Genomic DNA, 57,671 nt, shown 5'->3' with positions numbered 1-57,671 from the left:
TGCCGACCTCGATGCCGACCTCGTCCGCCTTGCGCAGCACCGCGGCGCTGCCCTCGCGCCACAGCGCCCGGCCCTCGTCGTCGGCGACCAGCACGATGTGGTGGGCGGCGTCCGCGACCGACACCAGACCCTCCCGCAGCACCGGCAGGACGTGCCGCAACGGGCTTGTGCCGCGCCGCCGTTCGACCTCCTCGCGGGAGAGGACCCCGGTCCGCAGATCGTGGTCCGGGTGCGTTCCACCGCGTATCGCGCGCTCCCAGGACGCCTCGATCACCGGGCGCGTGGCGGTGCGGGCGCGCTGTTGGGAGAGCATGGCGTGCCGGGCGTCGCTGAGCATCCGTGCCGTCCGCGCCGCGTCGACGGTGGTGCGCTGCGCCGGGCCGGCCGGCGGGTTCGCCATGGATCCTTCTCTCCGGTCCCGTATCGACTGTTGGTCTCATAGTGCCGCTCCCCGGTGACGGAGGGAGACAGTTCGGACACAGAAGCCGCCAAGTTGCAACCCTCTGCAACCCTGGTGAACGGCCTTACGGTGTCTGAAACTTGTCCCACGCTGCGAGGGTGGTGCCGTGTCGGCGCAGCACCACCCTCGCGTTGCGCCGGAGTTCAGAGCGCCGGGCGAGCCCGCTCCGCGATCGACGTCAGGTCCAGGCTCGGCGGCAGGGTGCCGAAGGCGGCGCCCCAGTCGCCGCCCAGCCGGGAGGCGCAGAACGCGTCGGCGACCGCCGGGGGCGCGTGCTGGACGAGCAGCGCGCCCTGGAGCACCAGCGCCATCCGTTCGGCCAGGCGCCGGGCGCGGCCCTCGATGCCCTCCAGGTCGGCGAATTCGGTGAGCAGGTTCTTCATGGCCCCGTCCAGCCGGTGATCGGCCCCGCGCACCCGGCCGACCTCGACCAGGAAGGCGTTCAGCGCCGCCGGTTCGCGCCGCAACGCCCGCAGCACGTCCAGGGCCTGGATGTTCCCGGCGCCCTCCCAGACCGAGTTGAGCGGTGACTCCCGCACCAGGCGCGGCAGTCCGGACTCCTCCACGTATCCGTTGCCGCCCAGGCACTCCGCCGCCTCGACCGTGACCGGCGTACAGCGCTTGGTCACCCAGTACTTCGCGGCCGGTACCGCGAGACGGAGGAACGCCAACTCCTGTTCCCCGCCGTCGTCGTAGGCCGCCGCGAGCCGCAGCGCCAGCGTGGTGGCCGCCTCCGACTCCAGGGCGAGATCGGCCAACACATTGCGCATCAAGGGCTTGTCGAAGAGCTTCCCGCCGAACGCCTCGCGGTGGGCGGCGTGATGGGCGGCCTGCGCGACGGCCTGCCGCATCAGACCGGCCGAGCCGAGCACACAGTCGAGCCGGGTCGCCGCGACCATCCCGATGATGGTGCGCACCCCGTCCCCCTCGTCCCCGACCCGACGCGCCCAGGTCCCGTCGAACTCGACCTCGGCGGAGGCGTTGGACCGGTTGCCCAGCTTGTCCTTGAGCCGCTGGAGGAGGAAAACGTTCCGGGTGCCGTCCGCCAGCACCCGCGGCACCAGGAAGCAGGTGAGTCCGCCCGGCGCCCGCGCCAGCACCAGGAAGCCGTCGGACATGGGCGCCGAGCAGAACCACTTGTGGCCGGTCAGCTCGTACGTCCCGTCCTCGGCGAGCGGGTGCGCGGCCGTCGTGTTCGCGCGGACGTCGCTGCCGCCCTGCTTCTCCGTCATGCCCATCCCGAAGACCGCGCCGGCCTTGAGGTGGGCGGGCCGCAGCTCACGGTCGTAGACCGTGGAGGCCAGCCGGGGCTCCCACTCGGCGGCCAGCGCGGGGTCGGCGCGCAGGGCGGGCACCGCCGCGTGAGTCATCGACAGGGGGCAGCAGTTTCCCGCCTCGACCTGGGTCCAGACCAGGAACCCGGCGGCCCGGCGCACATGCCCGGCCGGACGGTTCCAGGCCGAGGTCAGGCCCGCCCCCACGCCCTTGCCGAGCAGCCGGTGCCAGGCCGGATGGAACTCGACCTCGTCGATCCGCCGGCCGTAGCGGTCGTGGGTGCGCAGGCCCGGGGGGTTGTCGTTGGCCTGCGCACCCCACTCCTGTACCTGGGCCGAGCCGGCTGCCTGACCCAGGACGGAGAGTTCGCCCCGGACCTCGTCCAGCAGTCCGGGGGCCGTGTGCCGCTCGACCGCGGCCGTCAGGGCGCGGTCGGCGGCGAAGACGTCGTATCCGACCAGTGGGGGAGTCTGGTTCGTCACGGTGTGGGTGGTGCGTGCCATGGCTGGAACCTACCCGTGGGGACGGCGGTGGTCTGGATCTCCACCCTGACACAGCCGCCCCCGCGCACGTCAGGCCGAGCGGGACATGGCCGCCAGCATCTCGGGTTCGGGTGCCTCCTCCTCAAGCCAGCCGGTGCGGTAGACGGTGTCCAGATAGCGCTCGCCCAGGTCGGGGGCGATCGCCACCGCGGTCGTGCCGTGCCGGCCGTTGCGGGCGAGCCACTGTCCGGCCCCGTTGACGACCGTGCCGGTGGACCCGCCGAACAGGAAGCCCCGGGCGGCCAGCCGACGGCAGGTCTGCACGGTGTCCGGCTCCTCGACATGGACCACGTCGTCGATGTACGAGGTGTCGAGGAAGGCCGGCGGCACGCTGGTGCCGAGCCCCGGGATCATCCGGGGCCGTGCCTCCCCGCCGAAGGTCACCGAACCCGCGGCGTCCACCGCGACGATCCGCACCCGGCGCCGCCACTGCCAGAACCAGCGCGCGCAGCCCATCAGCGTCCCCGTGGTGCCCGCCCCCACGAACAGCACGTCGAGCTGCGGGAACCGGCGGGCGATGGCCGGTGCCGTGGTGCGGTAGTGCGCCCGCCAATTCCCCTGGTTGGTGTACTGGTTGAGCCACACATACCGCTCGTCGGAGGCGCACAGCGCCCGCACGTACGCGATCCTCGCGCCCAGGAACCCGCCGTGCACATCCGGCTGGTCGATGACGTGGACCCGGGTGCCGAGCGACTCCATCAGCTGCACGGTCGGCACGTTGCAGCGTCTGTCGGTGATGCACAGGAACCCGTAGCCGCGGCTCGCCGCGATCACGCTCAGCGCCACCCCCAGGTTGCCGGACGACGACTCGACCAGCACCGAGCCGGGTCGCAGGATGCCGGCCCGCTCGGCCGCGTTCACCATCTCGGTGGCGGCCTTCAGCTTGATCGAGCCGGCGAAGTTGAAGCCCTCGCACTTCAGATAGAGCGGCAGTTCCAGCGCGGCCCGCAGGTCGACGTAGAGGTCGTCCTCGTTGAACTCCGCGGGATCAGAAATGACAGACATGCTTTCCCCCCTCATGGTGCGCCACGATCGCCGTCAGCCGTACCGGCGCAGCTCGTGGAAGAACCCGTCGACGACGCGGAGTTCGCCCCGTCGAACCACTTCGTCATGGACGAACCTGCCGACCGCGAGGTCGAGCACCCCGAGACCGAAGGGCGAGAACACCACCGTCCGGTCGGCCGGGACACTCACCCGCCCGGTCAGTACGTCGTCCAGCGTGCCGTCGATGAACTCCCGCCCCCCGGTGGCCTGTTCGGCCAGATGCGGCGAGGTGTCGGCCTTCAGGCAGTGCTCGACGTCGTCCACGAAGTTGGCGGACGCGAGCAGGATCGCCGGGTCGAGATCCCGCAACGACACGTGCAGGACCAGCGGATGGTGGTCGAACCAGGCCGGATCGTGCACATGGGGCGTACCGGCGATCGTCGCGAAGACGATCAGGTCGCTGGCGCGGATCAGGCCTTCGGTCTTGTCGTACACGGTGACCCGCCCCGGCACCCCCGACCGCTCCAGATAGCCCCGGAACCCCTCCGCGCTGGCCGCGGACAGGTCGTACACGCCCGTCTCCTCGAACTCCCAGCCGGTGGCCCGGAGATGGGTGTGGATGTAGCGGGCGATCAGCCCCGTCCCCACGAACCCGACCCGCAGCGGACGCGTCCGGCCCTGGCTGAGCTTCTCGGCCGCCAGGGCCGCCGAACTCGCCGTACGGGTCGCGCTGATCACCGAACTCTCCAGGCAGGCGTACGGATAGCCGGTGTCGGGGTCGTTCAGGATCAGCACCGCCGAGGCCCTGGGCAGCCCCGACCCGGTGTTCCCCGGGAAACTGGAGATCCACTTCAGGCCGTCCACCCGCAGCGGCCCGCCCAGCGACGCGGGCAGCGCGATGATCCGGGACGAGGGGCGGTCCGGGAAGCGCAGGAAGTACGACGGCGGGTTCACCGACTCGCCCGCGCCGTGCAGCCGGTACACGGCCTCCACGAGGGCGCCGATCTCCGACTCCCTTCCGGTCAGGGCCTGTTGGACCTGTTCGCCGCTGATGACGGAGAACGAGGGCGTGTCGACGCTCATGCGACCTTCCCCTCGGTGGTCGGGGCGCAGTCGGTCAGCCGTACGGGATCGCCGAGCCCCGCGAGCACCTCGCGCGGTCCGTCGAAGGCCTCACGGCCGTGCGCGGTACGGATGTTGTCCACCAGCAGCAGATCCCCCGAGCGCCACGGCTCGCGCCTCACCTGCGCGTCGTACGCCTCGTTGATCGTCGCCACTACGTCGGCGCCGACCGGATCGCCGTTGCCGAAGCGGGTGTTGAAGGGCAGCGCGTCGGCGCCGTATTCGTCGATCAGGTACTCGCGCACTTCGGGCTCCATGGTCCACTCGTTCAGGAAGGCGATCTGGTTGAACCAGCAGCGCCGGCCGGTCACCGGGTGCCGGAGCACGGCGGCGCGGTGCTGCCGGGTGCGCAGCGAACCGTCGCGCTGCCAGGCGAACTTGATGCCCTGGGCCCGGCAGTAGCGTTCCACCACGGCACGGTCGTCGGTGCCGAAGACCTCGGCGACGGACGCCCCGATCTCCTCGTGGTACGTCCGGGTCAGCAGCCAGCCCTCCCGCTCGAACCGCTCCACCAGCGGCGCGGGCAGCGCCTGGAGCACCGCCTCGGCGTCGGCGACCGGTGTGGCCCCGCCCTCCGTCGGCGCGTCGAGGCAGGCGAAGAGCAGCAGCCCGGGGAACTCCAGGGCGTAGCTCAACTCGTGGTGCTGGCACATCGGTTGGTCGGTCGGCCACTTGGTGGCGGAGTACACGCCCTCCGCGTACGTACGCCGGGGCGCGAACGGCTCCCGGTCGGCCATCAGGGAGTCGGTGAGCCGCCGGAAGACGGTCTCGGCGCCGGCCGGGTCGGCGAGGCCGAGACCGCGGACCAGGACGCAGCCGTGCTCGGCGACGACGGCGCGCAGCGCGTCGCGGTGCCGGGCGGCCCAGCCGACCGGGTCCGCGCCGGCCTCGGCGTGCAGCAGCGGCGGACCGTCCGGGCTGAGGGTGACGGCGTGGAGAAGGGTCGCGGATGAGAGCGACATCTCGGTGTTCCTTTCGGTGGTGCTGTCGAGCGTTCGACCGGGGTGGGGCCGGTGTCAGGAGGAGACCGGCGGGTCCAGCAGTCCGGCCAGGTCCGCGAGGACCGGGTGACGGGTGACGTCCTTGAGGCTGATCGCCCGGTCGAGGGCGACCGCCAGCTTCACCGCGGCCAGCGAGGTGCCGCCGCGGTCGAAGAAGTGGTCCTGGCGGCCGATCCGGTCGGCCGGGATGCCCAGCACCACCGCCCAGGCCGCCGCCAGCCGGCGCTCGGCCGGCGTGTCGGGCCCGTCGCCGACCGCGTCCAGGTCGGCGGCGAGCGCGGTGAGTGTTCTGCGGTCGGTCTTGCCGTTGGCGGTCAGCGGCAGTGACGCCCGCCAGTGCACGACCGACGGCACCATGTACGCGGGCAGCGACTCGGCGAGCCGGGCCCGCACGGCGCGCGCCTGGACGGGCCGCGGGCCGGTGCAGAACGCCACCAACTGCGTCCCGCGGACGACGACCACCGCCCCGTCCCGGACCCCGTCGACCCGCAGCAGCGCGTTCTCGATCTCGCCGATCTCGATACGGAAGCCGCGGATCTTCACCTGGCTGTCCCGGCGCCCCAGGAACTCCAGCTTGCCGTCCGGCCGCCAGCGCCCGTGGTCGCCGCTGCGGTACAGCCGCTCACCGGGCCGGTACGGGTCCTCGGTGAACGCCGCCCTTGTCCGCTCCGGATCGTTGACGTACCCCCGGCCCACGCACACGCCGGAGAACACGATCTCGCCGGGCGCGCCCAGCGGCACCGGCACCAGGTCCTCGTCGACGACGTACACCCGCACATTGCCGACCGGCCGGCCGAGCGGGACGCGGGGCCCGTCCGGTGCCCGGTCCATGACCTCGTGGTTGGTGTCGTCCGAAGTCTCCGTCAGGCCATAGGCGTTGACGAGCCGCACCCCGGGCCGCGCCGCGAACCAGCGCTCCACGAGTTCCTTCTTCACGGCCTCCCCGGTGACGGACACACGGCGCAGGTCCGGGAGTTCACGCGGCTGTCGGTCCAACTCGGCGAGGACGGCTTCCAGATACGACGGCACGACCTGGAGCACATTGACGCCCCCGGTCTCGATCGTGTCCACGAACCGCGGCACGTCCAGGATCGCGTCCTGTTCCACCAGAAGTGTCCGCCCGCCCACCAGCGGTGCGCAGACCAACTGCCACAGGGAGATGTCGAAGCACTGCGGCGCGGTCTGCGCGACCACCTGCCCGGCCCCGATCCCCAGGTCGTCGAGCTTGGCGTACACGTGGTTGAGGAACCCGGCGTGCTCGCACATCGCGCCCTTGGGCTCGCCCGTGGAACCGGACGTGAAGTAGATGTAGGCGAGCTGACCGGGCTGGACCGCGATCCCGAGGTCGCCGTCCGAGTGGCCCTCGGCGTAGGCCTCGTCGACGTAGAGCGTGCGGTCGGACACCTCCAGCGCGCCGTCGCTGCCGCGCTCGGTCAGGACCACCTCGTACCCGGCGCGATCGAGCACTCGCGCGACCCGGTCGGCCGGGAAGTGCGGCTCGACGGGCAGATACACCCCGCCCGCCTTGAACACGGCGAGGACGGCGGCCATCCAGTCCAGGTTCCGCTCCAGCACCACGGCGACGACACCCTCGCGGGTCAGGCCGCGCGAGAGCAGGGCCCGACCGAGCTGGTTCGCCCGGGAGTTGAGTTCCCGGTAGGTCCACTGCCGGTCGCCCTGCACGGCGGCGACGGCGTCCGGGTGCGCCGACACCCGCTCCTCGAACAGCTCGTGCACCCGCCGGTCGGGCAGCTCGCGGTGCGGGCCGGCCAACTCCTCCAGCTGGAAGCGGAGTTCGGCCTCGGACAGCAGGCTCGTCCGCTCCGGCTCGCTGAGTGCGGCGATGTGGTAGCCGGCGACGCGGGCGGCGGCCTCGGCGTCCAGGACGTCGGTGCGGTACCGCAGCCGCAGGGCGTTGCCGGTGACGCTCACCCGCAACGCCGGGTCCTCCTCGGCGGGTTCGCCGAAGAGCGCGCCCAGCACCTTGGCGTGGGCGATCTTCAGTTCTGCGGGCTCGGCCGACAGCCCTTCGGGCAGGGACACCTCGTACTCCGCCACACCGGGCTCCGGAGCGAGCGTCCACCGCGGAATGATCTCCATCTTTCTCTTCCCCCCTGTTTCCCCTGTTTCCTTGCCCCTGCGGCCCGAGCCGTCAGGGAGCCATGTGCCGTCCGGCGCGCCGTGGCGCCACCGCCGGATTGCCGCCCCACCGCGACCGCGCCGGCATCTCCTCGCCCTTCATCAGGAAGGAGTCGGCGGCGAGTTGGGCCCCGTCGCCCATCGACACGCCGTAGTGGACGAGCGCCCCCACCCCGAGGGTGCAGCCCGCGCCGATGGTGATGTGTTCGGACTTGAAGGTGCCGTCCTCCTGCGAGTGGGACTGCACCTTGGTGTGCGCCGACAGCGTGCAGTCGTCGCCGATCGAGGTGAGGGTGCGCTCGGTGATGTAGGCGCCGTCGTCGAAGACCCGGCGGCCGATCCGCACGCCCAGCAGCCGCCAGATCAGGTTCTTGAACGGCGTGCCGTTGAACACCTGCATATAGGTGTCCGGCACCTTCCACAGCCGCTCGTGCCACCAGAAGTACGGGTCGTAGATCGAGCACAACTTGGGCTCCAGCGGCCGGAATCCGCCCACCAGGCGCTCCACCAGCACGTAGTACCCGGCGGTGAAGGAGAGCCCGAGCATCAGGGACGCGCCGATCACCAGTCCGCTGCCGATGCCCTCACCCCCGTACAGGTCGACGGCGGCGAAGCCGAGCACGGTGAGCACGAACCAGTGCAGCCAGCGCACGAACAGGAACAGGCCCATCGAGCACAGGTTGGATCGGTTCTTCGCGGCCAGCCGGCGCTTGAGCTCCTCGCCCTCGCGCAGATGGTCGAAGCGGCTGTCGCGTTCCACCGAGCGCGGGATCTCGAAGCAGGGCGAGCCCAGCAGGCCCACGCCCTCGCGGACCTCGCCGTCGATCGGCACCATCACCTTCGTGGCGAGCAGGCAGTTGTCGCCGGTGCGGCCGCCGGCGGGGTAGGCGATGTTGTTGCCGAGGAAGTTGCGCGGCCCGATGGTGGTGCGCGACAGGCGGAACGACGTACTGGAGAAGTCCGCGTTCACGATCGACAGACCGTCCGCGACCATCGTGCCCGTTCCCACCGTGGCCAGATACGGCGTCTCGTGCTGCACCTCGGTACCGAAGTTGGAGCCGGTCTGCTCCACCACGCCGAGGTCGTAGCCGATGGCCCGCAGATAGCCGGTGATGTACGAGCTGTCGCCGCACAGCCACTTGAAGAACTTGAGGTTGGTCGTCCGCGCGACCGCGCGCTGCACCGAGTAGTGGAAGCCGTACAGCGGATACACCTGGTCGGGGCGGATCAGCGGACGGAGCAGCCGGGGCAGCAGGGACACGGCGGCGAAGCCGAGGACGACGAACCCCACGAACGCCGTGAGCGACAGACCCAGCGCCTCGCCGTAGAACCGGGCCGAGTTGAGGTCCGTCCTGTCCGGGTCGAGCAGGTGGTCCAGGGCCGGTGCCACGGTCAGCAGCAGGTAGGTGCCGCCGAGCGCGAGCGGGACGTAGACCAGCAGCATCTGCAGGAGGGCGGCCAGGCCGTAGCCGAAGCGGCGGGGTGCGGAGCAGTCCGCCGCCGGGACGCGGACGTAGTCGACGTCCGTGGGCTGGGCCGGGGAGCCGTGCGCGCGCCCGCCCGCCGGGACGTGCGCGCCGTCGTACAGCGCGCTGGAGTGGCCGAGTTGGGCTCCGTCGCCCATGACCGTGCCGATGTCGAGGACGGTCTTCTCGCCGACGTACACCTCGCTGCCGAGCGTGACGCGGCCGGTGCGGATGCGGCCGGCGTGCGCCTGGTAGCAGAGGAAGAAGGAGTCCTTGCGAATGACCGTTCCGGCACCGATGGTCAGCAGGTCGGTGCAGACCGGCACGGAGTGCGACAGGATCGTGACGCCCTTGCCGATCCTGGCGCCGAGGGCGCGCAGGTAGAGGACGTACAGCGGGTTGCCGGTGAACAGGATCATCGGGTTGGCGTGCAGCAGCGCCTTGACCGTCCAGAACCGGACATAGGCCAGGCCCCAGACCGGGAACTCGGTCTCCTTCCAGCGGCCGACGAGTACCCACTTGGCCACCACGGGCACCGTGCACACACCGATGAACACCGCGCCGCCGAATATCGCGGAACGCAGATATACCTGAGCCACTCCGGAACCGTCGGAAATCCATTCGTAGCCGCGTCCGGTGGCCAGTCCGGCGAGCACGCAGTACAGCGCGAAAACGAGGAATTGAAGTGTCCCGCACAACAGATAGCGGGCCGTGCTGCCGGCCGGCGGCGCCTCCGCCTCGATCGGCACGGAAGGCTCGGGCGTTTCGGCGATCGCCGCCGCGAGACTACGGATCGTCGGATGGCCATAGACGTCCCGCATGGACACCGACGGGAGATCTTCGCGTTTCCTGACCCGGGCGCAGAAATGCGCCATCACCAGCGAGTTGGCGCCCAGGTCGTCGAAGAAGTGACTGTCGAGAGGTATGTCTTCCTTGCGTACGACACCGGCCAGGACCTCTGCGAGGACGGTCTCGGTGACGGTGCCGGGTTTTCCCACCACGTGGCTCCCTGGTGCTGATCGCTGTCTTTGAATTACCAAAGACGAATACAGCGGCACGCGAAACGGGTGGGGTAAATGGGAATGTCTGAGAGTGGAGTTCTGCATTGTGTACAGAAGTTGCCATATGGACGGGCCCCGGTCCTGGGCCCATTTCGATTCCCCCGAGTCGTGTGCGCTGACGTCGTCCCAACGCGCGCAACGAATGCAGTCCGGATTATTTCTGGACATTCTGGAACGGGTCAAGGTCGTTTTGGCCAATGGCGCTTTTTCGTCTTCGGCAGGTGAGGGGTTGGTCAATCAGGATTGACGGGCGAAGTCCTCACCGGCGCACTCTCCGAAACAACCATTAAAATCTCGAATGCCAATTCGAATTCCGGGGCGAACAGTTTCGGCCAGCGCGAGCATGACATGACGGTCCCGGGGGCGTCCTGCCTGGCCGGTGCCCCCGCGGGATGAGTGCATCCCCGCACGGCGGATACCTTTAGGGCGTGCAGTCAGCAAGTGAAACCCCCGAGCGGCCCTCCAGCCGGTTCCACCGGGCACGCGCCCTCTACCGGAACGTCTCCAAGCGCAGGACCGCCTGGCTGCTGGTCAAGGACACCGTCAACTCCTGCATGGAGTACCGCATCCTGGGCCTCGCGGCCGAGGCCGCGTTCTTCACGCTGCTGTCCGTGCCACCGCTCCTGCTGAGCCTGATCGGCCTGCTCGGCTACGTCGACAGCTGGACCGGCGCCGACAGCATCGCCGGCCTGGAGAACAACATCCTGGAGGCGTCCCGCACCGTCCTGTCCGACAAGGGCGTGCACGAGATCGCCCAGCCGATCCTGCACGACGTCATGAAGGGCGGCCGGCCCGACGTCATCTCCATCGGCTTCCTGTTCGCCCTGTGGTCGGGTTCCCGCGCGGTGAACGTCTTCATCGACACGATCACCGTCATGTACGGCCTCGACGGCGTACGCGGCATCGTCAAGACCCGGATCGTGTCCTTCGCCCTGTTCATCGCGGGCCTGCTGATCGGCTCGATCGCGCTGCCCCTGATGGTGGCCGGGCCCGACGCCGTGGTGAACGTGGTGCCGTGGTCGGAGACGCTCGTACAGGTCCTGTACTGGCCGGTTGTCATCGTCCTGTCCGTCGTCTTCCTGACGACGCTGTACCACGTCTCCGTCCCCGTCCGCTCCCCGTGGATCGAGGACGTGCCCGGCGCCCTGGTCGCCCTCGCCATGTGGGTCCTCGGCAGCTACCTGCTGCGCATCTACCTCACCGGCACGGTCGAGGGCCCCACCATCTACGGTTCCCTCGCCGCGCCCGTCGCCGTCCTGCTGTGGATCGGCGTCTCCGCGTTCGCGGTCCTCGTCGGGGCCGCCGTCAACGCGGCCATCGACCGGGTCTGGCCGGCCGCCGCGACCGCCGCCGCCCGCGCCGCCAACGAACGCCGGCAGGAGGAGCAGGCCGCCGAGTACGTCGCCAGGATGGCCGCCGCCCGCTCCCACGACGAGGACGACGAGGACCCCGACGACCCCGACATGCCCTCCGAGTTCCCGGAACGCTGGTCTCGCTTCCTGCCCCCGGAGGACGTCACCTCCCGCCTCCGCACCCACGCCAAGAGCACCCACAAGCCCGCGGGGCACACCCCACCACCGGAGAAGTGAGGCTCCGCCGCACCTTCCACGCCGTGAGCCCGCAGGAGCACCGGTCGCCGTAGCCTGGTGAGCGTGTACGTGGAGAGGGCATCGCGGCTGCCGGGCGCGGTGGTGTGGAGCCGGACGGTAGGGGCTCGCACGGCCACCGTCCTGCCCGACGGCTGCATGGACCTGCTGTGGAACGAGGGCCGTCTGCTGGTCGCCGGCCCCGACACACACGCCTATGTCGCCGGAGGCGCGCCCGCACACTGGGCCGGCATCCGTTTCTTCCCCGGCACAGCGCCCGCTTTCCTTGGCGTACCCGCCCACGAGCTCCGGGACCGCCGCGTGGACCTGGCCGACCTCTGGCCCGCCGCGCTCGTACGCGACCTGCGGGCCCGCGTCGACAGCTCCCCCGACCCGGCGAGGGCGCTGGAGGAACTGGCGCTGGACCGCGCGGCCCGCACAGCCGCACCCGACCCACTCCTACGACACCTCGTGGCCGCCCTGGACAACGGCCGACCCGTGGCCGCCACCGCCGACGAACTCGGCCTCGGCGCCCGCCAGTTGCACCGCCGCTCACTGACCGCCTTCGGCTACGGCCCCAAGACACTGGCCCGGGTGCTGCGCCTGCAACGCGCCCTCGCCCTGGCCCGCGCAGGGGTGCCGTTCGCGGAGACGGCGGCCCGGTCCGGTTACGCGGACCAGGCCCATCTCGCCCGGGACGTCAAGGAGTTGGCCGGGATGCCGCTGGGTGAACTACTCGGCCGGTCCGGCTAGCGGGGCGAAGAGGTCCACGCCGTTGCCGTCGGGGTCGTGCACGACGGCGTACCGCTGGCCCCAGAAGGCGTCCCACGGCTTGAGTTCGCCGTGGTGCCCGGCGCCGGTCAACTCGCCGTAGACCCGGTCGACTTCGGCGGGGTCGTCGCAGAGCAGGGCGAGTCCGGCCCGGCCGCTGCCACCGGTGGCCGGCCGCCAACCCGCGTGGAACGAGCGGACGGTGTCTTCCGTGTCCAGCAACAGCCTTACCCCGCCCGGTAGTCGGGCCTCGCTGTGCGGCTGGTCCTCGGCACCCTCGGGGAACCCGAAACCGAGCCGACGGTAGAAGGCGACAGAGGCGGCCATGTCGGAGACGACCAGGCCGATCGCGTCGAATCGTGGAGTCATGGGGCCACCGTAGGCAGGGACCGGGCGGCCGGTCTTGAACGAATCGGACACCGCAGGTCCGAGGCGACGCAGAGCGCGTTGACCTGTGAACTAGGCTTCTCCGTATGCCCGCTGCCGCACCCCGTCTCCTCGCGTACACGCGCACAACCGGTTTCCGCCACGACTCCATCCCTGCCGCGGTGACCGCGCTGCGCACCCTCGGCCCCTTCGAGGTGACCGCCACCGAGGACCCGGCAGCCTTCGAGCGCCCCCTGGACGGCTACGCGGCCGTCGTCTTCCTCTCCACCAGCGGCGAGGTGCTCACCCCGGCGGGCCGCGAACACCTCGCCTCCTACGTCGAGTCGGGCGGCGGCTTCGTCGGCGTCCACGCGGCGGCCTGCACGGAGTACGACTGGCCGTACTACGGCGACCTCCTGGGCGCCCGCTTCGCCCAGCACCCCGCCTACCAGCCCGGCAAGGCGCTGGTCGAGGACCGCACCCACTCGGCCACCCGACACCTGCCCGCCGTATGGCGGTTCACGGACGAGTGGTACGACTTCCGCACCAACCCGCGGAGTTCGGTACGGGTCCTCGTCTCCGCCGACGAATCCTCCTACGAGGGCGGCCGGATGGGCGCCGACCACCCCCTGGCGTGGTGCCACGAGAAGGGCACCGGCCGCGTCTTCTACACGGCCCTCGGCCACGCCTCGGAGGCCTACGAGGACCCGGACTTCCGGGCGCATCTGCTGGGCGGGATCAACTGGGCGGCGGGGTCGGCCTAGGGGCCGGTCGCCACCGGAACCAGTGGTCGACCCCGTCGGGCCGGTAGCGGTCGTCCCCGTCGTCGAAGCGCACCTCACCCACGAGCCGTCGAGCACCGTCCGGTGCCCGACGGTGCGGCGCGAGGAGCGAACGCAGTTCGTCGAAGCGGGCGTCGACCCCTCCGTTCGCCGGATGCTCCTCCCTGCCGGCATCGGAGACCTCGTACCTGACGTAGATCGCCCACTGCTCGCGCTCCATCGCCACCGCGGCCTCGCTCGCGGGCCACACGAGGTACTCATCGGCCTCGTCCCTGGGGTCGTACTCACGGCCCTCGTAGTAGTGCGGGACACCGTCGACGAGAGCGAGCCCCTTGCGCGGCCCGTCGTGCCACTCCAAGTCCACGTACGTGGGCTCGAAGCCGTCCGCGATCAACTGCTCCACACTCCATACCCTGGCCATGTCGGCAGGCTATCGGCCGGCGGCCCCGCCCGGCGGCGCCCCGGTACTCGCCCGTTCCACCAGCCGCGTCGACAACTCCGTCCGGGTGCCCTCCGGCCGGTCGCCGTCCATCAGCCGGAGCAGCAGGCGCAGTGCCGTGGCGGCCATCTCCGACAGGGGCTGGCGGACCGTGGTCAGGGCCGGAGTCACCCAGCGGGCCTCGGGCAGGTCGTCGAAGCCGACCACGCTGATGTCGTCCGGGACGCTCAACCGCCGTTCCGCCAGGGCCTCGTAGACACCGAGCGCCATCTGGTCGGAGCAGACGAAGACCGCCGTGGGCGGTTCGGACAGGTCGAGGAGTTCGCGCATCCGGGTGCGGGCCATGGTCCGGTCGAAGCCGCCGTGCCGGATGTACTCGGGGCGCCCGCGCACCCCGGCGGCGGAGAGCGCGGAACGGTAGCCGGAGACGCGCGCGCTGCTGCACATCTTGTGCCGATGGCCGGCGATCACGGCGATGCGCCTGTGGCCCAGCGCCAGCAGATGCTCGGTCGCCGTCACCCCGCCCTGCCAGTTGGCCGCGCCGACCGACACGACGCCCGGCGGCGGCTCGTGCACCGGGTCGATCATCACGAACGGGATGCGGTGCTGCTCCAGCCAGGCGTACTGCGAGGGCGTCAACTCCGCCAGGTTGAACAGGACTCCGGACGACCCCCGGGCGACCAGCTTGTCCAGCCAGCCCCGCTCCGGCCGGTCGGCCCGCGTCCGGGTCAGCCCGGCCGAGACCACCACCTCAAGACCGGCCTCGTACGCCGCCTCCTCCACCCCGTGCAGCACCGCCCCGGACCAGGAACTCTCCAAGGAGTGCACGACCAGGTCCACAAGCCCCGGCGCCTTGTTCGCGTCGAACCGGGGTCTGCGCACATACCCGAGCCGCTCGAGCGCCTCCGTCACCCGTCGTCGCGTCTCCGGCGCCACGTCCTCCCGCCCGTTGACCACCTTGGACGCCGTCGGCACGGACACCCCCGCCTCGCGGGCCACGACCGCAAGGGTCGGCCCCGCCGTCACGCTCGCGCTCCCCGTACGGACCATCGGGTACCACCTCTCCAGCCCGCCCGAGGGCCATCGAAAGTTTCGACCAGTGCTGCTTGCACGGCTCGACCAGCAGCCGTCCAGAAAGCGCTTCCTACGATAGGTGCGCGTCAACACGGCGGGAAGAGCAGGGAATTCACGTGATGGAACGCACCTGATCTTTCGAAACCCCGAACAGGTCAACCGGGTGGGCAGTCGAGGCGGAAGCGGGTGAAATCGGCGGTGAACCCGGCATCGACGAGGTCCCAGGCGTGGATGCCCGCCATCGCACCGGTGAACCGCAGTCGCGACCCGTGGTCGTCGGAGAGCCGGCTGAAGTCCAGCACGGGCCCGACCGGCGTCCGCACGTCCTCCCGCAGACACCAGAACCGCGCGTCCGCCCCCTCGACCGTCACCCCCAACGTCACCGGAGCACCCATGTCGACCTCGACGACGGCCACTTGCCGGGTGCTGTCCTCGTCCCGCTCCACCAGACTCAGCACCGTACGGCCACCACCCCGCCACTGCTGCCCGCACTGCTCCTCGCCCTCGGGCTCCGCCCATGTCAGGTGCAGGCTCAGATACGCCTCGGCGCCGTACCAGAGCACCAGCCCCGCCGCCTGCGTGAACGTCGACGGGCTTGCGTCGACCGTCACTTCGGCCTCCGCGCGATGCTCCGTGATCCGCCGGGCGAGCAGACTGTGCGCCCACCGCGACTCCGGCCCGTGCCGCCCGCGCAGCCGGATCCAGCCGGGGCGGGTGGTGGCGTCGGCCCAGGACGGGTCCGGGTACGCTCGCGGACTGCTCCACGGCCATCCCAACGGCTCGTCGGGGTGGGGGACTTGATCAGGCGGGGCTGCGGGGAGTGTCGGTACGGTGACCTCCACCGCCGGGTGCCGGCCCCCGTCCCGCAGCCTCGGCCAGCCGTCCGCGTCCCAGACCACGGCCTGGATCGCCGTCTCCCGGCCCAGGGGGCAGCGCGGTCCGTCGGGAGTCGGGACAGGGCGCGCCGCCAGATGGCTCAACACCCAGTCACCGCCCGGCAGTTCGACCAGCTCACCGTGGCCCGCCTTCTGCAACGGCAGCGACGGATCGTCCCGGGAGGTCAGCAGAGGGCGGTCGTCGAGTTCGTAGGGGCCGGTGACCGTACGGCCGCGCGCCATCAGCACGCCGTGCTCGAACCCCGTGCCGCCCTCCGCGAGGAGCAGGTAGTACCAGCCGCCCCGCCGCACCAACTTCGGTCCCTCGACGAGCCGTTCGTGCTGGAGGAGCAGATGGGTCCCGCCGACCGGGGAGAGTGTGTCGCGGTCCAGTTCGGTCGCGACGATCCCCGCGAAGCGCCGGCCGCCGGGCCGATGGTCGCTCTGGAGGTTGAGCAGCCACAGCCGGCCCTCGTCGTGGAACAGCGCCGGGTCGAAACCGTGGCTCGCCACCCGCCGCGGGGCCGTCCACTTCCCGGCCACGTCCGTCGCAGTCGTCACATAGGTGTCCAGGTCGAAGTACGGTGTGCCGACCGAGCGGACGATCGAGTACGTCATCCAGAACCGCTCGCCGTCCCAGCTCAGCGAGGGAGCCCAGACGCCCCCCGAGTCGGGGACCCCGGCGAGGGAGTCGCCGGGGACCGCGCCCCGGACATGGCCCGCGTACTCCCAGTGCGCGAGATCCCGCGAGCGGTGGATCGGGATCGTGGGGAACCACTCGAAGGAACTGGTCGCCACGTAGTACCAGTCACCGGCCCGGACCATCGAGGGGTCCGGGGCGAAACCACGCACAACGGGGTTGTGCAGCAGGGTCACTTGAGGGCTCCCAGCGTCACTCCGGTACGCCAGTACCGCCGCATCGCCACCATCATCACGGCCATCGGCACGATCGACAGCAGCGCACCGGTCAGGACCAGGCTGGTGAGGTCGACGCCCGACTCCAGGCGTTTGCCGGACCAGTTGTAGAGGCCGATGTTGAGGGTCCAGTTGTCCTCGCCGCGCAGGACCGTGAGCGGCAGGAAGAAGGCGTTCCAGGTGTTCACGAACGCGAGCAGGAACACGGTCGCCCCGCCGGTGACCATCATCCGCAGCACGATGCTGAAGAAGATCCGCAGCTCGCCCGCGCCGTCGAGACGGGCCGCCTCCAGGAGTTCGAAGGGGACCGTGGCCTCGGTGTAGACCTTGGCGAGGTAGACGCTGAACGGGTTGATCAGACAGGGGATCAGCATCGCCCAGGGGGTGTCGACCAGGCCGATCTTCGAGAACATCAGGTACAGCGGGAGCGTGAGCAGCGCGATCGGGATCAGGAACGAGCCCACCACGCACGCGAACACCGCGCTGCGGCCCGGGAATTCGAAGCGGGCGAGGCCGTAGCCCGTGGCGAGCGCGATGAGTGTGCCGCCGAGCGAGCCGACGCCGGCGTAGAGGAACGAGTTGGCGGTCCAGCGCAGGAAGATGCCGTGCTCGTAGGTGAAGACCTGCCGCAGGTTCTCCCACAGGTGCATGCCGGAGAACCAGAGGCCGTTGCTCTGGTACAGCCCCGTGCGGTTCTTGGTGGCGGCGACGATCAGCCACCACACCGGGAACAGGCTGTAGGCGCTGGCCAGGACCAGTCCGACGAGCAGGAAACGCTGGCCGCCGCGTGAACGGGCCGTCGGATCGGGCTTGTTGAGGCGGCGGACCTGGGATGTGTTCCGGCGTTCTTCGACGACCGTCATCAGTCGGCCTCCTTCGCGGTGAGCCGGTAGAAGAGGAAGGAGGCGAGGCCGAGGATGAGGGCGAGCAGGACCGAAAGGGCGGCGGCGTAGTGGTAGTTGCCCGCGTTGAACGCCTGGTTGTAGATGATCATGATCGGGGTGAAGCTGTCGTCCACCGTCTGCGGGGTGACGTTGCGGAACAGCGCCGGCTCGTTGAAGATCTGCAGCATCTGGATGATCGAGAGCATCCCGGTCAGAACCAACGCCCCTCGTACGTAAGGGATCTTGATGCTGAGCGCGACCCGGAACTCGGAGGCGCCGTCGAGGCGGGCCGCCTCGAAGAGGTCGCGGGGCACGCCCTGGAGCGCCGAGTAGATGATGACCATGTTGTAGCCGATGCCGTGCCAGGTCAGCAGGTTGCCGATGGACGGCCACACCATCGAGGGCGCGAAGAAGTTCCAGGACAGCCCGAACACCTTGCCCAGCGGTGTCAGCGGACCGACGTCCGGGCTGTACAGGTTGATCCACACGATCGCCGCGACCACCCCGGGGATCATGTACGGCACAAGGAGCAGGATCCGGAACCGGCCCGCGACCTTCGAGGACAGCGCGTCAAGGAACAGCGCCAGCAGCAGGCTGACCAGCAGCATCACCGGGATCTGCACACAGGCGAACAGCACCACGCGCAGGACCGAGTTCATGAACGCCGAGTCGGTCAGGCCCTGTCGATAGTTGTCGAAACCGGAGAACTTCTGTGTGGAGCCGCCGAGCCCGAGCCCGGACTGGTGCTCCACGAACAGCGACTCGTAGACGGCGTACCCGATCGGTATCAGGTACAGGAACACGAAACCGAGCTGGAAGGGCACCGTGAACGCGGCACCCTTCCAGCGCTGGGAGCGAATCATCGGTGGCTGCCTCAGCCCTTGACGCTGATACCGCGGGACTTCAGGTCCTTGACCGTCCACTCCTGCATGTGGGCCAGCAGATCGGTGACCTTCTCCTGCTTGTTCATCACCTTCGCCCAGCCGGTCTGCAACTCGGTGAACATCGCGGTCCAGTCCGGGCCGAACACCCAGTCCGAGGTCACGGTGTTCAGGCTGTCGGTGACGATCTTCTTCGCGGGCTCGTAGTTGGTGCCGAGCAGCTTGTCGGAGATCGCCTCGTCGACGTACGCGCCGCTGTCGGCCAGCGCCGGCATCACACCGTTGCCGGTGGTCGGGCTCGCCATCGTCTTCACCGCACCGGTGTCGGTCGACATCCACAACGCGGCCTCGGCGGCCTGCTGTTGGTGCGTGCACTGCTTGGTCACCAGGGTGACGCCACCGCTCTGGTTGGTCCCGGCGGGCGTCTTGGCGGCCTCGCCCGCGAACGTCGGCCAGGGCGCCAGCGCCCACTTGCCGTCGGACTTGGTGAAGTTCTGCACCATGCCCGCCATCTGCCAGGTGGAGATCTGCCGGGTCGCGGTGCCGCCGTTGTCGTAGTTGCGCTGCACGGCCGCGTAGTCCGCGAACGACAGCTTGGAGTTGAGGTCGTTGTCGATGATGTCCTGGATCAGCTGGGCCGCCTTCAGGCTGCCCGCGTCCTGGAAGTCCACCTTCCAGGAGTTGCCGTCGATGGCGTACCAGTGGGCTCCGGCCTGCATGGCGAGGGTCTCCAGGGTGCTGGGGTCCTCACCGGCGAAGTTGGTGATCTTGATGCCGTGCTTCTTCAGCACCTTGCCCGCGGCGACGAACTCGTCCCAGGTCGTCGGCGCCTTGAGGCCGTACTTCTGGAAGACGTCCGTGCGGTAGATCGTGAACGCGGGGGCCGAACTGGTCGGCACGCCATAGGACTTGCCCTGCACCTGCGCACTGGCCCAGGAGCCGGCGTTGAACTTGGCCTTGTCGGCCGAGACGTACTGCGAGATGTCGGCGAGCGCGCCCTGCGAGACCCAGGTGGTCACGTACTCCGCCGTGTTCTGCACCAGGCAGGGAGCGTTGCCGGCCTTGACCGCGTTGGTGAGCTGCTTCTGCATCGTCAACTGGTCGGTGACCTTGGTGTACTTGAGCTTGATGTCCTTGTGGGAGGCGTTGAACGCCTTCACGACCAGGTCCTGCCCGTTGGCCCAGCCCCAGAAGGGGAGGGTGACCGGGCCCGAGGACTTGGAGTCGGAGTCCCCTGAACCGGATCCGCCGCAGGCGGAGAGCAGACCGGTCAGTGCGAGACCCGCGACGGCTGCACGAGCGAACCTTCTCCGGGAGCTGGTGAAGTTCATCAGGCCGTGTTCCTTCGGAAGAGAAGAGGTAGAAACCGGTTGCTGTGAAGGTAGGCATCGGCCCCCACCGGGAGCAAGGGGTGTGCAGCGACTTGTTTCGATCGCGCTAAACAGACCCTGTCTGGCCTGGGGACTTGAAGAGAAACCGGTTACGTAACGGCGGGTTTCGCGGGGGACTTCAGCCGCGGTGCGCGGGCGGTCGTACCGAGTTCCGTACGACGACATGCGTGCCCAGGACCAGATGGTCGCCGTCGCTTCCCCTGCGCCGGCCCGTGCCGCCGCCCTCGCGCCGGTCCGCCACCGCGCGCAGCGCGACCCGGCCCATCTCCTCGTACGGGACGTGCACGGTGGTGAGCTGGGGGGTGAGCTGGGAGGCCAGCGGGATGTCGTCGTAGCCGACGATCGACACGTCCTCGGGCACCCTCAGGCCCGCCGCCCGCAACGCCTGCATGGCGCCCGCGGCGACCACGTCGGTCCCCGCCAGCACCGCGGTGAAGGCCAGCCCCTTCCGCAGGGTGTCCTCCACCGCCTCGTACCCGTGCTCGTAGTCGTACGGCCCGTGCAGCACCAGCCCCTGCGAGAACGGCACGCCGTACGCCTCGAACGCCCGCCGCGCCCCCGTCAACCGGCCCTGGGCGGTGGTGAGTCCGGCGTGCCCCGGCAGTACCAGCACATGGCGGTGGCCGGCCGAGAGGAGGTGGCTGGCCATGGCGTAGGCGCCGCCCTCGTTGTCGTAGTCGACCGTCGTCGCCGGGACGTCGTCCTCCAGCGGCGGGCGGCCCACGAGCACGAGGTGCGAGCCGGCCGCGTCGAGGGAGCGGGCGAAGCGGGCCATGCGCAGTTGGTACTCGTCCACGTCGTACGCCCCGCCCAGCAACACCACCGCGGCGACGCCCTGTTGGCGCATGAGGTTGACCAGCGCCAGCTCGCGCTCCGGGTCGTCGCCGGTCGTGCCGACCAGGGAGAGCCAGCCGCGCAGCGTGGCCGCGCCCTCGACTCCCTTGGCCACGTGGGCGAAGGCCGCGCCGGTGATGTTGTTGATGAGGATCGCCACCGTGGGCGTGCCCCCGCCGGCCAGTGAACGGGCGTGCGCGTTGGTGACGTAGTCCAGGTCGCCGACCACCTTCATCACCCGGCGGCGCAGCTCCTCCGACACCGGGTAGTTGCCGGACAGCACCCGCGAGACGCTCGCGACGGAGACCCCGGCGCGCTCCGCCACGTCCCGGATCGTCGCCCGGCCGGTGTCGCCCGACGTCCTGCGCTGACTCACCGTAGCGACTCCTTCACCCTGATGACGTGCCGACCGGCGCGCGAGGCCCTGTTCCCGCGCCGGTTCGGAAACCGTATCCCATGGTTGTTCCAGGCCGGACGGCCTGTGGACAACGTGGATCAGGCGACACGGGTGAGGTCCGCGTGCCGTACCTCGTGGGCCGGCGGCAGCCCCGCGGCCAGGCGCTCCAGCTCGTCCACGACGATGCCGCCGAGGCGCGCCAGCTCATTGCCGAGCGAGCCCGCGATGTGCGGGGTGAGGAAGACGTTCGGCAGGTGGTAGAGGGGGGACGCGGGGGGCAGCGGCTCGGGTTCGGTGACGTCCAGGATCGCGGTCAGCCGGCCGGAGAGCAGCTCGTCGGTGAGGGCCTCGTGGTCGACGAGGGCGCCCCGCGAGGTGTTGATCAGCACACCGCCGTCGCGGATGAGGGCGAGCCGCCCGCGGTCCAGCATGCGCTGCGTCTCGGGGATGTCCGGAGCGTGCAGGCTCACGATGTCGCTGGCGCTCAACAGGTCGTCCAGCGGCAGGAGTTCGGCACCCAGAGCGCGGGCGTCGGTGACGCTGACGTAGGGGTCGTGGAGCAGCACCTCGAAGTCGTGGGGGCGCAGCAGCTCCAGCAGCCGGCGGCCCACCCGGGAGGCGCCGATGACACCGATCCGGCGGCCCAGGTTGCCGATCGGCGCGGTCTCGGCGGGCGTCGGGTGCGCGTGCGTGTGCCGGAAGCGGTCCCGCTGGGCGAAGGTGTCCTTCCCGGCGAGCAGGATCATCGCGAGGGTGTACTCGGCGACCGGCAGCGCGTTGCCGGTGACCGCGCTGGAGACGGTCACCCCGCGTTCCCACAGGGCCTCGCCGACCAGCGAGCGGACCGAGCCCGCCGCGTGCAGCACGGTGCGCAGCCGGGGTGCCGCCGCCAGGGCGTAGGCGTCGAGGTGCGGGCAGCCCCAGCCGGTGATCAGGACCTCGGCCCCGGCCAGGGCCCCCGCGGCCCCGGGGTTGGAGAAGTCCCGCACCACGAGCTTCGGATCGATCTCGGCCGTCCGCCGCAGCCGTGCCATCAGGGGCGAGGGGAAGAGCAGGGGCAGATGCACCGGATCCATGGCGAACACGGCCCTCGGCGGTTGGGCGCTGGGCATGACCCTCCAGTAGCGCGGTGTGAACGCGGGCACGAGCAACGGTTTCGGAAACGTTTTCTGAAAGCGCCTTCTACCGTAGATCCGCTGTGGAGCGGGGGTCAATCGGTGGGTGGGAGCGCCCTGGCCCGGAAACATTTCGATCGGTGTCGGAGACGGCCGGACACGATCCGCACCGGCATGACCCGTCCAGCCGCGTTCGTCCACCGGAATAGAGGGGCACGATGTGATGCTCTGATGAGCATGGTTCACGAGCGCGACAAGGAGCTGGTGGGCAGATGACGGCGATGGCGGCAGAGCAGGCGAACCCCGTGGTCGGCACCCCGTACGGGGCGGTACGCGGCCGGTACGAGCACGGAATCGCGGTTTTCCGGGGCATCCCCTACGCGGCACCCCCGTTCGGCGCCCGCCGGTTCCGCCCGCCCGTCCCGCCCGAGCCCTGGACCGGAGTGCGCGACGCGCTCGCCTTCGGCCCGACCGCACCGAAACCGCCGTACTCCGACGTCTTCGCCGAACTGCTCTCCGACCCGGTCGTGCCCGGCGACGACTGCCTCAACCTCAACGTGTGGACTCCGGACCCCGGACCGGGCGCACGGCTTCCGGTCATGGTCTGGCTGCACGGCGGCGCGCTCACCCGGGGCTCCTCGGCCGTCCCGGTCTACGACGGCCACGCCTTCGCCCGCGACGGAGTCGTCTTCGTCTCGGTCAACTACCGCCTGGGCGTGGAGGGTTACGGCCTCTTCCCGGACGCGCCCGCCAACCCCGGCCTGCGCGACCAGCTCGCCGCGCTGCGCTGGGTGCACGAGTCGATCGCGGCGTTCGGCGGCGACCCCGACCGGATCACCCTCTTCGGCCAGTCCGCCGGCGCCATCAGCATCGGCGCCCTGCTCGCCGCCCCGCAGGCCCAGGGGCTGGTACGGCGGGCCGTCCTGCAGAGCGGACCGCCGGAGGCCTTCGACCGCGACAAGGTACGGCGGATGGTGCGCCGGATGGCGACCCGTCTGAAGATCCCCGCCACCGCCGAGGCCTTCGCCGCCGTCGACCGGCGGCAACTGCTGCGCACCCAGGCCGACGTGGGCCGGCTCAGCAGCCCGGTCCTCGGCGGTCCCACGTTCGGGATCGTCATCGACGGCGACCTGGTGCCCCGCGATCCGCTGGAGGCGCTCATCGCGGGTGAGGCGGCCCGGGGCGTCGACCTGATGATGGGCTGGACCCGCGACGAGTACCGGTTGTGGCTGGTGCCCGGCGGCCTCCACGAGCGCGTCGACCGGCTCGGCGCGGTCGCCCTGGCCGGCGCGATGGCCCGCTGCCACTGCGGTGTCGAGGTCCCACGCGGCTACCGCGCCCTGCACCCCGGAGCCGGCACCGCCGAGACCGTCGGCCAGCTCGTCACCGACCACCTCCTGCGCTACCCGCTGCACCGCCTCGCCGAGGCCCGCCCCGGAAACTCCTATCTGTACGAGTTCGCCTGGCCCTCCAACCGCCCCGCCCTCGGCTCCTGCCACGCCCTGGAACTCGGCTTCGTCTTCGACACGGGTGACATCCCGGAGTCCGCCAAGCTCGCGGGGGAGGGCGCGCCCCAGGATCTCGCCGACGCCATGCACGGGGCCTGGGTGAGCTTCGCCGCGGACGGCGATCCGGGCTGGCCGTCCTGGGACGACTCGCATCCCGTACGGATCTTCGGCGAGGGCGCCCCCTATGTCGCCGCCGGACCGCGTGACCCCGAGTTCGCCCTGTGGGCGGCCGACGCCATGGCCAAGGAGGCAGCGGTCCCGGTCGAGGGCGCACCCGCGCGGAGCGCCACCGAACTGCGGTCGGTCGTACGACGGCTGCGGCGGACGGGGGACGTGCGCCGGTCGTCGTAAAGGTGTGGATCAGGGATAGAAACCGGTTGTGGCATACCTTTCTCGGACCACCGCCCCGCTGACGTAGCCGAATTGGCCGGGTCACGCCTCTCCTCCCGGCCGTCGCCCGCTGCTACCCTCCGCGCAGGAAACCGGTTGCGGGAAGTGTTGCCACAGGCCGGGGAGGGGTGGGGCGTTATATGACCAGGAAGAGCCAGGACGCGAACGGGAGCACCATCCGGGACGTGGCCGCCCGTGCCGGGGTGTCCGCGTCCACGGTGTCGCGGGTGCTGGGCGGGGACTACCCCGTGAGCACGGCCACCCGCGCGCGCGTGCTGCGGGCCGTACGCGAACTCGACTACGTGGCCGACGCGCGCGCGAAGGCGGTGGCGGGGGTCGGGACGCCGACGCTGGCGTTCGTCCTGGAGGACATCACGGGCCCGTCGTTCGCGCTGATGGCGCACGGGGTGGAGCGTGAGGCGACCCGGCTCGGCCATCTGTGCCTGGTGTGCAGCACGGAGGGCGACGTCCAGCGCGAACTGGACTTCATCGAGACCATGCGCGCCCAGCGCACCGCCGCCGTGATCCTGGTCGGCGGCACCGCCGACACCCCCGAGTACCGCGAACGCACCCGCCGGATCGCCGACTCGCTGGCGGCGGCCGGCTCGCGGCTCGTCCTCTGCGGGCGCCCGCCGCTCGGTCCCGGCGCACCGGTCACGGTCATCGAGTACGACAACGAGGGCGGCGCCTACGCCCTCGTCGCGCACGTCCTGGCCCAGGGCCACCAGCGTGTCCTGTTCCTCGGCGGCAGACCGGACCACGCGACCTCGCAGGGCCGCGAACGCGGTTACCTCGCCGCACACCGCGCGCGCGGTGTCGAACCCGACCCGGAACTCCTGCTCCACGGCGACTTCACCCGCGACTCGGGCCACCGCCTGATGCGGCTCGCCCTGAGCCGGGAACTGGAGTTCACGGCCGTGGTCGCCGCCACCGACATGGTCGCGGCGGGCGCGCTGACCGCGCTGCACGAGGCGGGTCTGGACGTCCCCGGCGATGTTTCGCTGGCCGGTTACGACGACATTCCGTTCGCCCGCGACCTGCACCCCGCGCTGACCACGGTCCACGTCCCCTACGAGGAGCTGGGCCGCCTCGCCGTACGCACCGCGCTGGGCCGCACCGCGGAGTCCCCGGACGAGCATCTGCTGCTCGGCACGCATGTGGTGGTGCGGGACTCGATCGCGGCGGCCGCTCCCTGAGTCAGAGGGTCTTGGGGTGCAGCGTCCGGGCGATCGACGTGATCGCCTCCGGCCCCACCCGGCAGCAGCCGCCGATCAGCCGCGCGCCGGCCGCCCGCCAGCCCTCGACCTGACCGGCGGCGAAGGTGGAGCTGCCCGTCCAGGCGCGAGCCCCGGCGTCCCAGGTCTCGCCGCTGTTGGGGTAGACGACGACGGGCTTCCCGGTGACCCGGGCCGCGGTCTCGACCGCGCCGTCGACGTCCTCGGGGGCACTGCAGTTCACGCCGACCGCGATGATCTCGTCCGCGTCGGCGGCCAGCGCGAAGGCCTCCTCCAGGGGCTGCCCGGCGCGGGTGCGGTCCCCGGCGATCGAGTACGACAGCCAGGCGGGCACCCGCAGCCCGCGCACCGCCCGCAGAAGCGCCTCGGCCTCGATGGTGTCCGGGATCGTCTCGAAGGCCAGCACGTCGGGCCCGACGTGGTCCAGCACCTCCAGCCGGGGCCGGTGGAAGGCCTCCAGCTCGGCCACGCTCAGCCCGTACCGGCCCCGGTACTCGGAGCCGTCCGCGAGCATCGCGCCGTACGGCCCGACCGAGGCCGCCACATAGAGGGGCCGTCCGATGCCCCGCCGCCCGGCCTCCACCGCCGCGTCGACGGCCAACTCCACGCTCTCGGCCATGAGTTCGGCCGCCCGGTCGTGCTTGATCCCGCGCTTCGCGAAGGCCTCGAAGGTGGCCTGGTAGCTGGCGGTGATCGCCACGTCGGCGCCCGCCTCGAAGTACGCGAGATGCGCCTCGGCGATCGCCTCGGGCCGGTCCGCGAGCAGCCGCGCCGACCACAGCTCGTCGCTCAGGTCGTGGCCGGCCGCCCCGAGCTGGTTGGACAGGCCGCCGTCGAGGACGAGCGTTCCGGCGGCCAGGGCGTCGGCGAGGAGGGGAGCGGTGTCGCTGGTCATGTCACGACGCTAGTCGATACGGCCACGGAGGCGGATCCTTGTCCATCTGCCGAACGGAATGCCCGGAATGCGGAATATTCGGCGCCGCCCTACGCCGCGTGCCTCCCGCCCCCGCGCCTGCCACCGCCCCGCGTCCGCTTGGTCGCCGGGACCAGCAGACCGCCGAGCAGGCCGAGGCCGAGGGCGTAGGGCCACCAGCCGAAGCCGTCGCCGCGGGCGGTGTTCGCGGTGCGGGCCTCGGTGATCGTCGTGCCGGATGACGACTTGGGGTGGGCGCTGGGGGAGGAGGTGCTCGTGGTGGCGGTGGTCAGGACGACGTCGTTGCCGTCGCCGCCCCGGTAGGTGATGCGGTAGGTCGTGTCGGCGAGCTTCAGCCGGGCACCTTCGCGAAGTCCCTCGAACGCGCCCGTCGTTGAGCCGCTCCCCGTGTGGTCGATGATCGTGACGGTCCGCGCGGGGTGCGTTCCGAGGGCCGACAGGTCCAGGTCGCCCGACAGACCGACCTTGCCCGCCACCTTCAACGGCTTTGCGTCCAGGACCAGTTCGCCCTTCGCGCTCTGTGTGTAGTTCCCGGTCACGGTGAGGCCGCCCGCGAGCACGCCGTCGTTCGTCACCGAACCCTTCACCGTGCCCGAGCCGGTGAGCGTGCTCGCCACCCGCAGCCCCGGTGTCCCGACGTCCAGCCGGGCCTTCGCCGAGGTGAGCCGGATCGCCTTGCTGTGGGCGAGAGTTGCCCCCGACCGGAGCGCCAGCGTGCCCTTCGCGATCGTCGTCGTCCCCGTGTACGTGACCGCCGCGCCCGTCAGCGTCGTCGTCGCGGCGCCGGACTGGACGAGGGAGCCCGTGCCGCCGATGTGCGACAGACTCACGGGGAGGGAGACGTTCGCCACGACCAGGGTTCCGTCGTCGGCGATCCGCCGCCTTGCCGTGCCGGTCAGCAGCCCGCCGTCGCCGCCCTGCTTCCCGGACCCCAGCCGCAGCACCGCCCCCTTCTCCACGGTCGTCGACCCGTCGTAGTACTGCGGCGCCGCGAAGGTCACGTCGTTCCCGCGCGTCCCCGCGATCACGATGTCCCCGGCGCCGGGCGCGGCCAGGGTGTCGTGGTACTTGCCGCCGCCGATCGGGGCACCGAGGGTCACCGGACCGTCGTAGTCGAAGGTCAGCCTGGACCGGACTCCGCTCGCCTCGTGGAGGTTGATGTAGACGGTGTCCTTGGTGCCCGGCATGAAGATGCGATGCGTGGTGCCGTCGCCCCACTGGACGTCCGCGCCCTCGATGTTGGTGCCGCGCTTGTTCAACTGGTGTGCGATCGCTCGCCAGTTGATGTCCGGGTCGCTGAGCGACGGATTCGTGTCGCCGCCCTGGTCGCTGTAGCTGTACTGGCCGGTGAGGACGACCTTGCTGCCCGGCCGGGAGTGCACGTTGATGTCGCTGCCGTACGCGCGCTGGTAGAAGTTCTGGCGCAGGGTGATCGTCTGGTACAGCGGGGTGTCGATGATCCAGGAGCCCTGGTTGAGGATGGCGCGGGCGTTCGGCAGCGCCACCGGGTACTCGGGGCGGCCGACCGCCATGCCGGTGCCGTTGTCGATCACGCCTGAGAACGGGTGGGTTCCGGCGAGGTCGAGCGTGCCCCACATGTTGCGGGGCTGGGTGACCAGGCCGGAGCCGCTGATGGTGCCGATGTTGAAGGTGCGGGTCAGGGAGAGGCGGAGGGTGCCGTCGACCCGGACGTTGAGCTGGTTCAACTGGTAGCCCGGTGTGCTGTACGGGAAGTGGCCGATCAGGCCGGTGCCGCCGCCGGTGCCGTACTGGAGGGTCGTCCCGCGCGCGACCGTGATCGCGGGTGGGTCCGGGTTGCTGACGGTCGTGTACGGGTGGTTGCCGCCCAGGGTCGTCACCTTCTGCCGCTGCCGGGCCGCCGGGAGGGTGAAGTCGCTGTCCTTGGTGAGGACCAGCGTGCCCCCGCCGCGCACGGTCAGCGTGCCCTTGCCGCGGAAGACCCCGTCGTACGTCGTCGTCCCGGAGGGCACGGTGACCACCGTGTCGCCGGTGAGCGTGACATCGCGGTCCGCGAGGACGTCGGCGGTGGCGTCACGGGTGCCGGCGGCCGAGGCCGGGGGAGCCCCGACCAGGAAGGCGACGGTCGCGAGGGCGCCTACGGCGGCTGCTGTCTTACGGGAGGTATGGCTGCGCACATCATGGGAGACGTGTGCGGCGGGCGGCGATAACAGAAAACCCGCGACAGAAATCTCGCGACAGAGTTTCGCAACAGAAATCTCGCGGCCGTCCTTGTCACGCGCGACCCGTTGACCTCCCTGTAACACGCCCTTACCTTTTCGGCGTTCGTCATGACAGATGCCGTACGAAATCTCGAACCCCCCTCCGAGAGGCGTCAGATGAGACGTGTGTACGCAATCCTTGTCGCCCTGTGCTGTGTGCTCGCCGCGGCACTGGTGACCGCCGGACCGGCCCAGGCGGCGGCCCAGACCATCACCAACGGCACGCAGTTCACCGACACTTCGGGCAACGCCCTGCACGCGCACGGCGGCGGGGTGATCAAGGTCGGCAGCTACTACTACTGGTTCGGCGAGGACCGCAACGCCGACAACACCTTCAAGTACGTGGACGCCTACCGCTCCACCGACCTGAAGAACTGGGAGTTCCGGGCCCACGTCCTGACCCAGTCCAGCGCCTCCGAACTGGGCACCGCCTACATCGAGCGGCCGAAGGTCATCTACAACGCGTCCACCGGCCAGTTCGTGATGTGGATACACAAGGAGAACGGCGTCGACTACAGCGAGGCCAAGGCCGCCGTCGCCGTCTCCTCGACCGTGGACGGCAGTTACACCTACCGGGGCAGCTTCCAGCCGCTCGGCGACAACATGTCCCGGGACATCACGACCTTCGTCGACACCGACGGCACCGCCTACATGGTCTCCGCCGCCAACGAGAACTACGACCTGCACATCTACAAGCTGACCGCCGACTACACCGGCATCGACAGTCTGGTCGCCAACCCGTGGGTCGGCGGGCACCGCGAGGCGCCCGCCCTGTTCAAGCGCAACGGCGTCTACTTCATGCTGACTTCGGGCGCCACCGGCTGGAGCGCCAACCAGCAGCAGTACGCCACCGCGACCAGCATCACCGGCCCGTGGACGGCCTTCACCAACGTCGGCGACTCGACGGCGTACAACTCGCAGACCGCCTACGTCCTTCCGGTCACGGGGACTTCGGGCACCTCCTACCTCTACATGGGCGACCGTTGGGGCAACTCCTTCGGCGGCACCGTCAACGACTCCCGCTACGTCTGGCTGCCGTTGACGTTCCCGACCACGACCTCGATGTCCATGGCGTCCTGGTACCCGGAGGTGTCGGTCGACACGGCCGCCGGCACGGTCACCGGGACGAGCGCGGCGTACAACACGCTGATCGCCAGGAACAGCGCCAAGTGTGCTGACGTGGCCAACCAGTCGCTGTGGCAGGGCGTCGCGATCAGCCAGTACACCTGCAACAGCGGCACCAACCAGAAGTGGTGGTTCAAGGACCTCGGCACCGGTTACTACGAACTCATGGGCCGGGGCAGCTCGTTGTGCCTCCAGGAGAACTCGGCGAACGTCACCCAGGAGAACTGCACCGGCGCCACCGCCCAGCAGTGGAGCCTGACCACGTCCGGGAGCTACGTCCTCGTCAAGGCCAGGGCGAGCGGTGAGTGCCTGGACGTGTCCGGCGCGTCCACCGCCAACTCCGCCGCGATCATCACCTACACGTGCAGCGGAGCGACCAACCAGCAGTGGACGCGCGGTAGTTGATAGTGACTACTTGACCGGGTTCCAGCCGTCCGTGCCCGCCAGGTACGTCTGGGCCGTGTAGTTCGCGGCCTGGGAGTCGGTGAGCTGCGGGCGGTTGGAGTTCACCGTCGCGCCGGCGCCGGTGTTCTTGTACTCGGAGAAGCGGGCGCTCTTCCAGGAGTAGCCGCTCATGTCCGTCCAGGGCCCGGCGATCTTCACGGCAGCGGGCAACGAGGTCTGGCGGACGACCAGTTGGCCGACCGCGTCCGCCGAGGGATGCCAGGGGCGGCCCAGGTAGTACGTGTTGGCCGCCGCCGAGCTGGTCACCGAGCTGCCGGTGATCAGGATGCCGTACGTCTTGGCGGAGCTACTGTTGGGCGCCGACAGGAAGCCGTTGAGGCCGCCCGCCGCGGCGCCCGAGTTGCGCAGCTGGATGTTGACCCGGTCGTAGACGGCCGTGGCGTTGCCGAAGATGAAGTCCACGTCGCCGGAGATGAACGACGAGTAGAAGTACTGCCGGTACTGACCGGTCGACGACGGCGACCAGTTGAGGACGGTGTCCTGGCGGCTGATGAACCGGTCGTTGGTGAAGGTCTGCCGGTCGCCCTGTGCGGTGATCGCGACGGCCTGGGTGTCGGTGATGTCGGGGTGGGCCGACTTGTCGAAGGTGTTCTGGACGGTGACCCCGGTGACGGTGAGACCGCTCGCCGAGAACGTCGCCACCGAACTGCCCAGCGTGCCGTACTTGTTGCCGGCGGCATCGGTGTAACCGGCGGCCCGGTCATAGGTGATGACGACGTCCTCGGCGTTGCCGGTGGCGCCCTTGATGGTCAACCCCGTCTTGCTCACGGGCACGTTGACGATCTCGGTGTACGTCCCCTTCGCGACGGAGATCGTGTCGCCGGCGGCGGCCGCGTTCACGGCCGCCTGCACGGTCGTGAACTGGCCCGAGCCGTCCTTGGCGACGGTGAGGACGGTGGCGGCGTGCGCCTGGGTGAGCATCGCCGCGCCGAGGCCGAGGGCGGCCGCGGCACCGGCGGTCGCCGCGGCGGCCCGGCGCCGGGCGGGAGAGCGGCGGTGGGTCCTGGGATCAGTCATGCCCTCAAGTCGCCGCCGCCCGCCCGCGAGTTGCCGCCCTCAGGCCAGCAGATCGATCGCGTCGATCGAGGTCCCGGCGCTCAGGAACGACGTGGTCCCCGAGCCGCTCGCCACATAGATCTTCAGCGTGTTGTACGCGCTGGTGTCGGTCAGCCAGGCGGACGCCGGAACGCTGTAGGTGAACGTGTAGTTGTTGCCCCGGTACGAGCCCACGGTCAGCGACCGGGTGCTCGGCTGGGTGGGCGGCGAGGGGACGGCCGAGGTCCAGGTGTCGTTGACCACGATCTGCGGCCGGCCGTTCGCGTAGGCCGTCGTCACACCGATGCGCAGGGTGTGCGCGGCGGCGGCCTGGGCGGCCGTCAACTTGAAGTACACGATGATGCCGTTGTTGACGTCCTTCCAGAGGTAGCAGGGGAACGCCGAGGTCTCGGTGCCGCTGCCGATGACGACATTGCCGGTCCAGGACGCGGCCCGTACGTCCGAGGGGTGGGCGTACGTCATCAGGTCCGCGTTCTTGAACCCGCCGGGCGTCCCGTCCCAGTTGCCGATCCGCCAGATCGCGCTCGCGTTGGACGGGTCGTTCGAGGACGGGATCGCGATGCTGTTCAGCGTCGTCGTGCCGCCCGCCGTGACCGTCACCGACCCGGTGTAGACGGCGAGTTCACCCTTGAAGACGGTCAGTGTGTACGTCCCGGGCAGAACTCCCGTGACGGAGAAGTAGCCGTCCGAGGCGCGCGCCGAACCCCAGTACTGGGCGGCCGAGTTGGCGAGCCCGACCGTGTACGCGTACGCCGTGTCCCGCCCGGTGATGCCCACACCGGCGACCCGGCCCCGACCGCTCGCGGAGGTGTACCCGGAGATGCCGAGCGAGTCGGCCCAGGAGGTGGTGAGGTTGGCGTGGTACAGCGTGGACGAGGGCGCGCCGCCGTCGGTCATCGCGATGACGTACGGGCCCTGGAGACCGAAGCGCTGTGCCTCCGTCTGGTTCTCGCCGTAGTACAGGATCTCGTACAACCCGCCGCCGTCCGCGCTCTGGTGGCGCAGCAGGGAGCGGTAGAACGGGCCGCCGGACGCCTTCTCGTGGTTGCTGCGCACGACCCACAGGCCGACGCTGCCGGTGGTCCAGCCGATGTAGTCGTAGTCGATGACCCGGTGCTTCGAGTAGTGCTTGGAGCGGGTCTGGCCGTCGGACTTCTCGAAGACGTCGGCGGACTCGATGGTGGTCGGCGCGTAAGTGTAGGAATCCGGCTCGTCGTTGAGGAACATGCCGGCCTTGACGCGCACGATGTAGCGGGTCGCGCTGACCGAGGTGTCGGCCTTGTTGGTCCACAGGTAGACGTTGTTCTCGCCGCTGCGGGCCGCGTAGTAGTGCTTCAGCGTGCCGTGCGTGACGGAGATCAGGATCGTCGTACCGGACTGCGCGATGGTCACCGTGGACGCGCCGAGGCCGGACTCGACATGCGAGTTCATGCCGCCGTAGCCCTGGTACTCGGTGCCCTTGTAGACCAGCGAGGTCAGATCGCCGTTCGTCTTGCTGACCTTGAAGACCAGGCTCGCGCCGGTGTCGACGACGTAGTTCGAGCCGTCGTCGGTGTAGCCGAAGCTCGCGGCGGACGCGCTCTCGGCGAGCGGCCCGGCGAGCGCCGCCGAACCGGCCGCGGCCGCCGTGCCGAGGACGAAGGTGCGGCGGCGAACCGGTCTGTTCACAGAGCCGGACATGGGGGTGCCTCCTTCGGGAGGTGGGGGTGCGGGTGCTTTGGAGGGTGACAGTTGAATCGATTTCGCGAAAGGGCTTTCGCAGCCCCGGAGTTGGCAATGAAGTAAAAACGCACCGAGGTCTAGAAAGCGCTTGTCCGGAGCGGTACGGTCCACCGCCAGGCCTTGTCGTCGGACGGAGGAGCCGCGAATGAGACGTTTCAACATCGCCCTGCTGGCCGCGGTGACACTGAGCACCGCCCTGTCGGCCGCACCCGCACAGGCCCACGACCGCACACCCCCACTGGGCATCGCCGACTGCACCGCCACCGCCTGCCACTTCGACGTCCCGCCCGGCACCTACGACGTGAAGGTCCGCCTCGGCGGCGCGTCGGCCGCGAGTACGTCCGTCACCGGCGAGACCCGGCGCTCCCTGCTCCCCGAGACGGCCACCGCCGCCGGACGCACCGTCACCCGTAGCTTCACGGTCGACGTCCGCACCCCCGAGGGCGAACCCACCGGCCCCGACGGCACCCCAGGCCTCGACCTCACCCTCGGCGGCAGCGCGCCCGCGCTCGCCGACATCAGCGTCACGCCCGCCCACCGGGCCCGGCAGATCATCCTGATCGGCGACTCCACCGTCTGCGACCAACCGGGCGACCCGTACTCCGGCTGGGGCCAACAGCTCCCGCAGTTCCTGCGCAAGGGCGTGTCCGTCGCCAACTACGCCGATTCCGGGGAGAGTACGGTCACCTACCTGGAGAATCCCCTGCTCTGGGGGACGGTTCAGCCGCTGATCCACCCCGGCGACCTCGTCCTCGTCCAGCTCGCCCACAACGACAAGACGACCGACGAGGCCACGTATCGCGCGAACTTGGAAACCCTCATAGCGGGTATCCGGGAGATGGGCGGTCGTCCGGTTCTGGTGACACCGATCGTCCGACGCTGGTTCAATGCCGACGGCACACTGAACAACGACATCGCGCTGCTGGTGAACGGACTCGGCGTGGACCTGCCGGGCGTCATCCGCTCGGTCGCCGCCGCCGAGGGCGTAACACTGATCGATCTCACGGCGCAGACCAAGGCGCTGGTGGAATCGCTGGGAGTGGAAGGCTCCAAGGCGATCTATCTCTACAACGAGAAGAAGGACAACACGCACACCTCCGCGCACGGTGCCACGGTGTACGCGGGCCTGGTCCGCGACGCGCTCGTCGCCCGGCATCTGCTGCCGGAGGACCGGGTACGGGTGGGATGAGACCCAAAAGACCCCTGGGGCGTTCCGACCGGAACCGGAGCGCCCCAGGCTCCACTCCCCGCCCCTGAGAGCGAGCCGATGCAACTGCCCGCCGACGACCGCCTGTTGAGCCCGCGCACCGGCTACACCCGCGCCCACTGGGAGACCGCCGCCGACGCCCTCCTCGCCGCGGTGGAGCCGTACGCGACCGAGGACCGCGCGCTCTACCACCTCCCCGGCACGCATACGAGCTGGTCCGGCAGGCTCTCCGACGGCCTGGAGGGCTACGCCCGCACCCTGCTGCTGGCCGCCTTCCGCCGCGACGAGACGGCACTGGAACGCTACGCCGACGGACTCGCCGCAGGCGTCGCGGGCGCCTGGCCCCGCATCGAGGACCGCAGCCAGCCCCTCGTCGAGGCGGCCTCGATCGCCCTCGCCCTGCGGCTGACCCGCCCCCTCCTCTGGGACCGCCTCGACGAGCCCGTACGTCAGCGCGCGGCGGCCTGGCTCGCCGACGCCCTTACCGCCGAACCCTGGCCCTGCAACTGGGAGTTGTTCCCCGTCACCGTGGGCGGCTTCCTCCAGGAGATCGGCCACGAGCCCGAGGCCTCCCGCAAGGCGATCGACCACGGGCTGGAACGCATCGAGCAGTGGTACGTCGGCGACGGCTGGTACACGGACGGCGACGGCCGCAAGTTCGACTACTACAACGGCTGGGCGATGCACCTCTACCCGGTCCTGCACGCCTGGCTCGCCGACGACACCCGCCTCCTGGACCGCTACGCCGGCCGCCTGGAACGCCATCTCTCCGACTACGCCCGCCTGTTCGGCGGCGACGGCGCCCCGATGCTTCAGGGCCGCTCCCTCACCTACCGCTTCGCGACTACGGCCCCGCTGTGGCTGGGTGCGCTGACGGGACGTACGCCGCTGCCACCGGGGGAGACCCGACGGCTGGCCTCCGGGGCGCTCCGGTACTTCCTGGACCGCGGCGCGGTGGACGACCGGGGCCTGCTGACCCTGGGCTGGCTCGGCCCCGACGAGACCCTCCTGCAAGGCTATTCGGGCCCCGCCTCCCCGTACTGGGCCAGCAAGGGATTCCTCGGCCTGCTGCTCCCGCCGGACCACGAGGTGTGGACGGCCGTCGAGGAACCGGGCCCGGCGGAACGCGCGGACGCCGTCACCGCGATCAAGCCCGCCAACTGGCTTCTCCAGTCCACCAGTTCCGACGGCCTGGTCCGCCTCCACAACCACGGCAGCGAGGACGTCCGCTACGACCCGTACTACACCCGCCTCGCCTACTCCACGGCTACGGGGCCCTCGACGGCGTACGACAACAGCGTGATCCTCGACGGCGATCCGAGCCGTACGGACATCGTGCCGTTGGGGGTGGGGGAGGGGTGGGCGGCCTCGCGGCACACGGCGGCTGCCGGTGCCCGGGTGACCAGCGTGGTGATGGCCGAGAGCGCGGTGGAGGTGCGGGCCCATCTGGTGGCGGGCGCCGCCGCCGGGACGCAGGTCCGGGTCACTGGCTGGTCGGCGGAGGGCGGGCCGACCGCCGAACTCCTTTCCCTGCACGGCCTGTTGGACGGCGAGGGTGTCGTCGGTGACGGGCCCACCCTGTTCGTCGCCGTGGTACGGCTCACCGCTGAGCCGGACCCCCGTCCCCTCGCGGAGCTGGTGTCCGTGGCGGTCGACGGGGAGCACGGCGTCTCCGTTCGGTGGGCCGGCGGCGGGCGGACGACCTACCGGTTCACGGAGTCAGCCGGGCTATCCGGAGGCTCGTGACGGTCGGCGACGCCCCGGAAAGGGCGGTCGCGTAAGTCGGGGTGACAGGCGCGTACGCCCAGGTCAGCGTGGAGTCCTTCAGGACCGCTATGTCGCCACTGATCCGCGCGCTCACTATCTTGTCCGCACTCTGGAACTTGCCGTTCCAGTCGATGAGCCGCAGATGCGTCCCCGTGAAAGTGCCGGTGCAGGTTCCGGCGGCGCATTTGGCGTTCTTCAGGGACTCCCAGGAGACCAGGAGACGGTCCTTGCCGTACGGCGCCACGTGCACGTTGACGTTCTCGGTGCCCGCGGCGCTGGTGAGGTAAAGGGCCTTGCCCGGGGCGGAGTTGCGGTTCGCCATGAAGGCGACGGCGACCTGGTGGGTGCTCGTTTTCGGGGTCACCGTCCAGCCGCGTCCGCTGGAGTCGGCGGTGTTCTTCTTGGCCGAGGCGGCGCCGCGGGAGGCGAAGGCGGTGGCGTACCGGCCGCTCGCCGACTTCACCAGGTCACCGGTGCGGCCGGGGAAGGTACCACCGCAGTACCCCGCCCAGCACTGCTCGCGCTGCACCACCGGCGCGACGTCCGGGGCGCCGATCCCGGTGGAGACGAACAGGCCCGAGCGCCAGTCGTCGAAGCAGAGCGAGGTGAAGGCGCCGGAGGTCTCGGCGTGCAGCGCGATGCCCTCGTTGTGGCTGCAGCCCCAACTCCAACCACCGCTCAGTTTGGCGCCCTTGGCGCTGACGTAGGCCAGCTTGTCGCCGAAGTGGCCGTCCGCGAAACCGCCCGCGCCGTGCACGACGAAGTACGCGCCGTACTTGGTGCCGTTCCAGGTGAGCTGGCCGTCGAGACCGGGGGAGGTGTCGTTCGAGGCGGTGCCGGTGAGCTTGGTGCGGAAGGTCTGCTTGCCGTTCGTGTAGCGGATGATCGCGGCGGCCGTCTCCTTCCACTTGTTGGTGTCGGCCACCCGGGTGAGCAGCGCGAAACCGTCGTTGTGCGCGACCAGACCGCCGACCTCCTTGGCGCCCTTGACGACCGTGTCGGCGCCCGAGCGGACTCCGGCGGCGCTGAGCGGGGTGACATGCACGCCGTCGGCGGCGGGCCACGCCACACGCAGGGTGCCGTTGGGCGCGACGGAGGTGGTCGTACGGGTCCACTGGCGGGCGTTGTTGTAACCGGCCGTCAGATAGGGGAACTTGGCGGTGAGCGCGATCGTGGTGCTGATCGGGGAGAGCGTGCCGGTCGTGGCCTTGGCGGCCGTCGAGGTCTTCGAGGCGGCCTCGGGAGTGGTCTTCGGGGAGGCGGAGGGAGTCGTAGAACTGCGGGTCGCGGCCTCGGCGCTCGTGGATGCGGACGTGACCGCGGGCGTGGTCGTGGTCACGTTGGCGGCGGTCGAGCCGCCGTTGTCGGCGCCGTCGCCGCTGTTCGACGCCGCGGTCGCGTACCACGCACCGCCCAGCAGGGCCGCGACGGCGAGCGAGCCCGCGAGCGGCTTGCGGGCGATGCGGCGGCGGGCGCGGCGGCGGTGCGTGGTGGTGCGTCTTGCGTTGGTCATGTCCCCAAGTCGCCGCTCGGGCGGGGGAGGTTGCCGTGGTGCCGACGCAATGTGTGGGCGGTGTTCGGGAGTGAGACCGGCTCCACAGCCGAGGCGGGCCGATCCTGGTACGTTGGAAGCTTTCCTGGGTATCAGACCCTTTGGACTCAGGTACTCACGTACTCAGGTATCAGACCCTTTTGGATCACCACCGGCGAGGGACCGAGGAACCATGGCCATGGACCCCGGCGAGAAGCGACTGGCGGCCGCCGTCGTGATGGACGACGAGGGGCGCGTCCTGCTGGTGCGCCGCAGTGCGACCGAGCGGTTCCTGCCGCGTGTGTGGGGCGTTCCGTGCGGGAAGCTGGAGCCGGACGAGCGGTCCGAGGACGGCGCGCTGCGGGAGCTGAAGGAGGAGACCGGGCTCCTGGGGGAGATCGTCCGCAAGATCGGCGAGTCGTCCTTCGTCAGTGAGTACCGGGGCCGCGAGACCAAGAACTGGCAGGACAACTACCTGGTCAGGCCGCTGACCCGGGAGATCACCCTCCCCGAGCCCGACCAGGCGTACCGGTGGCTGCCGCCGTCCGAGCTGGCCGAAGCGGGCATCGACATCGACGCGTACAACCTGGACGTCGTACGACAGGCCCTCACGAACTTCTGAGCGACTCCGCCAGCGCGTCCAACGCGCCGAGATAGTCCTTCACATCGAGGGGCACCTTCGCCACCGCGCCCGGATGCGGGCCCGCCGCCGTGAACACATCGGTGTGGCGCCGCCGGTCGGCACCCGTCTCCAGGAACAGCGTCACGGTCGGTATGTCCGTGTCGCACCAGGCCCGATGCAGGATGTTCGCGGGCAGGGCGTAGGCGCTGCCCGCCGCGTACTGCCCCACATGCGTCAGCCGGAGCCGCGCGGGACCCGTCGGCCGCAGCCGCCAGTCGGCGCCGTGGTCGGAGAGGGACTCCTCGTACCGGTCCGCGGTGATCCCGCCGTCGCCCCGCGCCTCGTACAACTCCATCGCGAGCCGCCCCCGGACCACGTAAGAGGCCAGCGGGGAACGGTGGTTGTGGATGTCCTCCGTGCCGATCGCCGCCCTGTCGGAATGCCACAGATGGGCGCGCAGCATGTGCCGCGGGCCGGCGTCGATCAGCAACAGCTTGTCGAAACCCAGGACATGACGGTACGACAGGTTGGCGCAGCCCTCCGGATCGCCCTCGCCGGAGGCGAGTTCGGCCACCAGCTCCAACAGGCGCTCGGGGGAGCCCAGTTCGGCGACGACGGCACGGGCCGCGGTCACCGTCCCGTGGTCGGACAGTTCACCGTCCAGCGCCTCGGTCAGCAGCCGTCGCGCCGCCAGGATCTGCCGACCACCCATGCACTCACTCCCCAACTCCGGCTCACACCAGCCTCGTTCGCGTATCGGGCTGATACATCCATACGGCATGGGCGCGCAGCGCCGAAAGGCCTTGATAGGTCATCCAGATGGGCTGGCGCAGTTCCTCGGTCGTCGTGAACGCGGACCCGTCCCGGCTCCAGGACCAGATACCGTCGGTCTGCGCCGCCCACACCGCGGCCGCCGCGCCGTTCAACCGCTCCCGCCAGGCCTCCTCCAGACCGTCCTCCCGGGCGATCTCCTGCGCGCCCGGGGTGAGCAGGGCGCGCACGATCCAGGACGCGGTGAAGTGCCGTACGTTCAGCACCTCGTGGTGCGAGGAGTCGTCCGGGTGGCGTCGGCGCACCTCCTCCCGCAGGTTCGCCAGATCGCCGCAGGTGTCGTGCGCCGTCGCCGGGCAGGACAGCAGCCAGCGCACTCCGTCCTCGCGGACCGAACTCTCCACGGGCCCCTCGCCCAGGACCCGGGCCGCCCGGTCCAGGGCGACCACGGCCTGCGCGGTGTGCAGAGCGGAGGGCTGGGCGGGATGCGCGGCCCAGGGCGGCGGGGAGAGCCGGTGGCTCCAGCAGCGGCGATGCTGGCGCTGCGGGTCGGAGAACGCGCCGTCGACCAGGGCGTCCCGCAGCACGGGCAGCGTCGGCGCGTCCGGTGCCGCGCGCAGCAGCCCGCGCAGCACGGTGGTGACGACATGGGTCAACGCCCGTCCCGTGCCGTCGAGTTCAGGGGTGAAGCCGGCCTCGCAGCGAGCCACCTCGTCGGCCAGCCGCTCCCGTGACGCCCCGGCCCGGGCCAGTGCGCCGAGCACCATCGCGGTGACCTCGGGTCGGGCCACGGATCCCTGCGAACGCGCCGACCAGCCGCCGCCCTGCAACCGCAGCCGCCACAGGGTGTCGATGAGGTCGCCGGTGTGCAGCCGTCCGTCCGGCACGCCGAGGTCCAGCACGATGTGCAGCCCGTACGCCGTGGCCAGCGAGGTCGGCCGGGCCGGGCCGTCCAGTTCCTGGAGGGAGTGCGGCCAGCCGACGAGCCGGCCGCGCACCGGGTCGTCCACCACGGCGACCTGCGCCGCGAGGGTGTCGTACGCCGAAGTGAACACGTGCGGCAGCGGGCCGGGAGCGGTCGACGCGAGGGGCGCGGGCGTGGTGAGCGGCGCGGGTCCGGACGTGCGGGCGCGGAGCAGGGCGGCCGCCAGCCAGGTCATCCCGGCCGTGGCGAGGCCGCTCAGCCCGGCGATCAGATACTTGGCCGGTGCGCCGTCGATCGAGTCGGGCAGCACCTCGAACAGGAACTGGAACACCGCGTATCCGGCGGCCACACACCCGAACCGGCCCAGCCAGCCCACGAACCGGGCCGGCGGATCCCCGCCCGGCGGCACCGGACCGGGCGATCCCGGCGTCCTCAAGGGACCACGTCCAAGCTGCTGTTGGGACAACTCGCGCTCCCTCCCCCCGGGGTGGCACGTGACGTTCGCGAAGCTTCCAGTCTAAGTGGTCAGCGATGCCCCTGGGACGTGCACCGGAACCAGCGTCTCCGTCAGCCCGCCGCAGCCGCCCGGGGCCAGTGCGTCAGCGCCGTGTGCAGGGCGTCGACGACCCGCTCCCAGGACTTCTGCACGTCACGCGGCGCGCCGAAGCCGCCGGTGGACTCCAGGGCGCAGTAGCCGTGGAAGGTACTGCGCAACAGGCGTACGGCGTCGGTGAGATCGGGTTCCTCCAGGCCGTAGGCGCGCAGCATGCCGTAGGTGATCTCGGCGGTGCGGCGCAGCGCGGGGGAGTCGGCGATCAGGGCCTGGTCGACACGGATCTGGGTGGCCGCGTAACGGCCCGGGTGCTCCAGGGCGTAGGCCCGGTAGGCGCCGGCGAAGGCGGTCAACGCGTCCCGGCCCGCGCGGCCGGCCACCGCGACCGCGATCCGGTCGATCAGCTCGCCGCCCGCGAGGAGAGCGACCCGGGTGCGCAGGTCCTGGAGGTTCCTGACGTGCGAGTACAGGCTCGCGTCCTTCACGCCGAACCGGCGGGCCAGGGCGGACAGGGTGACATGGTCGAAGCCGACCTCGTCGGCGAGGCCGGCGGCGGCCGCCACGACACGGTCCGCGGTGAGCCCGGCGCGAGCCACGGCTGACCACCTCCCTCCTGACCTGCGGTAACTAGAGCCCCTAGGACAATAGCTAATAACAAGAGGGGTGTCCGGCGCGTTTCCCCACCGCCACCACCGGATCCCGGCACCAGACTTGACCACCATGGACGACGACTCGGCCCTCCCCGCCCTCCGCGCCACCGCGCTCCTCGGCCGCCCCAGACTGTGGCTCATCCCCACCGTCCTCACCGGCCTGCTCGCCCTGCTGCTCTCCCTCCTCTACATGGGCGGCATCGTCAACCCCAACCGCGAACTTCGCGACCTGCCCATCGCCCTCGTCAACGCCGACACGGGCAGCCCGCTGCCCGGCCAGCGGCAGAACCTGGGCACCCAGATCGCGCACTCCATCGTCACCGACACCAGCAGCCGCGCACCCGGCTGGCGCCAACTCACCCGCGCCCAGGCCCAGGACGAACTGGACGCGGGCAAGGTCTACGGCGCCCTCGTCATCCCCGCCGACTTCACGGACTCGGTCGCCGCACTCACCACCACGAACGCCACCGCCCGCCCGACGATCACCGTGCTGACCAACCCCGGCAAGGGCAGTCTCGGCTCCTCCCTCGCGAGCCGGATCTCCACGACCGCGGCCCAGCAGGCCTCGCTCACCATCGGCAAACAGCTCACGGCGGCCGCCACGAAGGCCGACTCCACGCAGAAGCTGTTCCTCGCCGACCCGGTGCTGATCGTCACGAAGGTCGGCCACCCCATCGGCGCCAACAGCGGCATCGGCCTGACCGCGTTCTACTACACCCTGCTGCTGGTCCTGGCCGGCTTCATGGGTGGCAACGTCATCAGCAACGGCGTCGACACCGCCCTCGGCTACGCCGACAACGAGATCGGCCCCTGGCACACCCGCCGCCCCACCGTCCCCATCGACCGCACCCAGACCCTGCTCCTGAAAATGGCGATGACGGCAGGGATCACCCTCCTCAGCGTCTCCCTGATCATGCTCGCCACCGTCACCATCCTCGGCATGGACGCGACCCACATCCCCCTCCTGTGGATCTACTCCTACTGCGCGGCCCTCGCCGTAGGCCTCGGCGTCCAGGCCATCAACGCCGCCTTCGGAGGCATCGGCCAGCTCGTCTCCATGTTCGTCTTCATCGTCCTGGGCCTCCCGTCCTCCGGCGCCACGGTCCCCCTCCAGGCGGTCCCCGGCTTCTACCGCTTCCTCTCCCACTTCGAGCCCATGCGCCAACTCAGCGACGGCGTACGGGCGATCCTCTACTTCGACGCACGGGGCGACGCGGGCCTGACCCGCGCCTGGACGATGATCGCGATCGGCGCGGCGATCGGCCTGCTCTTCGGTTTCGCGATGGTCAGGTACTACGACAGGAAGGGCCACAGGCGCCTTACGCCTCAACCGAACTGATCATCAACTGCCGGATGAGAACTGAGAGTTGACTCTCAGACTTTCTGAGAGAACACTCTCGGACCATGGATTCCGGCAACCGCTTCGGCGACATGGAGATCTCCGACCCGAAGGCCATGCGCGCGCTGGCGCACCCCGTACGGCTCGCCATCCTCGAACGCCTCCAGCGCCACGGCGCCGCCACCGCCTCCCGGCTCTCCCCGCACGTCGGCGCCACCCCGTCCGTCACGAGCTGGCATCTGCGCCATCTCGCGGGCTACGGCCTGGTCCGCGACGCGGAGGGCGGGACGGACCGGCGGGAGCGGCGCTGGGAGGCGGTGGCGCGGGGCTTCCGCGTCGGGATACCGCAGGACGAGGAGGGCCGCTCGGCCGCGCTGGTGCTGGCCGGCGAGATGTTCGCGCGGAACGCCGAACTGCCCCTGCGCTGGCTGACCGAGACCGCGCCCGAACTGGAGCCGGAGTGGGCCGGGCTCGCCGGGGCGGACAACACGCGGATCGTGGTGACGGCGGACGAACTCGCCTCCCTGAAGGACGCGTTGGAGGAACTGATCGCACCGTACGTCCTCCGCAAACAGGACCGACGACCGCAGGACGGCAGAGACGTCCGCCTGTTGACGTACGTCCTGCCGGAGTGAAGGGCCGATGGACGACCCGGCCGACGCCGGGCTCGCTGTGGCGGGACCGCCGCTTCGTCCGCTTCTGGTGCGGCCAGTCCGTCTCCCAGTTCGGCGACCGCGTCTCCGAACTGGCCTTACCCCTCATAGCAGTTGGCGCACTGCACGCGTCCGCGAACGAGGTAGCCCTGCTGACCGCCCTCGTCTGGACCCCGAACCTCCTCGGCCTGTTCCTGGGCGCCTGGGTCGACCACCGCCCCGGCAAGCGCCGACTCATGCTGCTCGCCGACCTGTTCCGAGCCGCTGTCCTGCTCACCCTGCCGATCACCTACGCCCTCGACACGGTGACCCTCGGCCAGCTCTACACGGTGGCCCTGCTGACCGGCACGGCGGCGGTCGTCTTCAATACGGCCTACTCGTCGTTCTTCGCCCACCTCGTGCCGCCGACGTCGTACGTCGATGCGAACAGCAAGCTCAGCGCGAGCCGTTCGGCCTCCTTCATCGCCGGTCCCGCGATCGGCGGCGTTCTGGTCCAGGCGCTGACGGCACCGGTCGCGGTGATCGCCGACGCGCTGTCGTTCGTGGCGTCGGCGATCCTCGTCGGCGGCACCCGGGTCGACGAACCGGCGAACTCCGAAGCGACCGGCCCCTCATTGCTACGGCGGGCGCGCGAAGGTCTGGCCTTCGTGATCCACGACCCCGTCATGCGGGCGGGCCTCCTCTGCGCCACCACCGTCAACTTCTGCACCTTCCTCTCGGGCACCGGTCTGCTCGTCCTGTTCGCCGACCGTGTCCTCCAACTCTCGCCCGGCGCCATCGGGTTGGCCTTCGGGGTGGGCGCGACGGGCGGGCTGTTGGGCGCGGTGACGGCCCCGGCGATCGCCCGCCGGATCGGCGTGGGCCACAGCATCGCCGTCGGAGCGGTCCTGTTCCCGGCACCCCTCGCCCTCGTCGCGGCGGCGACCGGCCCGACCTGGGCCCGCCTAGGTTTCCTGGGCGCGGCCGAGTTCCTCTCCGCCTTCGGCGTCATGCTCTTCGACGTCAACCTCAACTCCCTCCAGGCATCGGTCGTACCGGACGGGCTGCGCAGCCGGGTCGCGGGCGCGTACAGCACGGTCAACTACGGGGTACGTCCGTTGGGCGCGCTGATCGGCGGTGAGCTCGCCACGCTGGCGGGGCTGAGGGTGACGTTGATGGTGGCCGCGGTCGGGGGAGCGATGTCGGTGTTGTGGGTGGTGGGTTCGCCGATACCCGAGGTGCGGAGGTTGGGGCAGCCTTCGGGGGCGGACTGAAGACCGTACAGCGGGCGAAGGCCACCGCGGACGCGGCAGTCACGGCGGCGAAGAAGCAGGCCTCGGGCTTCAGGCACCAACTTCTCAGCCTGGTCGCGGACGTCATCGGCCTTACCGACGCCTACAACTGCTTCACCAGGGCGACGTGATGGGCTGTGTCAACACGGCCCTGGCAGCGGCCCCTTGGGGCAAGGTCTTCAAAGCGATCAAGGTCGGCGTCGAAGCCTTCAAGGTCACGCCGTCGAGGAAGCCCGCACGGCGGAGAGCGCCGGCCCGGGTGTCGCCGAAGACGCCACCTGCGTGGTGCACAGCTTCGTACCCAGTACCGGGGTGCGCCTGGCAGACGGCTCCTCGAAACCGATCAGCAAGGTCAAGGCCGGGGACACAGTCCTCGCCACGGACCCGCAGACGGGCGTCACGGCCCCGGAGAAGGTCCAGAACGTCATCGTCACTACGACTGACAAGGACTTCACCACCCTCACCCTGGACACGGCTCCGGTCCGAGGCCCGCCCCAGCACAAGAAGGCCGGTGCTCAGACCCTCACTACCACCTGGCACCACCCCTTCTGGGACGCCACCCACCACCGGTGGACCGATGCCCGCTACCTCACCTCCGGCACCAAGCTCCGTCAGCCGGACGGTACGACGGTCGTCATCCGAGGGGTGCGCAACTTCCATCAGCGCAGCACCACGTACGACCTCACCGTCGGTACCCTCCACACGTACTACGTACTGGCGGGCGGCGCCCCGCTGCTGGTCCACAACTGCCCGACGGGTGGAGCCGCCGATCTTCCGGACTTCGGCTCCAACGGCATTCCCCGGCATCAACCCGGCGCGGCGGCCAGCCGGTCGGGAGAGGCGTCGGCCGAGGCCGAGGCAACGGCCGAAGAGGGCGCAGAACGCGCGGAGTTCAAGACTGGCGCGGTCGAAGAGGTGTCCAGCGTTGCACAGCAGATCGGTGATCACATTGGGGGTGGCGTGCAGGCCACAGACCCGATCAGCGCGGTGGCCGTGACCATTACTGTCGGAATCGACGCGTTCAAAAAGGGTCTGGCGCGCAGAGCACGAAGGGCGGCGGAGGGCGACTGATGAACCGGGTCAGGGCGGATGTCGAGGAGATCGTCGAGCAGTACGGCCGGGACGGACGGCTGTCTTCCGAGAGGCTCGCCTTGGCGGAGTTCGGTGTTTGGGACAGGCTGACTCCGGGCGTGCTCCTGGGCATGGCCCTCTGCCTTGCCGTGGCTGAGGATCCCGCGTTCGCCAGGGAGATCGCGGAGTCGGGCGACACGGTACTGGCGGGGCTGATCTCGGGAGACTTCCGCGCGATTGAACTGGGCGTCGAGGACGCGGCCATGAGTTGGGAGCAGGTGGTGGCCCGGCTCGTGGAGTTCGTCCGGCGTCCAGATGCGTCCGCGAGCACTCTCGACGTTCTGCTGTCTCAGGCGGAGGACCTCTGGTCCGAAGTGCTCGACTCCGGCGAGATGACCCGTCCCCAGGTCAGGGACGGTGAGTTCGGACCATGGGACGAGACCGAGACGCCGGTGCCCTCCGGAGTGGAGCGACTCGACTACGGCGTGCTGAGGGTGCCGCAGCTGGAGGGCGCACGCATCCACCCGCTGAACTCCGGCGGGCGCGCCGTCGGGGTGATCGTCTCCCTAGGTGATCACGCCCTCAGCCTCCAGGCGTTCCGGGTTCCGGTAGGCCCGGTCTGGGGGAAGGTGCGACCGAAGATCATCCAGGGTGTCCGGAATCAGGGAGGCACCGCGGAGGACGCCGAGAGCAGCCTCGGCTCCGAGGTCCGTGCCCGGATTCCTGTCGTGAAGGGCGGGGAGCAGGTGCTCCAGCCGACGCGGATCGTCGGGTGCGACGGGCCGGGATGGCTGCTGCGTGGGAGCTACGGGGGGCCAGCGGCACTGACGGATGTGGTGGATCCGCGGTTCTATCACCTCTTCACCCAGACCATCGTCGACCTGCCTCCTCCCACTGCAGAAGACACCGCAGAAGTCGCCGAGGTGGAGGTAACCATGCCGTCGGCGGACACTGCGAGGGTTTCAAAGCCGGAAGGGAATCCTGCCGGACCGGCTGTGTACCCAAGAGATGCGAGCGTTGATGAATAGACGCGGGGGAATATGCCGTGCCGGAATCCAGGCCGGCTCGGTCTTGTTGGCTGCCGGATGTGGAGGGCACGGCTCCTCCAAGGCGGCCGAGCCTTCCGCGAAAGCGAGTGGTACGACCGCTGCTGCGGCCGGTGGGTCCGGTGCGAAGTCGGCTGCGATGACACGTGCGCAGCTGGAGAGTGCAGTGATCGCCGACTCGAAGGCGGTCCCCGGCGGCCCCACCCTCCTCCTTTGAAGAACGCACACCCCCCAGGCGCTCGGCCGGAGCGCAGCCGCGCTCACCCGTTCACCCCCGTGTAGTGCCCCAGACTCCACCGCCACAGCCCCCGCGAACCCACATACGCCAGCACCCCCACCACCGGCGACCCCGCCGCCAGCCAGTACGGGACCCCGATGTCGTGGCCGTGGCCGGTCAGGACGGCGGCGGGGAGGAAGGCTACGAAGGCGAGGGGGAGGCCGTAGGTGAGGAAGCCGCCTACCGCGCGCGGGAGGACGTTGAGGGGGTAGTTGCCGAAGGTGCCGAGGAGGTCCTCCAGCCAGCGGCTCCAGTAGCTCGCGGACGGGTAGCGGAGGGAGGCGCTCGCCACGGCGGTGAAGAGGGCCGCCTCCAGGAGCATGCCGCCGAGGAGGGCGGCGATCAGGTACGTGATGCGGCCCGCCGTCCAGTCGAGGTGGCTGCGGCCGAGGGCGCCGATCATGAGGCCGGCGGCCACGGTCAGGTCGCCGATCGCGTTGGTGGGGAAGTACTCCAACTGGACCTGGCGGTGGACCGGCATCGGGCGCACCAGGTAGATGTCGATACGGCCTTCCTGGATGTATCTGCCGACGCCGTGCATACGGCCCAGGAACAGGACCATCAGCCCGTGCGCCAGCATCCGGGTCGCCGGGATCAGCAGGACGTCGGAGCTGTCCCAGCCGCCCATTCCGGAGAACCGGGTGAGCAGCACGGTCGCGAACACGATCACCGACACCTGCCAGATCGCGCCGATCGCGATCATCAGCAGGAACTCGGTGCGGTATTCGAGCTGGGCACGGAAGTTGAGGCGCGTGATGCGCCACACGATCCGGACTGCTTTCACTCGCGTCAACCTCCTTGGGCCACGACCCGGCGGGCGGCACGCCGCCACAGGAACCGGGTGAAGAGAGAAAGGGACATCACCCAGGCGGCCTGTAGGGCGAGTTGCGTGCCCGCGTCGGACAGCGGGATACGGCCCACGTAGATCGACAGCGGCACGCTGAGTGTCGCCTGGAACGGCAGGAAACGGCTCATCGTGATGAACCAGTCCGGGAAGAACCACAGCGGCGCGTACACCCCGGACAGCAGGTTCTGCGCGAAGATCAGGATGAGCATCGCGGCGCCGTTGCGAAGTGTCCAGAAGCACAGTTGGTCGATGAGAAGCATGACGTAGTAGAGGACGAGCTGGCCCAGCAGCATGCTGAGGGTGAACACCCCCGCTACCGCTGGTGACTTGGGTGGTTCCACCACCCCGGCCGCCAGGCAGGCCGCGTATCCCGTCAACGCCCACGCCAGGCCGTACAGTTGCTCGCCGAACGCCCGCAGCGCGTAGTAGCGCTGGGGCGGCAGCGGGCGCAGGTACCAGTAGATGATCGTGCCGAAGTGCATGTGCTGGAGGACCGTGTCCCGGCCCGCCTGCTGGTCCAACTCCCGTAGGCGGGACGCGAGTACGGCCAGTACGGCGTACGTCACCGCCTGGTCGCGGGTGAGGCCGGCGGTGGGTCCGGTCTGGGAGTACAGGCCGCGCCACAGGGATGCCACCAGCACGACCTGCACGGTCAGGCGGAGCAGAGCGGCGGTGATGCGGGGAGGGGCGAGCAGTTCGCCGAGCGGGGTGACGCGGGCGGCGCGCCAGGCGTGCAGGGCGGCCATCTCAGGCCTCCTCGGCCCGCGGGCCGGCCTGGACGTACGCGGCGCGCATCACATCCTCCAACTCGGCCTCGTCCATGGCGATCTCGGTCACCTCGTACCGCTCGATGACCTGCTTCAGCGCCTGGTGGACGGTCGGTGCGTCGGAGCCGTCCGGGCCGAAGACCACCTGCGGTCCGTCCCGTCGCACCAGAGCGATGCCCGGCAGGGCTACGGCCGCCGCGTGCGCGTCGGCGAGCGTCGCGCGGATCTGCCAGGTCGAGCCGAACCTGCGGCGGATCTCGTCGAGAGTGCCGTCCAGGACCAGCCGGCCGTGGTTGATGAGGACGACCCGCTCGGCGAGCCGGGCGACCTCGGTCATGTCGTGCGTGGTCAGCAGGACCGTACGGCCGCGCTCCTCCACCTGGTGCCGCAGGAACTCTCGTACCTGCTCCTTCACCACCACGTCCATGCCGATGGTCGGCTCGTCGAGGAAGACGACCGGCGGGTCGTGCAACAGGGCGGCGGCCAGGTCGCAGCGCACCCTCTGGCCGAGGGAGAGATGGCGGACACGAGTGTCCCAGAAGGCGGACAGTTCGAGGATGGCGTCGAACTCCCGCAGCCGGGCCGCGTGTTGGGCCTTCGGCACCTCGTAGATGTCCCGGAGGATCGCGAACGACTCGCGCACCGGCAGGTCCCACCAGAGTTGGGTGCGCTGCCCGAACACCGCCCCGATGTTACGGGCGTTGCGCTCGCGCTCCCGGTACGGCACCACGCCCGCGACCCGGGCCTCGCCGGAGGTGGGCGTCAGGATGCCGGTGAGGATCTTGATGGTGGTGGACTTGCCGGCGCCGTTCGGACCGAGCAACGCGAGGAGTTCGCCCGGCGCGACCTCGAACGTGACGTCGGAGACTGCGTACTTGGGGACGCGCTCAGGGTTGACGAGGGAGCGGAGGCCGCCGACGAAACCCGGGCGGCGGACCGTGGTGTGGAAGGTGCGGGACAGGCCCCGTACCTCGATGCTGCTCGCGCTCACTCGATCCACCTTCGGGTGAGCCGGTACAGGGCGTTCATCACGTTCATGACGCGGACCTCCTCGTCAGTCGGATCAGCCAGGCCGTCGCCAGCAGCGACGCGCCCGACAACAGGGTCAACAGCCAGGGCACCGCGTGGATCCCGGACGCCTCGATCCCGACCCCGAGCAGCGGCGGAGCCGCCACCCCGCCGATCATCGAGGCCGCGATCACCCACGCACCGGCACGCCCGGCCTGGGGGAGCGCCTTGTTGAGCCAGGGCAGGCCCGTCGGGAAAACCGGCGCGATGAACAAGCCAACACCGGCGTACGCCACCGGTGCCACTCCTTTAACCAGCGTCAACAGCAGACACACCGTCATCCCGGCCGCGCACACCGCGAGGATGCGCTCGGGGGCGTACCGCAGGGTGATCGGCACGACCAGGAAGCGGCCCGCCGTCATCATCAGCCAGTAGACGGAGGTCGCCGACGCGGCCACGGTCGCGGTGTAGCCGATCGTCTCCAGATGCGTGGGCTCCCAGCCGCCGACGCCCGCCTCGACCGCCACGTTGAGGATGTAGAGGAGAAGGAAGCCGACGAGGACGCGGGACAGGCCCAGGCCATCGCCACCCGTCCTTGCTGGTGGGTCGTCAGATACACGTGTACGTACGCCACTTGAGCCGGCGAACACGAGCGCCGCCGCCAGCACCGCGCACGCCCCGAACGCGTACGGGTATTCGTCCGGACCGAGCCAGGCCACGACCGCCGGGCCCAGCACCGCACCGATGCCGAAGTGCGCGTTGAGCACGTTCAGCATCGCGGTGGAGCGGTCACCGAAACCGGCGGCGAAGAGCTGGTTCAGGCCGTAGTCGATGCCGCCGAAGCCGAGGCCGCCCAGGAACGCGGCTGCCAGGGCGAGGGGCCAGTGGGGCGCGAGCGCGAAACCCGCGCCGCCCGCCGCCATCAGGCCGTAACTCCACGCGAGCAGCGCCCTGTTGCTGATCCGGGAGTGGATCGCGTTGAAGACCAGGACGCCGGCTACTCCGCCCGTGAAGTGCAGGCTCAGGCCGAGGCCCGCGCCGGACGGGGAGAGCCCGAACTCGTGGCGCAGGCCCGGGATCGCGGGGCCGTAGAGGGCCTGGAGCATGCCGATGAGGACGAAGCCGACGCAGGACGCGACCGCGGCCGGTCGGCTGAAGAGCCGGTCGGCCGCGGACGGTTTCATGGCGGTGCTGGTCAATTGGGCTCCGGGGTTTCCGAGAAGACGAAGGAGAACTCGGTGGGTTCGGCGTTGAGGAAGTACTGCGGCAGCGGGCCCGGGCCGCAGGACTGCGAGCCGATGCCGTGCTGGCCGTGGTCGAGGTTCACCCACATCGTGTCGCCCTGAGTGAGATCGGCGCGGTGGGTGGCCGCGTCCAGTTGTTCCGACGTCCAGTGGCGGGCCGTGAACCAGAACTCCGGGTCGCCGTCGATCCGCAGGCCGCCCAGCTGGGCCCAACGGACGTCCGCGCGGGCGCCGTTCTCCTGCGGACGGACGTAGGGGGTCTGGAGAGCGTCGACCGTGGACTCCCAACGGCCCAGCAGCGAGGCCGACTTGGTGTCGGGGTACGCCTCGCCGGGGCCGCCGCCGAACCACTTCACCCGGTCGGCGCTCGCGTCGAGCCCGAAGCGGATGCCCAACCTCGGGAGCGGTACGGTCCAGTCGCCCTCGGGTTTCACTGACACCGTGAGCCGCAGCCGCTCGCCGTCCGAGGTCCAGCGGTAGACCGTGGCGAGCCCGATCTCCCAGGCGGCGGGCGCCACCCGGGTGCGTACCGTCAGCGCGTCCTCGCTCAGCTCCACGCCGTCCAGGCGGTGTCGCATCCGGTGCAGGCCCAACTTGCGCCACAGCAGGCCGAATCGGACGTCCGTCTGCCAGGACGCGCCGTCGTCGTTGTCGGTGGTCGCCCGCCACACGTCCAGACGGAGACCGGTGACGTCCACCGCGCCGATCGACTTCAGCTCACCCGTACGGGCGTCGAAGGAGGCCGGGCCGAGGGTGATCCGCCGCTCGCCGAGGACGGGTCCGGTGAGGGCGGACACCGACGGCAACGGGCGGGCGGCGACGGGAAATTGGGCCCAGGCGATCACATGGCCCGCAGGCGCCCAGGCGGTGTCGGCCGCGAGCAACGCCCGTACGGTCCACTGGGATTCGGCGCCGTCGGACTCCACGGGCGGGGCCGGCAGCTTTACGTCGGCGGACTCGCCGGGTGCGAGCGGCGGGACGGTCAGAGTGCCCGACTCGACCGTCTCGCCGTCCACTTGGTAGGACCACTGGAAGACGAATGCGGACAGGTCGGCGAAGTCGTGCTTGTTGGTCACCAGCACGGAGCCGACGGAGCCGTCGGAATCGGTCATCGAGATCGGCTCGATGACCTTCTTGTACTCGATCAGCCCGGGGGAGGGAGCGCGGTCCGGGAAGAGCAGGCCGTCGCAGACGAAGTTCCCGTCGTGCAGCTCCTCGCCGAAGTCGCCGCCGTACGCGAAGCCGTACCGCTCGTCCCTGATGCCGTGGTCGATCCACTCCCAGATGAAACCGCCCTGGAGCCGGTCGTACGACTCGAAGAGGCGCTGGTAGTCGGCGAGTCCGCCGGGGCCGTTGCCCATGGCGTGGCCGTACTCGCAGAGGATGAAGGGGAGCCCGCGGCGCCGGTGAGTGCCGCCGTCCTCGCCCCGGCCGATGCGTTCGACCTCGGCGTGGCCGGCGTACATCCGTGAATAGACGTCCGTGTCACGGCAGTTGATGTCGCCCTCGTAGTGCACGAGCCGTGAGCGGTCACGGCCATGGATCCACTCGGCCATGGCGGTGAGGCCGCGGCCGGTGCCGGCCTCGTTGCCGAGGGACCAGATGATGACGGACGGGTGGTTCTTGTCCCGTTCGACCATGCGGGCGGCGCGGTCGAGGAGGGCGGGGGTCCAGCGGTCGTCGTCAACGGGGTTGTCGCGCCAGGCCTGTTCGGTGAAACCGTGGGTCTCCAGGTCGCACTCGTCGATGACCCACAGGCCGTACTCGTCGCACAGGTCCAGGAAGGCGGGGTGCGGCGGGTAGTGCGAGGTGCGGACCGCGTTGATGTTGTGCCGCTTCATCAGCAGCACGTCCTCGCGCATGGTCTCCAGGTCGAGGGCGCGGCCCTGTTCCGGGTGCCACTCGTGGCGGTTGACGCCCTTGAGGAGGATCGCCTTCCCGTTGACCTTGATCAGGTCGTCGGCGAGTTCGACGGTCCGGAAGCCGATGCGCAGCGGGACGCGTTCGCCCTCCGTCGTCAGCAACCCCTCGTACAGGTACGGGCGTTCGGCCGTCCATGGCTCGACCGGCACGGTGACGGACTCGCCGGTCGCGACATCGATGTCCAGGGCGGGCACGGTGACCCGGCCGTCGACGTCGGAGTCCACGCGCAGGGTGCCCGCGCCGCCGACGTGGTCGTAGGAGGCGTGCACGAAGAAGTCGAGGACGCTGCCCGGTGGGCGGTGCAGCAGGGTGACGTCTCGGAAGATGCCGGGCAGCCACCACTGGTCCTGGTCCTCCAGGTACGAGCCCGCCGACCACTGGTGGACGCGGACGGCCAGGACGTTGCCGCCCGGCTTCAGCAGGTGCCCGACCGCGAACTCGTGCGGCAGCCGGGAGCCCTTGAACTCGCCGATGTCCGTGCCGTTCAGCCAGACGCGGGCGCAGGACTCCACCCCGTCGAAGCGCAGCACCGCCCCGCCGTCCGAGGGCCACTCGGACGGCAGGTCGAAGGTACGGAGATGGTCGCCGGTCGGGTTCTCGGTCGGGACGCGCGGCGGGTCGACCGGGAAGGGGTAGAGGTGGTTGGTGTAGATGGGGGAGCCGTGGCCTTGCAGGACCCAGTGGCCGGGGACCGTGACCTCGGCCCAGCCCCCGGCGTCGTAGCCCTCCGCGGCGAACGAGTCGTCCTCGGCGTCGGCGGTCGCCGACACACGCAGGCGCCAACTGCCGTTCAATGACAGTGACTTCGCGTCCGAGGACGCGTACCGGGCGCGGGGCGGGAGAGCCCCGCTGCCCGGGGAGACATCCTCGACGTAGTCGGTGGCCGTGGTCGTTCGGAAAGACATCGGTCTCCAGTTCGTCAGGGGGGAGGCGTCAGCCCTTGATGCCGGTCTGCGCGATCCCCTGCACCAGCCAGCGCTGGAGGAAGAGGAACACGAAGACCAGGGGCAGGATGGAAACTGCGGTGGCCATGAAGATGAGATGGAAGTTGACGGTCTGGTTCGTGATGAACGACGACAGGGCGATCTGCACGGTCCAGGAGTCCGGGTCCTGGCCGATGACCAGCGGCCACAGGAAGGCGTTCCAGCCGCTGATGAAGGTGATCGTGGCGATCGCCGCGAAGAAGTTCAGCGAGTTGGGTACGACGATCCGCCAGTACGCGCCCCAGTAGCCGAGCCCGTCCACGCGCGCCGCCTCCTCCAACTCCTTGGGGAACCCCAGGAAGTACTGCCGGAAGAGGAAGCAGGTGAAACCACTGAACAGGCCCGGGATGATGAGCCCCCGGTAGGTGTCGACCCAGCCGAGGGACGAGACGAGGACGAAGCTCGGCACGAAGGTGACGGCCGTGGGGACCATCAGGGTCGCGAGGACGGCGTAGAAGACCTTGTTGGCGTGCTTGTAGGGGATGCGGGCCAGGCCGTAGCCGGCCAGTGAGCAGACCAGCAGGGTGCCCAGGGTCATCAGGACGGCGACGACCGTGGAGTTCCACAGGGCGCGGCCGAACTGGACGGTCTGGTCGTCGAAGAGTTCGGAGATGTTGCCCCACTGGAAGGAGGGGAGCAGCTTCCAGTTCTCGCCGGTGATCTCCGGGTCCGTGGAGAGGGCGTTGCGGAGGATCAGATAGAAGGGGATCAGGAAGAGCAGGGCGGCGACGGAGACGGCGAGGTACAGACCCGTGTTGCCGAGGACGCCGCCGCGCCTCCTACGGCGCTTCTTGCCCAACTGCGGTGCGGTGGTGGTCACTTGGACTCCTCCCCCCTTCCGAAGCCCATGATCTTGCCCTGGGCGAGGGTGATGACGCAGATCAGCAGGGACAGGATGACCGCGCCCGCGCTGCCGGCGCCGTAGTCCTGGTTCGTGCCGAGGGCCGCCTTGTAGAGCTCCATGAGCGGGGTCTGGGCCCAAGTGGCCTTGGTCGTGATGAGGTTGTAGAACTCGTCGAATGCCTGGTAGGCGGCGATGAGCAGGAGCAGGACCACCGCCGTTGACGTGGCCCGGAGTTGGGGCAGCGTGATGTAGCGGAAGGTCTGCCAGCCCCGCTTGGCGCCGTCGATCTCGGCGGCCTCGTACAGCTCGGCCGGGATGTTCTGCAGTGCCGCGAGGAACAGGATCATGTAGAAGCCGGACTGGATCCACAGCCGCAGGCTCACGATGACCACCCAGTACCAGGGCGGGCTCGGGTTGGACAGATAGGCGATGTTGTCGACGCCGAACCAGCCGAGGACCGTGTTCATCAGGCCGAAGCGGACACCGGTGAAGATGGACATCTTCCAGATCAGCGCGGCGGCGACGTACGACACGGCGGTCGGCAGGAAGAACACCGACCGGAAGAACGCCCGCATGAACCGCAGTTGGTTCACCAGCAGCGCCAGACCCAGCGACAGCGCCCAGGTGGTCGGCACGATGAACGCGGCGAACACCGTGAACGTCAGCAGCGAATCGGGGAAGTTGCTGTTGGTCAGGATCTGCCGGTAGTTGTCGAGGCCGACGAAGTCGCTCGGCGTGACGGTGTAGCGGGCGTCGAAGAAGCTGAGCCAGATGCTCCATCCGATGGGGACGAAGACGAAGATCACCAGGCCGATGAGGAAGGGGCCGGTGAAGAGCCAGAAGTTCAGGGTGGCGTTGGACCGCAGGCCCCGCCGCGGCCGGGCCTTGGAGGCCTTGGCCGCGGCGGGCTGGGCGACCCCGCGCGTGGTGGTGGTCGACATGTCGTGTTCCGTCCGCCGGTCTATCCGAACAGCTTCTTGAGCTCGACATCGACCTTCTTGTCGCACGCGTCGAGCGCGGCCTCCGGGTTGCCGTTCTTGCGGACGCTGGACGCGATCACGTCGTTGAAGGCGGTGATCATGGTCTGGTCCCAGCTGATGTTGTCGAAGTGGCCGTAGTCGGTGAAGAGTTTGACGGCCTCGGCCGGCAGCCCCGTCTTGAGCTTGGTGGCCTGCGCGGCTATCGAGGTGCGCGGCGGGATGTGGAAGCCGTACGAGAGCGCCCAGTCCTCCTGGTACTTCTTCTGGTCGATCCACAGCCACTTCACGTACTCCTTGGCCGCTTCGACGTTCTTGCCCTTGGCGTTGACGAACATCGACCAACCGCCGTTGGTGACCGAGAACTTGCCGTTGTCGCCGACCTTCGGGAACGGGAAGACACCGAGGTCGTCGCCGAGCGCCTGCTGCATGGCCGGCATGGACCACATGCCGCCCCACTGGATGGCGCACAGCCCCTGGTCGAGCGAGGACGGGTCCCAGTAGTCGGTCGGGGCGTCCAGCAGCACATGGCCGCTCGTGAACAGGGTCCGGAGCTTCTTCAGGCCGTCGACGACGGCGTCCGTGTGGTAGGCGATCTCGTGGTTCGCGTTCAGTGTGTCGGCGCCCGCCGACCAGATCACGTTGCTCTGGACCGAGGTGAAGTCGTTGCCGAGGTAGACGCCCTTGACCTTGCTCGTGGTGAGCTTGGCGGCGGCCTCCAGCAACTCGTCGAGCGTGGTGGGGACTTCGACCTTGGCCTTCTCCAGCATCGACTTGCGGTAGTAGAAGAACTGCGGGTCGTCGATCATCCGGATCCCGTAGATCTTGCCGTCGACCGTGTGCGAGGTGATGTCGGCCGGATTGAAGTCGTCCTTGACCGGGTCGATGATGTCGCTCAGGTCCGCCACCTGACCGCTCTTGACCAACTGCAACTGCGGGTGGAACTCGAAGACGTCGGGCGCCTGCTTGGTGAGCAGGGACGAGAAGAGCTTGGCCTCGAAGTTGGTGCCGGTGATCCAGGTGGTGGACACGTTGGCCTTGCTGTAGGCCTTCGCGTACCGCTTGATCGCCTGCTCCGTCCCCGCCTCGCCGTACGCGTGGAAGTACTGGACGAGCTGCTTGCCCGAACCCGAGCCCCCGCCACGGCCGTTGTTGCCCCCGCAGGCGGCCAGCGTGCCGGCCGCGGCCATCCCCGCCGCCGCCCGGAATACGGATCGGCGGGACCAGTTGCTGTTGCTCATTGCCGACATGGTGACGTCCTTGTCTCTCGCGGTCTCTCGCGCGGCTGCGGCTCCACGGCTCAGCGGCCCGTGGCTCAAATCGAGGTGCGGTGCGGGACGTTAACCTTCGCCCAATCCTTCGGCAAGGGGTTGGACGAAGTCTGTTCGAAGCGTTGTGTAGCGTTCGGAATACCGGACGTGACGAAGTGCGGGCCGCCGCGGAGACGGCCCGCACCACGTGTTCAGGTGGTCATTACACCTTCGACCAGGCCTCGTTGGCCCCGCCGTTGCAGCTGTAGAGGATCACCTTGCCGCCGTCGGCGGTCGACTGCCCGCTCACGTCGAGACACTTCCCGGACGCCTCGCTGAGGATCTGCCCGTTGCCGTTCAGCAGCCATCGCTGCCCGGGATCGCCCGTGAAGCCGGCGGTCGTCGTCAACCCCGAACTCCCCACCGTCAGATACCCATTGGCGCCCTTCAGGCCACCCTTCGCGTCGTACGACCACGCCTGCTCGACCCCGCCCGTGCAGGTGCCGATCGCGGCCCCCGAGGCGTCCGCCGTCAGGCACTTGCCGGACTGCTTGCCCTGGAGGGCGCCGGTGACGGCCGTCGAACTCCCTTGGTGCTTACGGGTTTTCTGGTCGAGGACGTACGTCGTGATCGAGCGGGCGGCGAGGGTCGTGGACATCGTGGAGCCGCTGACGTCGGGCCTGGTGACCTTCGCCCAGTTCTCCGTGGCCGACGTCCGCACGGCCTGGGTCGTGCGCACCGGCGTCTTGCTGTTGAAGTGCAGGTTCAGCGAAGTGTCCGTCGTGTTCTGGTTGTTGACCACGACCACCCACTTGCCGTCCTGGTCGTAGGAGGTCACTTCGACGCCGCTCGGCGCGCCCGTCACGTTGTGCGCGACGGAGCCCGGTGTCACGAACCTGCTGTACTGGCCGAGCGCGTAGTACCGCTTGGTGAAGTACAGCGACTGGTTGCCGTTCGTCGCGTAGTCGGGGTCGTAGTAGATCAACCCGTCGTTCCAGCCGACGTCGTTGCGCGCGGCCGGGTCCGTGCCGTAGCCGCTGGCGAGGGCCACCCACCACTGGAACGCCGAGTCGTGCGAGGTCGCGAAGTCCTTGTAGATGATCCGGGACA

At 69.9% G+C, this 57,671-nt stretch carries 47 protein-coding genes (2 of these 47 running past the window's edge); 14 read left to right on the top strand and 33 right to left on the bottom strand.

The features are described from left to right. The 7 genes from AB0M63_RS07745 to AB0M63_RS07715 all read right to left on the bottom strand — a co-directional run. Window positions 1–400, bottom strand: partial view of a GAF domain-containing protein gene (locus AB0M63_RS07745; RefSeq protein ID WP_366018775.1) — the beginning only. 887 nt of this gene lie to the left of the window's left edge; the window shows 400 of its 1,287 coding nt (coding positions 1–400); it begins with the start codon at window positions 398–400; its stop codon lies off the left edge, out of view. A gap of 203 nt (window positions 401–603) precedes the next feature. Then, window positions 604–2,238: an acyl-CoA dehydrogenase family protein gene (locus AB0M63_RS07740; RefSeq protein ID WP_355925007.1), complete on the bottom strand. Its 1,635-nt coding sequence runs from the start codon at window positions 2,236–2,238 to the stop codon at window positions 604–606. A gap of 69 nt (window positions 2,239–2,307) precedes the next feature. Next, window positions 2,308–3,282, bottom strand: coding sequence for a 2,3-diaminopropionate biosynthesis protein SbnA (sbnA, locus tag AB0M63_RS07735; RefSeq protein ID WP_355925009.1), 975 nt, complete (start codon window positions 3,280–3,282; stop codon window positions 2,308–2,310). Window positions 3,283–3,315: 33 nt separating this feature from the next. Beyond that, the gene (gene sbnB, locus AB0M63_RS07730) at window positions 3,316–4,344 is read right to left on the bottom strand and encodes a 2,3-diaminopropionate biosynthesis protein SbnB (protein WP_366018774.1); all 1,029 of its coding nucleotides are present in this window, start codon (window positions 4,342–4,344) and stop codon (window positions 3,316–3,318) included. Continuing rightward, window positions 4,341–5,345 carry a TauD/TfdA family dioxygenase gene (locus AB0M63_RS07725; RefSeq protein WP_366018773.1) on the bottom strand — a complete coding sequence of 335 codons (1,005 nt, stop codon included), beginning with the start codon at window positions 5,343–5,345 and terminating at the stop codon, window positions 4,341–4,343. The genes sbnB and AB0M63_RS07725 overlap by 4 nt, the downstream gene beginning before the upstream one ends. A 54-nt stretch (window positions 5,346–5,399) precedes the next feature. Then, window positions 5,400–7,484 carry a non-ribosomal peptide synthetase gene (locus tag AB0M63_RS07720; RefSeq protein ID WP_366018772.1) on the bottom strand — a complete coding sequence of 695 codons (2,085 nt, stop codon included), beginning with the start codon at window positions 7,482–7,484 and terminating at the stop codon, window positions 5,400–5,402. A gap of 52 nt (window positions 7,485–7,536) precedes the next feature. Further along, window positions 7,537–9,987 carry a Pls/PosA family non-ribosomal peptide synthetase gene (locus tag AB0M63_RS07715; RefSeq protein ID WP_366018771.1) on the bottom strand — a complete coding sequence of 817 codons (2,451 nt, stop codon included), beginning with the start codon at window positions 9,985–9,987 and terminating at the stop codon, window positions 7,537–7,539. 491 nt (window positions 9,988–10,478) lie between these two features. Here AB0M63_RS07715 and AB0M63_RS07710 point away from each other — a divergent pair, with 491 nt between their 5' ends. Both AB0M63_RS07710 and AB0M63_RS07705 read left to right on the top strand, forming a co-directional pair. After that, a complete protein-coding gene (locus AB0M63_RS07710) occupies window positions 10,479–11,639 on the top strand; it encodes a YihY/virulence factor BrkB family protein (protein ID WP_355925019.1) in 1,161 nt (386 codons plus the stop codon). Between the two features lie 63 nt (window positions 11,640–11,702). After that, the gene (locus AB0M63_RS07705) at window positions 11,703–12,389 is read left to right on the top strand and encodes a helix-turn-helix domain-containing protein (RefSeq protein ID WP_366018770.1); all 687 of its coding nucleotides are present in this window, start codon (window positions 11,703–11,705) and stop codon (window positions 12,387–12,389) included. Here the strand turns inward: AB0M63_RS07705 and AB0M63_RS07700 are convergent. After that, the gene (locus tag AB0M63_RS07700; protein WP_355925023.1) at window positions 12,369–12,776 is read right to left on the bottom strand and encodes a VOC family protein; all 408 of its coding nucleotides are present in this window, start codon (window positions 12,774–12,776) and stop codon (window positions 12,369–12,371) included. The two genes, AB0M63_RS07705 and AB0M63_RS07700, sit on opposite strands and share 21 nt — an antisense overlap. A 104-nt stretch (window positions 12,777–12,880) precedes the next feature. Here AB0M63_RS07700 and AB0M63_RS07695 point away from each other — a divergent pair, with 104 nt between their 5' ends. Next, window positions 12,881–13,537: a ThuA domain-containing protein gene (locus AB0M63_RS07695; RefSeq protein ID WP_366018769.1), complete on the top strand. Its 657-nt coding sequence runs from the start codon at window positions 12,881–12,883 to the stop codon at window positions 13,535–13,537. Here AB0M63_RS07695 and AB0M63_RS07690 read toward each other — a convergent pair. From AB0M63_RS07690 to AB0M63_RS07655, 8 genes are all read right to left on the bottom strand, one after another. Further along, window positions 13,512–13,976, bottom strand: coding sequence for a hypothetical protein (locus tag AB0M63_RS07690; RefSeq protein WP_366018768.1), 465 nt, complete (start codon window positions 13,974–13,976; stop codon window positions 13,512–13,514). The two genes, AB0M63_RS07695 and AB0M63_RS07690, sit on opposite strands and share 26 nt — an antisense overlap. Window positions 13,977–13,985: 9 nt before the next feature. After that, entirely contained in the window at window positions 13,986–15,044 is a 1,059-nt protein-coding gene (locus AB0M63_RS07685) for a substrate-binding domain-containing protein (RefSeq protein WP_355925030.1), read from the bottom strand. A 179-nt stretch (window positions 15,045–15,223) separates the two neighbouring features. Beyond that, a complete protein-coding gene (locus AB0M63_RS07680) occupies window positions 15,224–16,819 on the bottom strand; it encodes a family 43 glycosylhydrolase (RefSeq protein WP_366018767.1) in 1,596 nt (531 codons plus the stop codon). Beyond that, window positions 16,816–17,721, bottom strand: coding sequence for a carbohydrate ABC transporter permease (locus AB0M63_RS07675; protein WP_355925035.1), 906 nt, complete (start codon window positions 17,719–17,721; stop codon window positions 16,816–16,818). The genes AB0M63_RS07680 and AB0M63_RS07675 overlap by 4 nt, the downstream gene beginning before the upstream one ends. Next, the gene (locus tag AB0M63_RS07670; RefSeq protein ID WP_355925038.1) at window positions 17,721–18,605 is read right to left on the bottom strand and encodes a sugar ABC transporter permease; all 885 of its coding nucleotides are present in this window, start codon (window positions 18,603–18,605) and stop codon (window positions 17,721–17,723) included. The genes AB0M63_RS07675 and AB0M63_RS07670 overlap by 1 nt, the downstream gene beginning before the upstream one ends. Before the next feature lie 11 nt (window positions 18,606–18,616). Further along, complete coding sequence (locus tag AB0M63_RS07665; RefSeq protein WP_358849568.1) at window positions 18,617–19,954, bottom strand: extracellular solute-binding protein; 1,338 nt, start codon at window positions 19,952–19,954, stop codon at window positions 18,617–18,619. Window positions 19,955–20,132: 178 nt separating this feature from the next. After that, window positions 20,133–21,224, bottom strand: a complete 1,092-nt coding sequence (locus AB0M63_RS07660) for a LacI family DNA-binding transcriptional regulator (RefSeq protein ID WP_355924748.1) — start codon at window positions 21,222–21,224, stop codon at window positions 20,133–20,135. Window positions 21,225–21,343: 119 nt separating this feature from the next. Beyond that, window positions 21,344–22,357 carry a hydroxyacid dehydrogenase gene (locus tag AB0M63_RS07655; RefSeq protein WP_366018766.1) on the bottom strand — a complete coding sequence of 338 codons (1,014 nt, stop codon included), beginning with the start codon at window positions 22,355–22,357 and terminating at the stop codon, window positions 21,344–21,346. Between the two features lie 284 nt (window positions 22,358–22,641). Between AB0M63_RS07655 and AB0M63_RS07650 the strand changes: the two genes are divergently transcribed. Both AB0M63_RS07650 and AB0M63_RS07645 read left to right on the top strand, forming a co-directional pair. Next, a complete protein-coding gene (locus AB0M63_RS07650) occupies window positions 22,642–24,219 on the top strand; it encodes a carboxylesterase family protein (RefSeq protein ID WP_366018991.1) in 1,578 nt (525 codons plus the stop codon). A 179-nt stretch (window positions 24,220–24,398) separates the two neighbouring features. Next, window positions 24,399–25,454, top strand: a complete 1,056-nt coding sequence (locus AB0M63_RS07645; protein WP_355924744.1) for a LacI family DNA-binding transcriptional regulator — start codon at window positions 24,399–24,401, stop codon at window positions 25,452–25,454. A gap of 1 nt (window position 25,455) precedes the next feature. Here the strand turns inward: AB0M63_RS07645 and mmuM are convergent, their stop codons facing one another. Then, complete coding sequence (gene mmuM / locus AB0M63_RS07640; RefSeq protein WP_366018765.1) at window positions 25,456–26,388, bottom strand: homocysteine S-methyltransferase; 933 nt, start codon at window positions 26,386–26,388, stop codon at window positions 25,456–25,458. Between the two features lie 89 nt (window positions 26,389–26,477). Continuing rightward, on the bottom strand, window positions 26,478–28,583 hold the full coding sequence (locus AB0M63_RS07635) for an autotransporter (RefSeq protein WP_366018764.1): 2,106 nt from the start codon (window positions 28,581–28,583) through the stop codon (window positions 26,478–26,480). A 201-nt stretch (window positions 28,584–28,784) separates the two neighbouring features. Here AB0M63_RS07635 and AB0M63_RS07630 point away from each other — a divergent pair, with 201 nt between their 5' ends. Further along, window positions 28,785–30,197: an RICIN domain-containing protein gene (locus AB0M63_RS07630; protein WP_366018763.1), complete on the top strand. Its 1,413-nt coding sequence runs from the start codon at window positions 28,785–28,787 to the stop codon at window positions 30,195–30,197. A gap of 6 nt (window positions 30,198–30,203) precedes the next feature. Here AB0M63_RS07630 and AB0M63_RS07625 read toward each other — a convergent pair whose 3' ends face one another. Together AB0M63_RS07625 and AB0M63_RS07620 are read right to left on the bottom strand one after the other, a co-directional pair. Beyond that, window positions 30,204–31,274 carry a pectinesterase family protein gene (locus tag AB0M63_RS07625; RefSeq protein WP_366018762.1) on the bottom strand — a complete coding sequence of 357 codons (1,071 nt, stop codon included), beginning with the start codon at window positions 31,272–31,274 and terminating at the stop codon, window positions 30,204–30,206. 39 nt (window positions 31,275–31,313) lie between these two features. Continuing rightward, complete coding sequence (locus tag AB0M63_RS07620; protein ID WP_355924734.1) at window positions 31,314–32,993, bottom strand: rhamnogalacturonan lyase B N-terminal domain-containing protein; 1,680 nt, start codon at window positions 32,991–32,993, stop codon at window positions 31,314–31,316. A gap of 187 nt (window positions 32,994–33,180) precedes the next feature. On the opposite strand from AB0M63_RS07620, the gene AB0M63_RS07615 reads away from it, so the two are divergent. Continuing rightward, on the top strand, window positions 33,181–34,224 hold the full coding sequence (locus tag AB0M63_RS07615) for a rhamnogalacturonan acetylesterase (RefSeq protein ID WP_355924732.1): 1,044 nt from the start codon (window positions 33,181–33,183) through the stop codon (window positions 34,222–34,224). A gap of 78 nt (window positions 34,225–34,302) precedes the next feature. Continuing rightward, window positions 34,303–35,988 (top strand): DUF2264 domain-containing protein, encoded by a 1,686-nt coding sequence (locus AB0M63_RS07610; RefSeq protein WP_366018761.1) that lies wholly within the window; start codon window positions 34,303–34,305, stop codon window positions 35,986–35,988. On the opposite strand, the gene AB0M63_RS07605 is transcribed toward AB0M63_RS07610, so the two are convergent. Further along, window positions 35,954–37,522 carry a hypothetical protein gene (locus tag AB0M63_RS07605; RefSeq protein WP_366018760.1) on the bottom strand — a complete coding sequence of 523 codons (1,569 nt, stop codon included), beginning with the start codon at window positions 37,520–37,522 and terminating at the stop codon, window positions 35,954–35,956. The genes AB0M63_RS07610 and AB0M63_RS07605 overlap by 35 nt on opposite strands. A gap of 217 nt (window positions 37,523–37,739) precedes the next feature. Here AB0M63_RS07605 and AB0M63_RS07600 point away from each other — a divergent pair, with 217 nt between their 5' ends. After that, window positions 37,740–38,162, top strand: a complete 423-nt coding sequence (locus tag AB0M63_RS07600; RefSeq protein WP_366018990.1) for an NUDIX hydrolase — start codon at window positions 37,740–37,742, stop codon at window positions 38,160–38,162. Here the strand turns inward: AB0M63_RS07600 and AB0M63_RS07595 are convergent. The 3 genes from AB0M63_RS07595 to AB0M63_RS07585 form a co-directional block, all read right to left on the bottom strand. After that, window positions 38,149–38,874 carry a hypothetical protein gene (locus tag AB0M63_RS07595; protein WP_366018759.1) on the bottom strand — a complete coding sequence of 242 codons (726 nt, stop codon included), beginning with the start codon at window positions 38,872–38,874 and terminating at the stop codon, window positions 38,149–38,151. The two genes, AB0M63_RS07600 and AB0M63_RS07595, sit on opposite strands and share 14 nt — an antisense overlap. A gap of 22 nt (window positions 38,875–38,896) precedes the next feature. Further along, window positions 38,897–40,294 (bottom strand): hypothetical protein, encoded by a 1,398-nt coding sequence (locus tag AB0M63_RS07590; RefSeq protein ID WP_366018757.1) that lies wholly within the window; start codon window positions 40,292–40,294, stop codon window positions 38,897–38,899. 131 nt (window positions 40,295–40,425) lie between these two features. Then, window positions 40,426–41,007: a WHG domain-containing protein gene (locus AB0M63_RS07585; protein ID WP_355924722.1), complete on the bottom strand. Its 582-nt coding sequence runs from the start codon at window positions 41,005–41,007 to the stop codon at window positions 40,426–40,428. A gap of 124 nt (window positions 41,008–41,131) precedes the next feature. On the opposite strand from AB0M63_RS07585, the gene AB0M63_RS07580 reads away from it, so the two are divergent. The 5 genes from AB0M63_RS07580 (at window position 41,132) to AB0M63_RS07560 (ending at window position 46,423) form a co-directional block, all read left to right on the top strand. Further along, entirely contained in the window at window positions 41,132–42,400 is a 1,269-nt protein-coding gene (locus tag AB0M63_RS07580) for a DUF3533 domain-containing protein (protein ID WP_366018756.1), read from the top strand. 65 nt (window positions 42,401–42,465) lie between these two features. Next, complete coding sequence (locus AB0M63_RS07575) at window positions 42,466–43,035, top strand: helix-turn-helix domain-containing protein (protein ID WP_366018755.1); 570 nt, start codon at window positions 42,466–42,468, stop codon at window positions 43,033–43,035. Further along, window positions 43,032–44,306, top strand: a complete 1,275-nt coding sequence (locus AB0M63_RS07570) for an MFS transporter (RefSeq protein ID WP_366018754.1) — start codon at window positions 43,032–43,034, stop codon at window positions 44,304–44,306. Before AB0M63_RS07575 ends, AB0M63_RS07570 begins: the two co-directional genes overlap by 4 nt. A 330-nt stretch (window positions 44,307–44,636) precedes the next feature. After that, on the top strand, window positions 44,637–45,395 hold the full coding sequence (locus AB0M63_RS07565; RefSeq protein WP_366018753.1) for a polymorphic toxin-type HINT domain-containing protein: 759 nt from the start codon (window positions 44,637–44,639) through the stop codon (window positions 45,393–45,395). Beyond that, on the top strand, window positions 45,395–46,423 hold the full coding sequence (locus AB0M63_RS07560; RefSeq protein WP_366018752.1) for a DUF3710 domain-containing protein: 1,029 nt from the start codon (window positions 45,395–45,397) through the stop codon (window positions 46,421–46,423). The genes AB0M63_RS07565 and AB0M63_RS07560 overlap by 1 nt, the downstream gene beginning before the upstream one ends. Window positions 46,424–46,701: 278 nt before the next feature. Here the strand turns inward: AB0M63_RS07560 and AB0M63_RS07555 are convergent, their stop codons facing one another. The 9 genes from AB0M63_RS07555 to AB0M63_RS07515 all read right to left on the bottom strand — a co-directional run. Beyond that, window positions 46,702–47,502 (bottom strand): ABC-2 family transporter protein, encoded by an 801-nt coding sequence (locus tag AB0M63_RS07555; protein WP_366018751.1) that lies wholly within the window; start codon window positions 47,500–47,502, stop codon window positions 46,702–46,704. Window positions 47,503–47,507: 5 nt separating this feature from the next. Next, the gene (locus AB0M63_RS07550; protein ID WP_366018750.1) at window positions 47,508–48,311 is read right to left on the bottom strand and encodes an ABC-2 family transporter protein; all 804 of its coding nucleotides are present in this window, start codon (window positions 48,309–48,311) and stop codon (window positions 47,508–47,510) included. Window position 48,312: 1 nt separating this feature from the next. Beyond that, window positions 48,313–49,323, bottom strand: coding sequence for an ATP-binding cassette domain-containing protein (locus AB0M63_RS07545; RefSeq protein ID WP_366018749.1), 1,011 nt, complete (start codon window positions 49,321–49,323; stop codon window positions 48,313–48,315). Window positions 49,324–49,366: 43 nt separating this feature from the next. Further along, window positions 49,367–50,524 carry an MFS transporter gene (locus AB0M63_RS07540; protein ID WP_366018989.1) on the bottom strand — a complete coding sequence of 386 codons (1,158 nt, stop codon included), beginning with the start codon at window positions 50,522–50,524 and terminating at the stop codon, window positions 49,367–49,369. 11 nt (window positions 50,525–50,535) lie between these two features. After that, window positions 50,536–53,412, bottom strand: a complete 2,877-nt coding sequence (locus AB0M63_RS07535) for a glycoside hydrolase family 2 TIM barrel-domain containing protein (RefSeq protein ID WP_366018748.1) — start codon at window positions 53,410–53,412, stop codon at window positions 50,536–50,538. 28 nt (window positions 53,413–53,440) lie between these two features. After that, a complete protein-coding gene (locus AB0M63_RS07530; protein WP_366018747.1) occupies window positions 53,441–54,310 on the bottom strand; it encodes a carbohydrate ABC transporter permease in 870 nt (289 codons plus the stop codon). Continuing rightward, window positions 54,307–55,275 (bottom strand): sugar ABC transporter permease, encoded by a 969-nt coding sequence (locus AB0M63_RS07525; protein WP_366018746.1) that lies wholly within the window; start codon window positions 55,273–55,275, stop codon window positions 54,307–54,309. Before AB0M63_RS07525 ends, AB0M63_RS07530 begins: the two co-directional genes overlap by 4 nt. Before the next feature lie 20 nt (window positions 55,276–55,295). Beyond that, entirely contained in the window at window positions 55,296–56,561 is a 1,266-nt protein-coding gene (locus AB0M63_RS07520) for a sugar ABC transporter substrate-binding protein (protein ID WP_355907384.1), read from the bottom strand. A 223-nt stretch (window positions 56,562–56,784) separates the two neighbouring features. Continuing rightward, window positions 56,785–57,671, bottom strand: the 3' portion of a protein-coding gene (locus tag AB0M63_RS07515; RefSeq protein WP_366018745.1) for a glycoside hydrolase. 970 nt of this gene lie beyond the right edge of the window; only the last 887 of its 1,857 coding nucleotides appear in the window; the start codon falls outside the window, past its right edge; it ends in the stop codon at window positions 56,785–56,787.

The organism is Streptomyces sp. NPDC051576 (genome assembly GCF_040681835.1).
Classification (GTDB): domain Bacteria; phylum Actinomycetota; class Actinomycetes; order Streptomycetales; family Streptomycetaceae; genus Streptomyces.
The sequence above is the reverse complement of the archived record's forward strand: the minus strand, read 5'-3'. Positions and strand labels throughout refer to the sequence as shown.

Bases quoted from the DNA above. Each gene is read 5' to 3' on its own strand.
- AB0M63_RS07740 (WP_355925007.1), bottom strand. From the start codon at position 2,238: ATGGCACGCACCACCCACACCGTGACGAACCAGACTCCCCCACTGGTC.
- sbnA (WP_355925009.1), bottom strand. From the start codon at position 3,282: ATGTCTGTCATTTCTGATCCCGCGGAGTTCAACGAGGACGACCTCTAC.
- sbnB (WP_366018774.1), bottom strand. From the start codon at position 4,344: ATGAGCGTCGACACGCCCTCGTTCTCCGTCATCAGCGGCGAACAGGTC.
- AB0M63_RS07725 (WP_366018773.1), bottom strand. From the start codon at position 5,345: ATGTCGCTCTCATCCGCGACCCTTCTCCACGCCGTCACCCTCAGCCCG.
- AB0M63_RS07720 (WP_366018772.1), bottom strand. From the start codon at position 7,484: ATGGAGATCATTCCGCGGTGGACGCTCGCTCCGGAGCCCGGTGTGGCG.
- AB0M63_RS07700 (WP_355925023.1), bottom strand. From the start codon at position 12,776: ATGACTCCACGATTCGACGCGATCGGCCTGGTCGTCTCCGACATGGCC.
- AB0M63_RS07695 (WP_366018769.1), top strand. From the start codon at position 12,881: ATGCCCGCTGCCGCACCCCGTCTCCTCGCGTACACGCGCACAACCGGT.
- AB0M63_RS07690 (WP_366018768.1), bottom strand. From the start codon at position 13,976: ATGGCCAGGGTATGGAGTGTGGAGCAGTTGATCGCGGACGGCTTCGAG.
- AB0M63_RS07685 (WP_355925030.1), bottom strand. From the start codon at position 15,044: ATGGTCCGTACGGGGAGCGCGAGCGTGACGGCGGGGCCGACCCTTGCG.
- AB0M63_RS07675 (WP_355925035.1), bottom strand. From the start codon at position 17,721: ATGACGGTCGTCGAAGAACGCCGGAACACATCCCAGGTCCGCCGCCTC.
- AB0M63_RS07670 (WP_355925038.1), bottom strand. From the start codon at position 18,605: ATGATTCGCTCCCAGCGCTGGAAGGGTGCCGCGTTCACGGTGCCCTTC.
- AB0M63_RS07665 (WP_358849568.1), bottom strand. From the start codon at position 19,954: ATGAACTTCACCAGCTCCCGGAGAAGGTTCGCTCGTGCAGCCGTCGCG.
- AB0M63_RS07655 (WP_366018766.1), bottom strand. From the start codon at position 22,357: ATGCCCAGCGCCCAACCGCCGAGGGCCGTGTTCGCCATGGATCCGGTG.
- AB0M63_RS07650 (WP_366018991.1), top strand. From the start codon at position 22,642: ATGGCGGCAGAGCAGGCGAACCCCGTGGTCGGCACCCCGTACGGGGCG.
- AB0M63_RS07645 (WP_355924744.1), top strand. From the start codon at position 24,399: ATGACCAGGAAGAGCCAGGACGCGAACGGGAGCACCATCCGGGACGTG.
- mmuM (WP_366018765.1), bottom strand. From the start codon at position 26,388: ATGACCAGCGACACCGCTCCCCTCCTCGCCGACGCCCTGGCCGCCGGA.
- AB0M63_RS07630 (WP_366018763.1), top strand. From the start codon at position 28,785: ATGAGACGTGTGTACGCAATCCTTGTCGCCCTGTGCTGTGTGCTCGCC.
- AB0M63_RS07625 (WP_366018762.1), bottom strand. From the start codon at position 31,274: ATGACTGATCCCAGGACCCACCGCCGCTCTCCCGCCCGGCGCCGGGCC.
- AB0M63_RS07620 (WP_355924734.1), bottom strand. From the start codon at position 32,993: ATGTCCGGCTCTGTGAACAGACCGGTTCGCCGCCGCACCTTCGTCCTC.
- AB0M63_RS07615 (WP_355924732.1), top strand. From the start codon at position 33,181: ATGAGACGTTTCAACATCGCCCTGCTGGCCGCGGTGACACTGAGCACC.
- AB0M63_RS07610 (WP_366018761.1), top strand. From the start codon at position 34,303: ATGCAACTGCCCGCCGACGACCGCCTGTTGAGCCCGCGCACCGGCTAC.
- AB0M63_RS07605 (WP_366018760.1), bottom strand. From the start codon at position 37,522: ATGACCAACGCAAGACGCACCACCACGCACCGCCGCCGCGCCCGCCGC.
- AB0M63_RS07600 (WP_366018990.1), top strand. From the start codon at position 37,740: ATGGACCCCGGCGAGAAGCGACTGGCGGCCGCCGTCGTGATGGACGAC.
- AB0M63_RS07595 (WP_366018759.1), bottom strand. From the start codon at position 38,874: ATGGGTGGTCGGCAGATCCTGGCGGCGCGACGGCTGCTGACCGAGGCG.
- AB0M63_RS07580 (WP_366018756.1), top strand. From the start codon at position 41,132: ATGGACGACGACTCGGCCCTCCCCGCCCTCCGCGCCACCGCGCTCCTC.
- AB0M63_RS07575 (WP_366018755.1), top strand. From the start codon at position 42,466: ATGGATTCCGGCAACCGCTTCGGCGACATGGAGATCTCCGACCCGAAG.
- AB0M63_RS07560 (WP_366018752.1), top strand. From the start codon at position 45,395: ATGAACCGGGTCAGGGCGGATGTCGAGGAGATCGTCGAGCAGTACGGC.
- AB0M63_RS07550 (WP_366018750.1), bottom strand. From the start codon at position 48,311: ATGGCCGCCCTGCACGCCTGGCGCGCCGCCCGCGTCACCCCGCTCGGC.
- AB0M63_RS07540 (WP_366018989.1), bottom strand. From the start codon at position 50,524: ATGAAACCGTCCGCGGCCGACCGGCTCTTCAGCCGACCGGCCGCGGTC.
- AB0M63_RS07535 (WP_366018748.1), bottom strand. From the start codon at position 53,412: ATGTCTTTCCGAACGACCACGGCCACCGACTACGTCGAGGATGTCTCC.
- AB0M63_RS07525 (WP_366018746.1), bottom strand. From the start codon at position 55,275: ATGTCGACCACCACCACGCGCGGGGTCGCCCAGCCCGCCGCGGCCAAG.
- AB0M63_RS07520 (WP_355907384.1), bottom strand. From the start codon at position 56,561: ATGTCGGCAATGAGCAACAGCAACTGGTCCCGCCGATCCGTATTCCGG.